This window comes from Arthrobacter sp. SIMBA_036 (assembly GCF_046535135.1).
Taxonomy (GTDB): domain Bacteria; phylum Actinomycetota; class Actinomycetes; order Actinomycetales; family Micrococcaceae; genus Arthrobacter.
Map to the genome: position 1 here is coordinate 173,015 of NZ_JAWRXG010000002.1, position 57,671 is coordinate 230,685.

58 protein-coding genes, 1 tRNA gene and 1 pseudogene (1 of these 60 cut by a window edge) are annotated in these 57,671 nt (G+C 62.7%); 13 read left to right on the forward strand and 47 right to left on the reverse strand.

What is annotated here, in order from left to right; all coding sequences use genetic code 11:
• Positions 1-470, forward strand: the 3' portion of a protein-coding gene (gene trhA, locus SB659_RS03495) for a PAQR family membrane homeostasis protein TrhA (RefSeq protein ID WP_284977665.1). Its footprint begins 172 nt before the window's first position; 470 of the gene's 642 nt are visible here — the last part of the coding sequence; its start codon lies beyond the left edge, outside the window; the stop codon is at positions 468-470.
• 16 nt (positions 471-486) lie between these two features.
• Here the strand turns inward: trhA and SB659_RS03500 are convergent.
• From SB659_RS03500 to mca, 3 genes and pseudogenes are all read right to left on the reverse strand, one after another.
• Positions 487-2,675 (reverse strand): annotated as a pseudogene (locus SB659_RS03500) (thioredoxin domain-containing protein).
• A 99-nt stretch (positions 2,676-2,774) separates the two neighbouring features.
• Complete coding sequence (locus SB659_RS03505; protein WP_284977663.1) at positions 2,775-3,068, reverse strand: hypothetical protein; 294 nt, start codon at positions 3,066-3,068, stop codon at positions 2,775-2,777.
• Between the two features lie 109 nt (positions 3,069-3,177).
• Positions 3,178-4,092 (reverse strand): mycothiol conjugate amidase Mca, encoded by a 915-nt coding sequence (gene mca / locus SB659_RS03510; protein ID WP_284977662.1) that lies wholly within the window; start codon positions 4,090-4,092, stop codon positions 3,178-3,180.
• Positions 4,093-4,169: 77 nt separating this feature from the next.
• On the opposite strand from mca, the gene SB659_RS03515 reads away from it, so the two are divergent.
• Entirely contained in the window at positions 4,170-4,628 is a 459-nt protein-coding gene (locus SB659_RS03515) for a DUF4307 domain-containing protein (protein ID WP_410549495.1), read from the forward strand.
• A 152-nt stretch (positions 4,629-4,780) separates the two neighbouring features.
• A complete protein-coding gene (gene greA, locus SB659_RS03520; RefSeq protein WP_284974376.1) occupies positions 4,781-5,275 on the forward strand; it encodes a transcription elongation factor GreA in 495 nt (164 codons plus the stop codon).
• 121 nt (positions 5,276-5,396) lie between these two features.
• Here greA and SB659_RS03525 read toward each other — a convergent pair whose 3' ends face one another.
• The 4 genes from SB659_RS03525 to SB659_RS03540 are packed head-to-tail and all read right to left on the reverse strand — an operon-like array spanning position 5,397 to position 9,503.
• Complete coding sequence (locus SB659_RS03525; RefSeq protein WP_284977660.1) at positions 5,397-6,002, reverse strand: rhomboid family intramembrane serine protease; 606 nt, start codon at positions 6,000-6,002, stop codon at positions 5,397-5,399.
• A 13-nt stretch (positions 6,003-6,015) separates the two neighbouring features.
• The gene (gene ilvA / locus SB659_RS03530; RefSeq protein ID WP_284977659.1) at positions 6,016-7,254 is read right to left on the reverse strand and encodes a threonine ammonia-lyase; all 1,239 of its coding nucleotides are present in this window, start codon (positions 7,252-7,254) and stop codon (positions 6,016-6,018) included.
• Between the two features lie 3 nt (positions 7,255-7,257).
• Positions 7,258-8,460 (reverse strand): AI-2E family transporter, encoded by a 1,203-nt coding sequence (locus SB659_RS03535; RefSeq protein ID WP_284977658.1) that lies wholly within the window; start codon positions 8,458-8,460, stop codon positions 7,258-7,260.
• A 44-nt stretch (positions 8,461-8,504) separates the two neighbouring features.
• The gene (locus SB659_RS03540) at positions 8,505-9,503 is read right to left on the reverse strand and encodes an aldose 1-epimerase family protein (RefSeq protein ID WP_410549496.1); all 999 of its coding nucleotides are present in this window, start codon (positions 9,501-9,503) and stop codon (positions 8,505-8,507) included.
• A 106-nt stretch (positions 9,504-9,609) separates the two neighbouring features.
• Between SB659_RS03540 and galT the strand changes: the two genes are divergently transcribed.
• Genes galT through SB659_RS03555 form a run of 3 tightly spaced genes read left to right on the forward strand, consistent with a single transcriptional unit; the run spans position 9,610 to position 13,243 of the window.
• Positions 9,610-10,785, forward strand: a complete 1,176-nt coding sequence (gene galT / locus SB659_RS03545; protein ID WP_410549497.1) for a galactose-1-phosphate uridylyltransferase — start codon at positions 9,610-9,612, stop codon at positions 10,783-10,785.
• Positions 10,782-11,945 (forward strand): galactokinase, encoded by a 1,164-nt coding sequence (gene galK, locus SB659_RS03550; RefSeq protein ID WP_410549498.1) that lies wholly within the window; start codon positions 10,782-10,784, stop codon positions 11,943-11,945. The genes galT and galK overlap by 4 nt, the downstream gene beginning before the upstream one ends.
• A 59-nt stretch (positions 11,946-12,004) precedes the next feature.
• Positions 12,005-13,243: an acetyl-CoA C-acetyltransferase gene (locus SB659_RS03555; RefSeq protein WP_410549499.1), complete on the forward strand. Its 1,239-nt coding sequence runs from the start codon at positions 12,005-12,007 to the stop codon at positions 13,241-13,243.
• Here the strand turns inward: SB659_RS03555 and SB659_RS03560 are convergent.
• The 12 genes from SB659_RS03560 to SB659_RS03615 form a co-directional block, all read right to left on the reverse strand.
• Positions 13,240-14,151 (reverse strand): Bax inhibitor-1/YccA family protein, encoded by a 912-nt coding sequence (locus tag SB659_RS03560; protein ID WP_410549500.1) that lies wholly within the window; start codon positions 14,149-14,151, stop codon positions 13,240-13,242. The genes SB659_RS03555 and SB659_RS03560 overlap by 4 nt on opposite strands.
• A 176-nt stretch (positions 14,152-14,327) precedes the next feature.
• On the reverse strand, positions 14,328-15,035 hold the full coding sequence (locus SB659_RS03565; protein WP_410549675.1) for an ABC transporter ATP-binding protein: 708 nt from the start codon (positions 15,033-15,035) through the stop codon (positions 14,328-14,330).
• On the reverse strand, positions 15,028-15,915 hold the full coding sequence (locus SB659_RS03570) for an ABC transporter ATP-binding protein (protein WP_410549501.1): 888 nt from the start codon (positions 15,913-15,915) through the stop codon (positions 15,028-15,030). Before SB659_RS03570 ends, SB659_RS03565 begins: the two co-directional genes overlap by 8 nt.
• The gene (locus tag SB659_RS03575) at positions 15,908-17,110 is read right to left on the reverse strand and encodes a branched-chain amino acid ABC transporter permease (RefSeq protein ID WP_410549502.1); all 1,203 of its coding nucleotides are present in this window, start codon (positions 17,108-17,110) and stop codon (positions 15,908-15,910) included. The genes SB659_RS03570 and SB659_RS03575 overlap by 8 nt, the downstream gene beginning before the upstream one ends.
• The gene (locus tag SB659_RS03580; RefSeq protein WP_410549503.1) at positions 17,107-18,126 is read right to left on the reverse strand and encodes a branched-chain amino acid ABC transporter permease; all 1,020 of its coding nucleotides are present in this window, start codon (positions 18,124-18,126) and stop codon (positions 17,107-17,109) included. The genes SB659_RS03575 and SB659_RS03580 overlap by 4 nt, the downstream gene beginning before the upstream one ends.
• A gap of 84 nt (positions 18,127-18,210) precedes the next feature.
• Positions 18,211-19,440: a branched-chain amino acid ABC transporter substrate-binding protein gene (locus SB659_RS03585; RefSeq protein ID WP_410549504.1), complete on the reverse strand. Its 1,230-nt coding sequence runs from the start codon at positions 19,438-19,440 to the stop codon at positions 18,211-18,213.
• 557 nt (positions 19,441-19,997) lie between these two features.
• Positions 19,998-20,071 (reverse strand) — tRNA-Leu (locus tag SB659_RS03590).
• 180 nt (positions 20,072-20,251) lie between these two features.
• On the reverse strand, positions 20,252-21,706 hold the full coding sequence (locus tag SB659_RS03595) for an NAD(P)/FAD-dependent oxidoreductase (protein WP_410549505.1): 1,455 nt from the start codon (positions 21,704-21,706) through the stop codon (positions 20,252-20,254).
• Between the two features lie 38 nt (positions 21,707-21,744).
• Positions 21,745-23,121 carry a S8 family serine peptidase gene (locus tag SB659_RS03600; protein ID WP_410549506.1) on the reverse strand — a complete coding sequence of 459 codons (1,377 nt, stop codon included), beginning with the start codon at positions 23,119-23,121 and terminating at the stop codon, positions 21,745-21,747.
• Positions 23,118-24,104: an exopolyphosphatase gene (locus SB659_RS03605; RefSeq protein WP_410549507.1), complete on the reverse strand. Its 987-nt coding sequence runs from the start codon at positions 24,102-24,104 to the stop codon at positions 23,118-23,120. The genes SB659_RS03600 and SB659_RS03605 overlap by 4 nt, the downstream gene beginning before the upstream one ends.
• Positions 24,101-24,784 carry a DUF501 domain-containing protein gene (locus tag SB659_RS03610; RefSeq protein WP_410549508.1) on the reverse strand — a complete coding sequence of 228 codons (684 nt, stop codon included), beginning with the start codon at positions 24,782-24,784 and terminating at the stop codon, positions 24,101-24,103. The genes SB659_RS03605 and SB659_RS03610 overlap by 4 nt, the downstream gene beginning before the upstream one ends.
• Positions 24,785-24,852: 68 nt before the next feature.
• Positions 24,853-25,194 (reverse strand): FtsB family cell division protein, encoded by a 342-nt coding sequence (locus tag SB659_RS03615; RefSeq protein WP_350224857.1) that lies wholly within the window; start codon positions 25,192-25,194, stop codon positions 24,853-24,855.
• On the opposite strand from SB659_RS03615, the gene SB659_RS03620 reads away from it, so the two are divergent.
• Entirely contained in the window at positions 25,184-25,567 is a 384-nt protein-coding gene (locus tag SB659_RS03620) for a hypothetical protein (RefSeq protein WP_410549509.1), read from the forward strand. The genes SB659_RS03615 and SB659_RS03620 overlap by 11 nt on opposite strands.
• 167 nt (positions 25,568-25,734) lie before the next feature.
• On the opposite strand, the gene eno is transcribed toward SB659_RS03620, so the two are convergent.
• The 6 genes from eno to SB659_RS03650 all read right to left on the reverse strand — a co-directional run bounded on the left by eno (position 25,735) and on the right by SB659_RS03650 (position 31,057).
• Complete coding sequence (gene eno / locus SB659_RS03625; RefSeq protein ID WP_284974357.1) at positions 25,735-27,015, reverse strand: phosphopyruvate hydratase; 1,281 nt, start codon at positions 27,013-27,015, stop codon at positions 25,735-25,737.
• A gap of 116 nt (positions 27,016-27,131) precedes the next feature.
• On the reverse strand, positions 27,132-27,827 hold the full coding sequence (locus SB659_RS03630; RefSeq protein WP_410549510.1) for a MazG nucleotide pyrophosphohydrolase domain-containing protein: 696 nt from the start codon (positions 27,825-27,827) through the stop codon (positions 27,132-27,134).
• Positions 27,805-28,947 carry an adenosine deaminase gene (locus SB659_RS03635; RefSeq protein ID WP_410549511.1) on the reverse strand — a complete coding sequence of 381 codons (1,143 nt, stop codon included), beginning with the start codon at positions 28,945-28,947 and terminating at the stop codon, positions 27,805-27,807. Before SB659_RS03635 ends, SB659_RS03630 begins: the two co-directional genes overlap by 23 nt.
• A 71-nt stretch (positions 28,948-29,018) precedes the next feature.
• Positions 29,019-29,585, reverse strand: coding sequence for a hypothetical protein (locus SB659_RS03640; RefSeq protein WP_410549512.1), 567 nt, complete (start codon positions 29,583-29,585; stop codon positions 29,019-29,021).
• A gap of 242 nt (positions 29,586-29,827) precedes the next feature.
• Positions 29,828-30,163: a hypothetical protein gene (locus SB659_RS03645; protein WP_284974353.1), complete on the reverse strand. Its 336-nt coding sequence runs from the start codon at positions 30,161-30,163 to the stop codon at positions 29,828-29,830.
• 135 nt (positions 30,164-30,298) lie between these two features.
• The gene (locus tag SB659_RS03650; RefSeq protein ID WP_410549513.1) at positions 30,299-31,057 is read right to left on the reverse strand and encodes a DedA family protein; all 759 of its coding nucleotides are present in this window, start codon (positions 31,055-31,057) and stop codon (positions 30,299-30,301) included.
• A 56-nt stretch (positions 31,058-31,113) separates the two neighbouring features.
• Between SB659_RS03650 and SB659_RS03655 the strand changes: the two genes are divergently transcribed.
• On the forward strand, positions 31,114-31,251 hold the full coding sequence (locus tag SB659_RS03655) for a hypothetical protein (RefSeq protein WP_410549514.1): 138 nt from the start codon (positions 31,114-31,116) through the stop codon (positions 31,249-31,251).
• Here SB659_RS03655 and SB659_RS03660 read toward each other — a convergent pair.
• The 12 genes from SB659_RS03660 to SB659_RS03715 form a co-directional block, all read right to left on the reverse strand.
• Entirely contained in the window at positions 31,241-31,891 is a 651-nt protein-coding gene (locus SB659_RS03660; protein WP_410549515.1) for a DedA family protein, read from the reverse strand. The genes SB659_RS03655 and SB659_RS03660 overlap by 11 nt on opposite strands.
• A gap of 11 nt (positions 31,892-31,902) precedes the next feature.
• Positions 31,903-33,213 carry a thymidine phosphorylase gene (locus SB659_RS03665; protein WP_410549516.1) on the reverse strand — a complete coding sequence of 437 codons (1,311 nt, stop codon included), beginning with the start codon at positions 33,211-33,213 and terminating at the stop codon, positions 31,903-31,905.
• Entirely contained in the window at positions 33,210-33,623 is a 414-nt protein-coding gene (locus SB659_RS03670; RefSeq protein ID WP_410549517.1) for a cytidine deaminase, read from the reverse strand. The genes SB659_RS03665 and SB659_RS03670 overlap by 4 nt, the downstream gene beginning before the upstream one ends.
• Before the next feature lie 2 nt (positions 33,624-33,625).
• A complete protein-coding gene (locus SB659_RS03675) occupies positions 33,626-34,915 on the reverse strand; it encodes an ABC transporter permease (protein ID WP_410549518.1) in 1,290 nt (429 codons plus the stop codon).
• A complete protein-coding gene (locus SB659_RS03680; protein ID WP_410549519.1) occupies positions 34,912-36,249 on the reverse strand; it encodes an ABC transporter permease in 1,338 nt (445 codons plus the stop codon). Before SB659_RS03680 ends, SB659_RS03675 begins: the two co-directional genes overlap by 4 nt.
• On the reverse strand, positions 36,239-37,759 hold the full coding sequence (locus SB659_RS03685) for an ABC transporter ATP-binding protein (protein WP_410549520.1): 1,521 nt from the start codon (positions 37,757-37,759) through the stop codon (positions 36,239-36,241). The genes SB659_RS03680 and SB659_RS03685 overlap by 11 nt, the downstream gene beginning before the upstream one ends.
• A gap of 127 nt (positions 37,760-37,886) precedes the next feature.
• Complete coding sequence (locus SB659_RS03690; RefSeq protein ID WP_410549521.1) at positions 37,887-38,993, reverse strand: BMP family lipoprotein; 1,107 nt, start codon at positions 38,991-38,993, stop codon at positions 37,887-37,889.
• 233 nt (positions 38,994-39,226) lie between these two features.
• The gene (locus SB659_RS03695) at positions 39,227-40,243 is read right to left on the reverse strand and encodes an NADP-dependent oxidoreductase (RefSeq protein ID WP_410549522.1); all 1,017 of its coding nucleotides are present in this window, start codon (positions 40,241-40,243) and stop codon (positions 39,227-39,229) included.
• Entirely contained in the window at positions 40,240-40,671 is a 432-nt protein-coding gene (locus SB659_RS03700) for an organic hydroperoxide resistance protein (protein WP_410549523.1), read from the reverse strand. The genes SB659_RS03695 and SB659_RS03700 overlap by 4 nt, the downstream gene beginning before the upstream one ends.
• Before the next feature lie 55 nt (positions 40,672-40,726).
• Positions 40,727-41,161, reverse strand: coding sequence for a MarR family winged helix-turn-helix transcriptional regulator (locus SB659_RS03705; RefSeq protein ID WP_284974342.1), 435 nt, complete (start codon positions 41,159-41,161; stop codon positions 40,727-40,729).
• Between the two features lie 102 nt (positions 41,162-41,263).
• A complete protein-coding gene (locus tag SB659_RS03710; protein WP_410549524.1) occupies positions 41,264-42,469 on the reverse strand; it encodes an amidohydrolase in 1,206 nt (401 codons plus the stop codon).
• Between the two features lie 133 nt (positions 42,470-42,602).
• Entirely contained in the window at positions 42,603-43,736 is a 1,134-nt protein-coding gene (locus SB659_RS03715) for a mannose-1-phosphate guanylyltransferase (protein ID WP_410549525.1), read from the reverse strand.
• A 251-nt stretch (positions 43,737-43,987) separates the two neighbouring features.
• Between SB659_RS03715 and sdhC the strand changes: the two genes are divergently transcribed.
• From sdhC to SB659_RS03740, 5 genes are all read left to right on the forward strand, one after another.
• Positions 43,988-44,368, forward strand: a complete 381-nt coding sequence (gene sdhC / locus SB659_RS03720) for a succinate dehydrogenase, cytochrome b556 subunit (RefSeq protein ID WP_284974339.1) — start codon at positions 43,988-43,990, stop codon at positions 44,366-44,368.
• 2 nt (positions 44,369-44,370) lie between these two features.
• Positions 44,371-44,847, forward strand: a complete 477-nt coding sequence (locus tag SB659_RS03725; protein ID WP_284974338.1) for a succinate dehydrogenase hydrophobic membrane anchor subunit — start codon at positions 44,371-44,373, stop codon at positions 44,845-44,847.
• A 98-nt stretch (positions 44,848-44,945) separates the two neighbouring features.
• On the forward strand, positions 44,946-46,745 hold the full coding sequence (sdhA, locus tag SB659_RS03730) for a succinate dehydrogenase flavoprotein subunit (RefSeq protein WP_284977645.1): 1,800 nt from the start codon (positions 44,946-44,948) through the stop codon (positions 46,743-46,745).
• Positions 46,745-47,527: a succinate dehydrogenase iron-sulfur subunit gene (locus SB659_RS03735; RefSeq protein ID WP_284974336.1), complete on the forward strand. Its 783-nt coding sequence runs from the start codon at positions 46,745-46,747 to the stop codon at positions 47,525-47,527. The genes sdhA and SB659_RS03735 overlap by 1 nt, the downstream gene beginning before the upstream one ends.
• A gap of 126 nt (positions 47,528-47,653) precedes the next feature.
• Positions 47,654-48,430 (forward strand): alpha/beta hydrolase, encoded by a 777-nt coding sequence (locus SB659_RS03740; RefSeq protein WP_410549526.1) that lies wholly within the window; start codon positions 47,654-47,656, stop codon positions 48,428-48,430.
• A 3-nt stretch (positions 48,431-48,433) separates the two neighbouring features.
• Here the strand turns inward: SB659_RS03740 and SB659_RS03745 are convergent, their stop codons facing one another.
• The 10 genes from SB659_RS03745 to glyA all read right to left on the reverse strand — a co-directional run bounded on the left by SB659_RS03745 (position 48,434) and on the right by glyA (position 57,446).
• A complete protein-coding gene (locus tag SB659_RS03745) occupies positions 48,434-49,519 on the reverse strand; it encodes a YihY/virulence factor BrkB family protein (protein ID WP_410549527.1) in 1,086 nt (361 codons plus the stop codon).
• The gene (locus SB659_RS03750) at positions 49,491-50,123 is read right to left on the reverse strand and encodes a 2'-5' RNA ligase family protein (protein ID WP_410549528.1); all 633 of its coding nucleotides are present in this window, start codon (positions 50,121-50,123) and stop codon (positions 49,491-49,493) included. Before SB659_RS03750 ends, SB659_RS03745 begins: the two co-directional genes overlap by 29 nt.
• Before the next feature lie 4 nt (positions 50,124-50,127).
• Positions 50,128-51,249, reverse strand: a complete 1,122-nt coding sequence (gene trpS, locus SB659_RS03755; RefSeq protein WP_410549529.1) for a tryptophan--tRNA ligase — start codon at positions 51,247-51,249, stop codon at positions 50,128-50,130.
• A gap of 19 nt (positions 51,250-51,268) precedes the next feature.
• Positions 51,269-52,102 (reverse strand): exodeoxyribonuclease III, encoded by an 834-nt coding sequence (locus tag SB659_RS03760; protein ID WP_410549530.1) that lies wholly within the window; start codon positions 52,100-52,102, stop codon positions 51,269-51,271.
• Between the two features lie 10 nt (positions 52,103-52,112).
• Complete coding sequence (locus SB659_RS03765) at positions 52,113-52,676, reverse strand: hypothetical protein (RefSeq protein ID WP_284977639.1); 564 nt, start codon at positions 52,674-52,676, stop codon at positions 52,113-52,115.
• Between the two features lie 62 nt (positions 52,677-52,738).
• Positions 52,739-53,095 carry an SHOCT domain-containing protein gene (locus tag SB659_RS03770; protein WP_410549531.1) on the reverse strand — a complete coding sequence of 119 codons (357 nt, stop codon included), beginning with the start codon at positions 53,093-53,095 and terminating at the stop codon, positions 52,739-52,741.
• Between the two features lie 167 nt (positions 53,096-53,262).
• Entirely contained in the window at positions 53,263-53,928 is a 666-nt protein-coding gene (locus tag SB659_RS03775; protein WP_284974328.1) for a response regulator transcription factor, read from the reverse strand.
• Positions 53,925-55,109: a sensor histidine kinase gene (locus SB659_RS03780; protein WP_410549532.1), complete on the reverse strand. Its 1,185-nt coding sequence runs from the start codon at positions 55,107-55,109 to the stop codon at positions 53,925-53,927. Before SB659_RS03780 ends, SB659_RS03775 begins: the two co-directional genes overlap by 4 nt.
• Before the next feature lie 119 nt (positions 55,110-55,228).
• A complete protein-coding gene (locus SB659_RS03785) occupies positions 55,229-56,122 on the reverse strand; it encodes a bifunctional methylenetetrahydrofolate dehydrogenase/methenyltetrahydrofolate cyclohydrolase (RefSeq protein ID WP_284974326.1) in 894 nt (297 codons plus the stop codon).
• 28 nt (positions 56,123-56,150) lie between these two features.
• Entirely contained in the window at positions 56,151-57,446 is a 1,296-nt protein-coding gene (gene glyA / locus SB659_RS03790; RefSeq protein ID WP_284977635.1) for a serine hydroxymethyltransferase, read from the reverse strand.
• Positions 57,447-57,671 lie beyond the last annotated feature (225 nt).

The window sequence follows — 57,671 nt, forward strand, 5'->3', positions numbered from 1 at the left end:
CCGTCTACCACCGAGGCAACTGGGCACCCAAGACCCGGCTGGTCCTTAAACGGCTGGACCACACCAACATCATGCTGGTCATTGCGGGCAGCTATACGCCGCTGGCTTGGTCCTTGCTCGAACGATCCCAGGCGGTGACCTTGTTGTGGCTCGTGTGGTCCGGTGCGATCGTCGGGGTGCTGTTCAGGATCCTGTGGACGCATGCTCCGCGGTGGCTCTATGTGCCCGTGTACATCGCCCTGGGGTGCGGTGCTTTGTTCTACCTGCCGCAGTTCTTCGCGGCCAACCCGGCCGCTGCGATCCTTATCTGCGTTGGTGGCGCTCTCTACATCGCCGGCGCCGTGTTCTACGCGATAAAGAAACCGAACTTCAGTGTGCAGCACTTCGGTTTCCACGAGCTCTTCCACGCCTTCACCGTTCTCGCTTTCGCTGCGCACTTCACGGCCATCATGATGGCCGTGCTCAGCTAGCTCAACAGCTTACGGATCATCGCTCCGACGCCATCGCTTCCAACGTCGCCTGAACGGCGTCCCGATCCTCCAGCGGTCGCTCGCAGACCATGCCGCGGCATAAGTAAACCTGCGCGGAGCCATCGGGTCCTCCGGACCTGTGGAGCAGCAGCGGAACCTCAGCTTCCGGAATCCGGTCCCTTTCGGAGGCGGGAGCGTAGGCGTTGCCGGGGCCGCCGTCGTCGTGTTCCTGCACGGCGACCACCAGGCCGGGGTGGGCCGACTTCAACAGCAGCGCATGCAGTTCGCGCCGTTGAGGCGTGTCAGGCCCGGCGACGGCGGCCTCCACCGGACCTTGCAGCGCCGCTTCCGCGGTGGCCAGGAGCCAGCCGGCAACCCGCGGGGCCCGGGCCGCAAGCGGCGGCAGCAGGCCGAGGATGTTGCCGGCCATGAGCCTGTGCTCCTGCGACCCCGAGTACGCCGCGTAAGTCAGCAATGCTCCCGCGAAAGCGGCCGCACCGCTGGGGGTTGCATTGTCGAATGGATCCAGCGCCGCGTGTTGCCCCTGCGCGTTGAAGACCTGCGCGGATTCCGCGGCGGAGTCGGCCAGTTGGCCGTTGCTGGCAAAACGCGTGCATGCAGCCTCGATGAGCTGTTCAGCGAGCCGGTACCACCGTTTTCTGCCCGTCACAGCGAACAAGGCAAAAAGTCCATCGGCGCAGAACGCGTAATCCTCCAGCAACCCACCGATGCCTCTGGCCCGGGACTCGTGCGAGACCCGAATCAGGAGCTGTTCCTCGTCCGCCCAGTGGACGTCGTGAAGGTAACCCGCAACGGCCTCAGCGGCCTCGACCAGCTCGGGGCGGTCCAAGATGGCGCCGGCTTCCGCGAGGGCCCCGACGGCGATGCCATTCCATCCGGCGACCACCTTCTCATCCCGGGCGGCTGATCCCGGCGGGTACGGGCAGCCAGTAACGCGGGTTGGGCCCGGTTCCAGAGCCCGTGCTCGTCCGGAGACAACTGCCGTGCAGGGTGCAGCGGGGATCCCAGCTCCGAGACGGTCCCCTTTACGTCCACGTTCATCATGGCGCACACGGCCCCGCCCAACTCCGGCCCGAGCACATCTTCCACTTGCCCTGGCGTCCAAAGATAGGTTGCGCCCTCTTCGTGGACGCCGTCGACCACCGTGTCGGCGTCGAGCGACGAGGCCAAGGCGCCCCCGGGCAGCTGGAGGGACCCGAGCAACCAATCCGCACACGCTGACGCCACGCGTGCCGCTTCCTCGGCCCCGAACACCTCATTGCCGCCCCAGCGCGCCCAGTGCGAGTAGGCGCGGAGCAGCTGGGCATTGTCGTACAGCATCTTTTCGAAGTGTGGCACGGACCAATCGGCCGTGACTGAATACCGGGCGAATCCGCCGTCGAGCTGGTCGCGTAAAGCGGAGCGGGCCATGCCGGCCAACGCGCGAGCGGCCATGTCAGCTGCCGTCTTGGCGGTGCCATCCCCGTCGTCGGGGACAGCGGCGTGGCGGATCAGGAATTCCAGAACGGCCGACGGCGGGAACTTAGGGGCGCCGCCGAACCCACCGGCGTCTGCGTCTTCGGAGCGGGCCAGGACGCTGACGGCTTCTGAAAGGAGCCCGGCATCGAGCAGTTCGGGCGGCCCGTCAAGCCGCACGACGCCGGCCGACTGGGCAGAAGCCATGTTCGCTGCCAGTCCCCGTGCGTTCTGTTCCACCGCATCCCTGCGCTCCACCCAAGCCTCATGCACTGCCTCAAGCACATTGCGGAACGACGGCCTGCCCGGCAAAGGAATGGGCGGGAAATATGTCCCGGCATGGAAAGCCAAGCCGTCCGGGGTCAGGAAGACGGACATGGGCCATCCGCCCTCGCCGCTGATGGCCTGCGTCGCCGCCATGTAGATCGAATCAACGTCCGGCCGTTCCTCCCGGTCCACTTTCACCGACACGAAATGGGCGTTCAGATACTCGGCTGTCTGGGTGTCCTCGAAGGACTCGTGCGCCATCACGTGGCACCAATGACAGGCCGCATACCCGATGCTCAAAAACACCGGAACGTCACGGCGCGTTGCTTCGGCAAAGGCTTCATCCCCGAACGGAAACCAATCCACCGGGTTGTCCTTGTGCTGGAGGAGGTAGCGGCTGTAGGCGCTGGCAAGTCGGTTCACAGTTCCATCATCGCCCAGACCTCCGCGAGCGCGACCCATTGACCTTGTGATGCATACGGGTTAGTCAGAGCCTCCCGGCGGCGAGCTCCGGGGGGAATGCGTTGCGCCCACTGCCCGCCAGAGTCAGCGGCGCTCCGGTCAGCGGGCTGAGGAACCCGTATCGCCGTTGTTGTCCGCCCGGTCGCCACCGTTCACGGAGCCGTCCGACTCGGCCGCCAAGCGGGCTTCTTCGACCTGCGCCCGGTAGCGGACGCGGCGGATGCGGCGGACCATGTCCACGATCAGGAGGGTCGTCAGAACGACGATGAAGGCCGTAAGGACAAAGCCCCAGGTACCCGGCGTCACCTGGTCCTCCGACAGGCCGGGTCGCAAACCGGACAGTGTCGGATCAGGCGACGGGCTGACGGTCAGGGCGAGAATCAAGTGGTGCACGTTCAAACCTTCTGTGGGCGCCGGTGCGTGCCGGAGGGATCAGTACGTGGCCGGAACTGGACGGCCACCCGGCGATTTCTACAAACCATAGAAACCGCCGGTACCTATCTTATGCCGCGAATCTGATACCGGCGAAGAGGTCCTTCTCCGGTAGCTCGGAGGACACCGTGGAATGGATCAAGGTGAAGTCCTCCCACGGCCAGACCTTGCGTTGCAACTCGGATGAGACCGCAAAGAAGAACCCCAGCGGATCGATCTGCGTGCGGTGGGCACGGAGCGCATCATCCCGCGCCTCAAAGAAGGCACCGCAATCCACTTGCGTTGTGGTTTTGTGCGCCGGTTCCGGCGGGGTGTGGCCTTCGGCGTCGGCCTCCAACCACTTGGCGAGCCGTTCAGCGTAAGGAGACTGAAGGCCGGCTTCTTCGAGCGCAAAGTGCAGTGCCCGGAAGCGATCGGGGCTGAAGGCGCGGTCATAGTAAAGCTTGCTCGGAGCCCACGGCTCCCCCATGTCCGTGTAACGGGTGGGATCGCCCGCGGCTTCGAAAGCTTCGACGGCCACCTTGTGCGCCATGATGTGGTCCGGATGCGGATAGCCGCCGTTTTCGTCATAGCTGATCATGACGTGCGGCTTGAAGTCCCTCACCAGATGAACCAGCGGCGCAGAGGCCCGTTCCAGCGGTTGCAGTGCGAAGCATCCGGGCGGCAGTGGCGGGAGTGGATCCCCTTCCGGAAGTCCGGAGTCGACAAATCCGAGCCACCGCTGGCGGATGCCAAGAACGGCCGCCGCATTGGCCATTTCGAGGCGGCGGGCTCCGGCCATGTCCCGTTTGGGGTGCGGAGCATCTTCCATGGCGGGATTCTGGATGTCCCCCCGGGAACCGTCGGTGCAGGTAGCGACCATGACATCGACTCCCGCAGCGGCGTACATTGCCATGGTCGCCGCACCCTTGCTTGACTCGTCGTCAGGGTGGGCGTGGACGGCCAACAGCCGGAGCTGCTGGTCGGAACTGCTGGACGCTGTCACGTGACGGCTCCTCTTTCATGGATCGAACAATTCCCGGGCAGTGCAGCAGCTAGCAATGGCCGCACTAAACTGGACAGGTGACTTCAAAGGATCTTTCGGCCACCGGCGTGCCAGCAGATAACAGCCTAGCCAATCGCTACGGCGGTAAAAAGCGTGGCCTGACCCGAGCGGCCAAGCGGATCATCGTCATCGCCGCACTCATAGTCGGCATCGCCTTCACGGTCTGGCTTGCCACCAGCTCCACGCAAGCACCGGTCACGTCGAAGGACATCGGCTACAGTGCCGTCGATGGAACCCAAGCTGAGGTGGACTACCAAGTCACCAAGAACCCTTCGGCCACAGCAAAGTGCGCCGTCAAGGCCCTGGATTCAAAGTTCGCGGTGGTGGGTTGGAAGGTGGAGGAAATAGGGCCGAACGATCCCCGTCAGGGTGCGGACGGTGGCAGCACCACCAGCCAACGGGCGGTCCTCCGGACCGAGTCCCCCGCGGTGTCCGGCGTCGTGGACAGTTGTTGGATCGTGGACAAGGGTAAATAACAATCGTGTGACCTGCCCCTCATCCGGTTTGGGTTCGTCCAAAGGATTTACTACAATGGATGAAACCTTCACCCCGTTAAGTTGGTTACTGAGTTCCACGAGTGGCCACCTAGGCGGGGCTTTTTGCATTGTCAGATCAAGAGGAGAAATCCGTGTCTACCACCAACAGCGCCACAGCAGCTTGGCTTACCCAGGAAGCTTTCGATCGCTTGAAGGCTGAGCTGGACCACCTTTCCGGCGCTGGCCGGGCGGATATCGTCCAGAAGATCGAAGCCGCACGCCAGGAAGGCGACCTCAAAGAAAACGGCGGCTACCACGCGGCAAAGGAAGAGCAGGGCAAGATCGAGGCCCGCATCCGCCAGCTGACCGTCCTTCTGCGCGACGCCCAGGTGGGCGAGGCACCGGCAGATGACGGAATCGTCGAACCCGGAATGCTCGTGGTTGCCCGCATCGCCGGCGATGAAGAGAAATTCCTGCTCGGTTCCCGCGAAATCGCAGGCGACTCAGACCTGAATGTCTTCAGCGAAAAATCCCCGCTCGGCGCGGCCATCATCGGCCACAAGGAGGGCGAGAAATTGAGCTACGTCGCCCCTAACGGCAAAGAGATTCCTGTGGAAATCGTTTCCGCGAAGCCGTACGTCGCCTAACCCGCAGCTCGCAAGGCCCAAGCAACGCACGACGCCGGTCCCCCCTTTCATGGGCGGGCCGGCGTTTTTGCGTCCCGGGCGGTTCGCGTCCCCGCCTTTCCACGTCGGCTCAGGCACGTCGCTAGGAATGCCCTTTGGGACGGAGGAGAACGGCTGCAATAATCCCCCCGACTGCCCCGCCAAGATGGGCCTGCCACGAGACATATCCCATCACCGTGGGCAGGACGCCAAAAAGAATGCTTCCGTAGGCGAGGAAGAGCACCACCGACAGTAAGATCTGCCACCAGCTTCGGTTGAAAAACCCGCGTACCAACAAGAACGCGAACAGTCCAAAGACGAGCCCTGAGGCCCCCACCGTGACCCCTCCCTCGCCGATCAACCACACGGTGAGCCCGGATCCTAACCAGCTGAATGCCAGCGCAGTGATGAAGACGCGGAAGCCGGAGAGGAACGCCAGGAACCCGAAGATGATCAACGGCAGCGTGTTGGAGAGCAGATGGTTGAAGTTGGCGTGCAGCAACGGAAAGGTCGCTATGTCCAGGATTCCGGCAACGTTCCGCGGCCTCAGTCCGAAGTCCGCGTTGAGCCTGTGCGCCAGGAATGAGTTGAGGAACTCGATTCCGTAGAGCAGGATCACGAAGCCGCCCATGAACAGCAACCCGCCCTTGGCCCGGCCGGCCAGTGTTTCCTTGGCGGCGTCGGGCCCATTGGGCGTGTCGATGACCATGGGCGCTTCCTTGCTAGTGCACCACGATCGGCTGGAAGCCCTCGGCCCGCAGCGCGCCGAGGACTTGCTCGCCGTGCTCATGACCCTTGGTTTCCAGGTTGATGGTGATGGAGACGTCACCCATGCTGATGGCACCGCCCAGGCGGGTGTGGTCCAAGCCGGTCACGTTCGCATCGTTTTCGGCGATGATGCGGGCAATCGTGGCCAGCGAGCCGGGGCGATCATCGAGCATCATGCGAACAGTCATGAAACGCCCTGCCGCGGAGAGGCCTCGCTGGATCACTTTCAGCATGAGCATGGGATCGATATTGCCGCCGGAAAGCACGACGACGGTGTTCCCCGGGTTCTCGATTTTGCCGTCCATCAGGGCGGCTACTCCCACCGCTCCAGCGGGCTCCACAACCATCTTGGCCCGTTCCAGCAGGAAAATGAGGGCCCGCGCCAGTGAGTCTTCGCTGACGGTGACGACGTCGTCCACCAGTTCGCGGATGATGCTGAACGGAAGCTGGCCTGGCCGGCCCACCGCGATGCCATCAGCCATGGTGGACACCTTCTTCAGCGGCACCAGCGCATCAGCAGCCAAGGATGGCGGGTAGGCTGCGGCGTTCTCCGCCTGCACGCCGATGACGCGGATCTCACGGCCAAGCTCCTTGGCCCGCTCCTTGATGGCGACGGCGACGCCGGCCAACAGCCCGCCACCGCCGACGCCCATGAGGATGGTGTCCACGTTGGGGATCTGCTCAAGGATTTCCAACCCAATGGTCCCTTGTCCTGCAACAACGTCCACGTTGTCAAAGGGATGGACAAAAACGGCGCCGGTTTCGTTGGCATACCGCTGCGCCTCAGCCAGGGCCTCGTCCACGTTGTGTCCATGCAGGATCACTTCCGCGCCGTGACTGCGCGTGGCGGCGAGCTTCGGCAGTGCCACGCCAAGGGGCATGTAGATGCGGGCGTTGATTCCGAGGCTCTTTGCTGCCACGGCGACACCCTGCGCATGGTTACCGGCGGAAGCAGCTACGACGCCGCGCTTCTTTTCCTCATCGGTGAGCCGGGCCATGCGAACGTAGGCGCCCCTGACTTTGAAGGAGCCTGCGCGTTGGAGATTTTCGCACTTGAAGTAGACGTTGCCACCGACGAGACTGCCCAAGGCCCGGGACGTTTCCACCGGAGTCTTAGTAATAATCCCCTCGAGCAGTTCCTGCGCCTTAAGGACATCGTCCAGGGTGACGGGCAGGGTTTCGAGGGTATTCACTGACTATTCTCCTTTGTTGGTGGCGGCCGCAGGGTCCTCGGAGGGGTCCCCCGATGCAAGGGTCTTGCTGTCGGCGCCATGATCAGCTCCGACGTCGGGCGTGCCACGCCCTTCATTATGTTCCCATGTCCGGCCCGCGATGTAGCGAACTGCCGTGTTTACTACGGCAAGCAACGGAACGGCGAACAACGCTCCCGGGATCCCTGCAAGGTAGGAACCAGCTGCCACGGATAAGATCACGGCCACTGGATGCAAGGACACTGCCTTGCCCATGACCAAAGGCTGGAGGATATGGCTTTCGAGCTGCTGCACCAGCAAGACGATTGCGAGCATGACGAGCGCGTTGACCGGTCCATTGGCCACGAGGGCGAGCAGCACCGCGATGGCGCCGGTCACCAGGGCCCCTACCACCGGGATGAAGGAGCCGATGAACACCAGGACCGCCAAGGGCAGGGCCAAGGGCACCTGGATGATGGCGGCACCGACGCCTATGCCCACCGCGTCAACGAAAGCTACGAACATCTGGATCCGCACGTAACTGACCATGGACGTCCAGCCGCGGCGGCCGGCACCATCGGTGGCACTGCGGGCGGCTTTGGGCATCAGGCGCACGAGGAACGACCAGATGCGGCTGCCTTCCAACAGGAAGAAAATCAGGATGAAGAGCGACAGTACGAGTCCCGCGGCGAAATGGCCTGCCGTGCTACCAACGGACACTGCACCGCTCACGATGCTGCTGCTGTTGTTCTGGAGGGCGTTGACGCCGTCGGAAATGTACTGGTCGATCTGGTCCGCGGTCAGGTGCAGCGGTCCGTCTGCCAACCACCCTTGGACCTGTTGAATTCCAACCAGCGCTTCCTGCCATAGCTCACCAATTCCGGAAATGAGCTGCCTGCCAACCAATGCCAGCGCCCCGCCAATAACGCCGATGAAGCCGAGTACGGTGATAGCGACGGCGACGCCGTTGGGTACTTTCCGGTCACGGAGAAACGCGACAACGGGATACAACAAACCAGCCAGGAGTGCGGCGACCATCAGGGGGATCATGAGGAAACTGACCTGGCTGAGCAGCCAAACCAGGACGCCGATCATGAGCAGTATCAAACCCACGCGCCACGACCAAGCGGCGGCAATGCGGACCCCATACGGGATGTCCTCGGCGATTTGGCGGTCGGTGCGGGGTTTGGCGTCAGGTTGTGGCGTCATGACCCCATAATTCCGTAGCCCGCCCCCTAACGGAAACCGGGCCCCTAGAGGGACGCGGTGATGGCCCAGCGGGAGGTAAATTCCTCCCCTGGTTCGAGCCAGCGCAAGCCGGTGCCGCTGTTGAAGGCGTTGGCTGGCCCCGTCATGGGTTCAATCGCGACGGCCCGGGATCGTCCGGGGAACGTGTCCGTGATGAAGACCTGCACATACTGGCATGCCTCTCCATGTTCAAGACTCACGCTCCGGCCATCCGGCGCCGTCAGAGTGTGCCGGGCCACGCCGTCGTCGAACGTCAAATCCGTCAGTGCCACATCCACGAGGCGATCACCCACAGTGACTCCCGTCCGGAAATCGGAATCGCCGTCCACGGGTGCCGAGCTCTGTGGAATCAATTGTTCGTCCGTCACCAAGAGCGAAGCGCCGGCGACAGTCAGGACCAGATCCTCCGGCCGAACCTCACCAACGCGGAGATACGGATGGGCACCCAAGACAAACGGGGCCTTCGCGGTGGAGTCATTCACCAGTGTTTGGGCCACTCGGAGGTCAAGGTTCGCATCCAGTTCGTAGCGCACTCGATGCCGGACCAGGAACGGGTAGCCGTGCTGGGGAAAGACGGTCGCTTCCAAGGTCACGGAGAATTCGGACTCATCCACCAGTGCGTAACCGGTGTTCCGCAGCAGCCCGTGGCTGGCGTTGTTCCGGGATACTTCGGTGATATCCAGTTGCTGCTTCTTGCCGTCGAGGTGCCATAGGCCGCCCGCAATCCGGTTGGCCCACGGCGCAAGGGTAATCCCTGCGGCGCCAGGCGGTATCTGATCATCCGCGTAGCTCTCGGTCAACTGCACACCGCCTCGGGAGTAGAGGCGCAGGCCGGCGGCAAGTTCGACGACGACGGCGAGCGCGTCGCCGCGACGGAGTTCGAACTGCCGCCCCGTGGCAAAGCGTCGGGAACGGTATGGCGCTGCTGTTTCTTCGGCAGGTGGGGCCGGTGCAACGGCGGGCACGGAAGGCTCGGAAGCATGCATGGCATTACCGTACTGCATCTCCCGGAGCGCACGCCTTCGGACTGGCCTGCCTGGACCATTCCCAGCAAATGTTAACTAATGTTCGCTTCTATGCGCTTTTGGTTGCTTATGGAATAATCGAATCATGAGCCGAATCACCAGCACGCGCCTTGCGGACAGCCGGGAACTTATCTACTTCGATGACCCCGCCACCCCTGTCCGGGAGCCGGAGTCCTTGGTTGACCACCGGACCCTTCCATCGCGGGGTGAGCCGGGTGAGGTTCGGTACGACGCCCTGTCCGGCGACTGGGTGGCCGTGGCTGCACACCGGCAATCCCGCACTCACCTCCCGCCAGCGGATCAATGCCCACTATGCCCCACCACTGCCGCGAACCCCTCGGAAATTCCGGCTCCCGACTACGACGTCGTGGTGTTCGAGAACCGCTTCCCTTCCCTTGGGCCCACGGCAGGAGACGTCCCGGAACTGCCCGCGGTGCGTCGGCATGGCATCAAAGGCGCTGCGCATGGACGATGTGAAGTCATCGCGTTCACCCCGGAACACAACGGCGCTTTTGCCAAGCTCAGTGAAACGCGGGCCCGCACGGTCATCGAGGCGTGGGCTCAGCGAACCGAGGCGCTCAGCGGGCTTCCCGGTGTCCAACAGGTGTTCCCGTTCGAGAACCGTGGCGCGGACATCGGCGTCACCCTGCACCACCCGCACGGGCAGATTTACGCGTACCCGTACCTCACGCCCCGTGCAGCGCAACTGGGTGCGGTGGCGCGGAAGTATTACGACGACGTCGACGCGAAAGAGACGCTCGCGGCGTCGCTATTGAAGGCTGAACGGGAAGACGGCAGCCGCATGATCCTCGAGGGCGACCACTTCAGCGCCTACGTTCCTTTTGCCGCTCGCTGGCCCTTGGAAGTGCATCTGGTCCCGCACCGCAGTGTCCCCGATTTGGCCGGGCTGACAGGCGAAGAACGGGATGAGCTGGCCACCGTTTACTTGGACCTGCTCAATCGCTTGGATGCCCTCTATCCAACGCCCATGCCCTACATTTCCGCTTGGTACCAAGCGCCCTTGGATCCGGCGCTTCGACCGGCAGGTCAGCTCCACCTGCAATTGACCTCACCCAGGCGAGCCGCCGATAAGCTGAAGTATCTGGCCGGTTCGGAAGCTGCGATGGGGGCGTTCATCAACGACACCACACCGGAAGCAGTCGCGGAGCGGCTGCGTAGTGTAGCGCGCAGCAGTGTGGCGCCCGGCAGTGCCGCCCCGACCCAGACCGTATCCACCACCTTGGAGGGCTCGTCCGCATGAGGACCACCGATTCCAGCACCGGCATGCTCGCCTCCCGCTTCGAGGAGACGTTCGGCGCAACTCCCGACGGCGTCTGGCAGGCACCAGGACGGGTGAACCTGATCGGTGAGCACACCGATTACAACGAGGGATTCGTGCTGCCTTTCGCTATCGACAAGACAGCAAAAGTGGTTTTGCGGTTGCGCGGCGATTCCGCTGTGCGCCTTCTTTCCACCTTCGGTGGCCATGGCTTGGTTCAGGACGATCTCGCCGGGCTGGAGCCCGGGTCCGGCCGTGGCTGGTCACGATACCCACTGGGAGTTGCTTGGGCCCTGAAAGAGCGCGGCGTGGAGGTACCCGGATTCGACCTCCTTCTCGACTCCGACGTGCCTCTCGGGGCCGGCCTGTCCTCCTCCCACGCGATCGAGTGCGCCGTTATTACTGCATTGAACGAGCTCACGGGTGCGGGTTTGGCCGCAGAGGAATTGGTACTGGCTACCCAACGGGCCGAGAACGCCTTCGTCGGCGCACCCACCGGGATCATGGACCAGTCGGCCTCCCTCCGAGGCGCGAAAGGGCGGGCTGTCTTCTTGGATTGCCGGGACCAGCACGTGGATCTCGTCCCGTTCGACGCCGAAGCGTCGGGCCTCGTCCTGCTGGTCATCGACACCAAGGTTTCTCACTCCCACGCCGACGGCGGCTACGCCTCGCGCCGCGCTTCGTGCGAGTTGGGTGCCAAGACATTAGGCGTCAAAGCCCTGCGCGACGTCGGCGTGGCTGACTTGGTTGAAGCCGCGGCACTCCTGGACGACACCACGTTGCGACGGGTCCGGCATGTGGTCACGGAAAACGATCGTGTCCTCCAAACCGTGGACGTTCTGGCCCGCCAAGGTCCGGCCCACATCGGCAGGTTCTTGGACGCGAGCCATGCCTCCATGCGTGACGACTTCGAGATCTCCTGCCCCGAGCTCGACCTCGCCGTTGATACTGCGCGAGCCAGCGGTGCCATTGGGGCCCGCATGACCGGAGGCGGTTTCGGCGGTTCGGCCATCGCGTTGACTCCGGTGGCCCAGGAACAACAGGTGCGTGGCGCCGTCGTACATGCCTTTGCCCAGGCGGCCTTCACCGCACCGGATATCTTTACTGTTACCCCCGCAGCAGGAGCACGCCGGCTCGCGTAAAGCATTGACCGGACAGGCCACGGGAGTCTGGTTGCCGTGGCCGGGCGTATGCTGGGGCCATGACTGAGGCTGTCATTGTTTCTACCGCCAGAAGTCCCATTGGCCGAGCCTTCAAAGGTGCGCTGAAGGATGAGCGTCCGGATGATCTTGCCGCTGCCATGGTGGAGGCGGCATTGGCAAAAATTCCTGCGTTTGAGCCCGGCAACGGTGATGGCCAAGGGCTGGATGATCTTCTACTGGGCTGCGCGGAACCGAGCGGGGAGGCGGGCTCCAACATGGCGCGGGTAGTTGCCGTCCTGGCCGGACTGGACCGGGTTCCGGCGGCGACTGTCAACCGTTTTTGCGCGTCGAGTCTCCAGACCCTGCGGATGGCCTTCCACGCGATCCGATCAGGCGAGGCCAATGCCGTCATCGCCGCCGGAGTGGAAAGCGTCTCCAGGTACCAGAACTGGGTGGGCGCGGGCGAGACAGATACCTCAACCCACAATCCCCGCTTTGCCGCCGCGGCCCAACGCACTGCCGCCCGGACGGCGTCGAATACTCCGTGGACCGATCCCCGGCTGGGTGGCCGGCTCCCCGACATCTACATCTCCATGGGGCAAACGGCAGAAAACGTCGCCACCAGTTATGGAATTGGGCGCCTGGAACAGGACGAGTGGGGCGTCCTAAGCCAGAACCGGGCGGAGACGGCCATCGCATCCGGGTTCTATTCCCGGGAGATCACTCCCTATACGCGGAAGGACGGGTCCGTGGTGGACCGCGATGACTCTCCCAGGCCAGGAGTCACCATGGACGCTGTGTCCGCGCTCCAGCCGGTATTTCGTGCCGAGGGCACGGTTACTGCCGGCAACGCCTGTCCCCTGAACGACGGCGCTGCAGCACTAGTGGTCATGAGCCACTCGCGAGCGCGCGAACTGGGATTGCAACCCTTGGCCCGGGTGGTCTCCACAGGTGTTAGCGCCCTCTCCCCCGAACTGATGGGCATGGGTCCGGTGGAGGCATCCCGCCGGGCGCTGGAACTGGCTGGCATGACCATGGACGACATCGACCTCGTGGAACTCAACGAAGCCTTCGCGGTGCAAGTGATCGCCAGTGCCCGAGAGCTCAGCATCGATCCAGGCAAACTCAATGTCCACGGCGGCGCGATCGCGCTCGGGCACCCTTTCGGGATGACCGGAGCGAGGATGACCACCACGCTCCTGAGCGGGTTGAAGGAGCGCGATGCCACCCTTGGCCTGGCGACGCTGTGCGTCGGCGGCGGCCAAGGGATGGCAGTGGTTTTGGAGCGCTTGAGCTAGTCGTCGCCCCGCAGGATCGCGAGCAGGCGGATGATCTCAACGTAGAGCCACACCAGGGTCACAGTCAGGCCGAACGCGGCGGTCCACGAGTAACGCTCAGGCGCACCGGCACGGACTCCCTGCTCAATGTTGGTGAAGTCCATGATCAGCGAGAACGCAGCAAGTCCGATGGCCAGGATGCCGATAAACACGCCCAGCGGAATCCCGGCAATGTGGATGCTGCTCCTGAGACCGAAGGGTTCCTGGACGGCGCCGGTCCACATCATGACCAGGTTGATGAGGGCAAACACTGCGTAGCCGATGGTGGCGATCATGAAGAAGCGGACCATCTTAGGCGTGGCGCGGACCTTGCCGCTCCTGAAAAGCACCAGCGTGACGGCGAAAACTGCCAAGGTCCCGATGACGGCCTGCATTCCGACACCCGGGTACATGTTGTCCAAAACGCGCGTGAGACCACCAAGGAACAGGCCCTCGAGTCCGGCATAAGCCAGGATCAGCGCCGGTGATGGCTGCTTCTTGAAGGTGTTGACCAATGCCAGCACGAAACCACCCAAAGCACCCAGAATCATGAGTCCGCTGGACAGGCCCGGGGCAACGAAGAGCGTAATCCCGGCGCCAACCACCAATGCCACAAGGCAGGCAACGGTCTTCATGATGACGTCGTCAAACGTCATGCGCCCGGTGTCCGCGGGGCTGGCCGATGGTCGGTTGTAGAGGTGTTGGAGTTGTTCGTTGGTCATGTTCTGCTGCTGGGCGGACCAAGCCGCCTGGCCGTCCATGACCTGTCCTTGGACCCGGCCGGGGCCCTGGTTGAACTGCTGGCCGTAGGGATTTTGCGGAACAGGCGGGGCCTGCGTGGCTCGACGGAAGTTCTTTCCGTTGAAGATGGGGTTGCCGCCTAGTGCCATGGGGGATGTCCTCCTGAAAGGGCTGAGTGATAATTCACGGTACCAATTACCACGGCTGCCCCGTTGGGATAGTTCCCTTGTTCACAGGAAGAAACCCAACTGTGACCCGAAAACTAAAGGCGGACCCAACAATCGACGACGACGGCGCCCGTCCAGGGACGGGCGCCGCCGGGAAACTACCCAACGCCGAGATAGGCCTCCTTGATGGCCGGATTGGCCAGCAAGTCCTTTCCGGTGCCGCTATGCGTAATCTCCCCCGTCTCCAGGACGAAGGCCCGGTGTGCGCGAGCCAAGGCCTGGTTCGCGTTCTGTTCGACGAGGAGAACGGTTGTTCCTTGCTTGTTGATCTCGGTGATGATCTTGAAGATCTGCCGGATGAACTGCGGAGCCAGCCCCATGGAAGGCTCATCGAGCAACAGCAGCTTCGGATTGGACATCAAGGCCCGCCCGATCGCCAACATCTGCTGCTCGCCACCACTCATGGTTCCGCCGAACTGCTTGGCGCGCTCTTTAAGGCGCGGAAACAGGTCGAACACCCGCTCAAGGTCATTGGCGACCACGGACCTGTCTTTCCTGCCGTAGGAACCCATGTCCAAGTTCTCCATGACAGTCATCCCCGGGAAGATGCCCCGGCCTTCAGGTGCCTGCGATATACCGCGAATCACCCGGATATGGGCCTTCATTCGCGTTATGTCCTGCCCCGCAAACGTGATCGATCCCGACGACGGGTTCAAAAGCCCGGAAACAGTCCTCATGGTGGTGGTCTTCCCAGCACCATTTGCGCCAATAAGCGAAACAATTTCCCCTTCATCGACTTTGAAGGACATGTCATGAATGGCTTGAATCCGGCCGTAGTGGACGGAAACGTTCTTGAGCTCAAGCAACGTCATCTTCAGGCTCCCCGAGATAGGCGGAAATAACTTTGGGATCATCGCGAATCACCTTGGGCTCGGCGTCGGCAATTTTTTTGCCAAACTCAAGCACAACGATCCGGTCAGTGACTCCCATGACAAGCTTCATGTCGTGCTCAATGAGGAGCACGGTGTAGCCGTCATCCCTAATGGTGCGGATGAGCGCCATCAGTTCTTCTTTTTCCGCCGGGTTAAAGCCGGCAGCAGGCTCGTCCAAGCAGAGAACCTTAGGGTCCGTAGCGAGCGCCCGGGCAATCTCCAAGCGCCGCTGGTAACCATAAGGCAGGTGGCGGGACAGGAAATGCGCGTGATCGGCGATGCCGACGAACTCCAGGAGAGCCATGCCACGCTCGACGGCGGACTTTTCCTCCCGCGTGTGCGTGGGCAAACGGAGCAGGGCCCCACCGACGCTGGTCCTGTGCCGGGCGTCCAAGCCCACCACCACATTCTCCAGGGCCGTCATCTCACCGAAGAGGCGGATGTTCTGGAATGTCCTCGCAAGCCCGCGCCGGGTGATCTTGTGTTGGGCCAAGCCGTTGAGGGCCCGCCCCTCCAGCAGCACCTTCCCGGAGGTCGGTTTGTACACACCGGTCATCGCGTTGAAGCAGGTGGTTTTGCCTGCGCCGTTCGGTCCGATGAGCCCCAAGATCTCGCCGCGGTTGATATCGAAGGACACGTTATCCAACGCGGTGAGTCCGCCGAACTTGATGGTGAGGTTTTGGACCTGCACCAGGGCATCGCCCACGCTGACTGCTATGTCGCGCTCCGGAGCAACCTTTTCGGCAACTTCGAGATCGACGCCTTGTTCCTTAAGGGCCTCGACGTCGATGTCCGGTTCAATTGCCTCACTCATCGCCGGCCCCCTTTCCTGTGCTTGTAGTCAACTGCCCGGTAGCCGGTTTCTTCATGGCCAAGGCTTTGACTTTGTTGTACGCGATCCGCCCGTACGCGAGCAGGCTCTGACGTGCCGGCAAGATGCCTCCCGGGCGGAAGATCATGATGAGCACCAGTGCCGCGCCGAAGATGAGGTATTTGAATTCGGCAATTGCGGTGAACCTGAGCGGAATGTACGCCACCAAGGAACCGCCCAGGATGGCGCCTACCTTGTTGCCGGTGCCTCCCATGACCACGGCAGCCAAGAACAGGATCGAGGTTGCGATATCAAACTTCTGATTGTTCACGAACCCCACCTGGCCTGCGAACAAGGCCCCGGAGAGACCGCCGACCGAGGCTCCAATGGCGAACGCCCAGACCTTGTATTTGAAGGTGGGAACACCCATGATTTCTGCGGCATCCTCATCTTCCCGGATGGCGATCCAGGCCCGTCCAACACGGCTGCGCTCCAAGTTTCCGGCGGCCAGGAGAACAAGGATGATGATGGTCAGCGTCAGCCAGTACCAGGGAGTTCCATTGGAGTTCAGGAAGATGGGCTGCCCACCTGAGTCCGTTCCCGGCGGGTGACCCACGTTCTGGAAACCCACTTGGCCTTTCATGGCCGGGATAATCGTGGCCAGAATGCGGACAATTTCGCCGAACCCCAGAGTCACGATTGCCAGATAGTCACCGCGCAAACGTAGCGTAGGCACACCCAGCATGACCCCGAAGAACATGGTGATGGCCATCGCCAACGGCAGCGTCCACAGGTACGGAATGTGCACGTAGGGCGAGTCGGGGCTGGTGAACATCGCTGCGGTATAGGAACCCACGGCGAAGAATGCCACGTACCCGAGGTCCAAGAGGCCCGCGTAACCCACGACGACATTCAGGCCTACCGCCACCAGGGCGTAAACAGACATCTGCGCGAGGGCGATCTGCCAGTTATTGCCGGGCTCGGTGGTAATCAATGGCGGGTTGAGGATGGGAAGCAGGTAGGCAATCACCACCACCACAATGAGGATCAACCATTGCTTTTGGCGCGAGAGGGTATTCCATTTCTCGCCAAGCCCCGGAAACCACCCCTTTCGAGGCTTCATTTTGGCTTCCCGGTCCATCATGGCCTGGGTAGCAGCATCGTCCGGAATGAGGGTAGGTCCTTCTGTAGTGCTCATGCTTTGCTCTTTCCTAGCGAGCTGCCCAAGATACCTTCAGGCCGCACAATCAATACCAAAACCAGGACAACGAAGGCAACAACGTCAGTCCATTGTGAGCTGCCCAGAAGAACCTGGCCATAGTTGCCGATCAGGCCGATCAGCAGGCCGCCGAGCAACGCACCGCGCACGTTGCCGATACCGCCGAGGACAGCTGCTGCGAATGCCTTGACACCCAGAATGAAGCCACCGCTGTACTGGACACCGGACGGGATCTTCATAACGTAGAACAAGGCGGCCGCACCGGCGAGGACTCCACCGATGATGAACGTGGTCACAATGATCTTTTCCTTGTTCACGCCCATCAAGGTGGCCGTATCCGGGTCCTGCGCCACGGCTCGGATACCGCGGCCTGTCCGGGAACGGCGGATGAATTGGTCCGTAGCAACCATGAGGATTACTGCTGCCACGACGATGACAACCTGCTGTGAGTCGATGATGGTTCCGAAGACATCGAACAGCGGCGTTGGGCGGAACATAGTCAGCGCAGCTTCGGGGCTGGGACCACGCCACCAGTAGATCGTGTACTGGATGGCAAAGGAGACGCCGATAGCCGTGATCAGGAACGCCAGGCGCGGAGCCTTACGTTGCCGCAAAGGTTTATAGGCCACCCGTTCCACAATGACCGCCATGAGGGCTGAGGCAACAATAGCCACGACCAAGGCGAGGACGAGGTTACCGACGATCGCCCAGAATGCGAGCTTCGGAGCCGACGGCCCAAAATTCAGGGCACTAAGGGTGAAAAACACTCCGTAACATCCAGTGATGAAAACTTCGGAGTGGGCAAAGTTGATGAGGTTGAGCACGCCGTAGACGAGCGTATAACCGAGGGCCACCAGCGCGTAGATTGCCCCGAAGGTCAATCCATCAAATGTGGAATTCCAAAAGTTCTGGGCCAGCGAGTTCACGTCGAATGTAATCCACGTGTCGTCCGTACTGACGGTTCTGATCAAACTAGGGATAACTTCAGTGATCATGGATGCTTCCTGATGCGGTCAAGAGAAATGCTGGGGGTTTGCATCATAATGCTCACCCCCAGCATTCACATGTGCTGTCGACTATTACTTACCGATGACGCCGATGGGAACGATCTTGCCGTTCTCAACCTTGTAACCGTAAACATCAGGCGTTGCCAGCTCGCCGGTACTGTCCCACTTGTAGTGCTTGGACAGGCCGTCTGCGTCGTAGGACTTGACCCATGACAGGAGGTCCGCCCTGGTCTGCTTGCCCTTGTCGATACCGGAAAGGAGGACGGTTGCGGCGTCGTATCCTTCGATCGAGTAGGTTCCAGGATCAGCGTTGGCGATTCCCTTGTATGCCGAAGCAAAGTCGGGGATGAGCTCACCGGGGATGCAGGGGCAAGTGAAGTAGGCGTTGGACGAGGCGTCCCCAGCCTGCTTGATGAACTGGTCATCCTTCACGCCATCAGGACCAACGAACGATCCCGTGAAGCCCTTGGCAACGAGCTGCTGGTCGAACGGGGCACCTTCAGCGTAGTAACCGGCGTAGTAAACGGTGTCGGCCTTGGTGTTCATGATCTTGGAGATCACTGCCGAGAAGTCCTTCTGGCCGGTGATGACCTTGTCGGAACCAGCGAGTGCTCCGCCGAGTGCCTGGGACGTCTGGGTGCCGAGGCCGATTCCGTAGTCGGAGTCATCCTGGACGAGGTAAACCTTCTTTGCCTGCAGCTTGTCCGTCAGGAACTTCGCTGCAGCCGGGCCCTGGACGGCGTCGTTGCCGAGGGCGCGGTAGAAGGTGGTCCAGCCGTTCTTGGTCAGGCCGGGGTTGGTAGCCGACGGCGTGATGTGAACGAGGCCCTTCTGCTCGAAGATGTTGCCAGTGGCCTTGGACTCACCGGAGAACGGGAGGCCGACGACGCCGACGATGTCCGACTCGGAAACCATCTGGGTCACCGGGCCGGTGGCCTTGTTCGGATCGCCTTCAGTATCGAACTTCTTGAACTGCACCTGGCAGCCCGGGTTTGCCTGGTTGTGCTGGTTGATGGCGAGTTGGATGCCATTGAAGATGTTGATACCAAGCTGGGCGTTGGGACCGGTTTCGGCACCGCCATAGGCCAGCGTGGTGGTGGACGGGCAGGTAGCCTTGCCATCACCCTTGGGAAGAACGGCTCCGGAAGGAACGTCGACCTTGGAAATTGCGGGAATGTTGACCTTGTTGCTTGCCCCAGAAGAGTCCGATGTGCTTGGGCCTGATTGATTAGCGCAACCTGTCACCAGCATGCCGAGCGTGGCAGCTGCCGCAATCGCCGTAATGACTCTTTTTTTGTACATGAATAGCCTCCGCGAACCATCTGTTGTGTGGTCATTGTCCCGAAGCTGCGATCACTTCGAACATGAGCAAGAGACTACTACCAAGATGTGCTCTATGACACATTTTCGCTGGTCAGGATATGGTAACGGCTTGAATAGTTTGTGCCCCAGGCGCCCAGCACACACTCAGGTCGCCAACGATCGGCAGTTCGGCCGCCAAACCAAGCATGTCAACGACGTCGTCATCGACCCGGGTCACCGGCATATTCCAAGCCAACTTCGACGGCCCTAACCCCACGGCGCGATCGTCAGCCCGCCGCTTAAAACGCGAAACCCCGCGCGAATGCGTCGGGGCTTCGGTCTATGCGGGAGACGTTTCCGCGTCCTGCGATCATCACAGTAGCAATCGTTGGTGGTCGAGGCACGGACCAGCGCTGACTGACGGAACGGTCCGCATTTACACACGTTATTGTCCTATAAGCGCAAATTCGGACAAAGACACACATCCCGGACCGAGGACCGGGGTGTAACCGATGAGTCGACTTGGCCGTGAAGGATGTCTCGACTCATCACATTTGTGCCCCAGGTGGGACTCGAACCCACAACACGCGGATTTTAAGTCCGCTGCCTCTGCCAATTGGGCTACTGGGGCGCCCGGACCATGGTATCCCAGCTACGGATAGTCCCGGTGACTTACACGCGCAAGGCGCCAACAGGTGGCATCTCGGGCGGCGTACGGGCAGCTTAAACGCTCGACGGCGGCCCCTCCCCCCTTTGGGGAGCGACCGCCGTCGAGCGTTTCCTGAACTTGTTACAGCCCAGGCGAAGGTGACTACTTGGCGTCTGCCGTCACCGGGGTCTTGGAATCGTCCGCAGCAGGCTTTGATTCCGCCGGCGCGGGTGCGGCAACGGGCTTGGGAGCCGGAGTTGCTGCGGCCACGAAGGCCCCGCGCGGGTTATCGAGATCAATCAGCTGGGTGGTGTCGCGGCCTGCGAAGAAGGTCAGGACCCAACCGGAGATCACCCGGAACTTGCGCTCCACCGTGGGCATGGCCATGCCGTGGTATCCACGGTGTGCCAGCCAGGCGGGGCCGCCCTTGAGGCCGATGCGGCCAAAGAGGTTGATGTTCGCAACGCCCTTCCACTCGCCGAAGCCGGCTACTGCACCAAGGTTCTTGTGCTTGTAGTCCTCGAGCGGCTTGTCCCAGCGGGAAGCCCACAGGTTCTTGGCGAGCTTCTTGGCCTGGCGCAGAGCGTGCTGGGCGTTGGGGACACAGGTACCGTCCGGCAGGCCCTTGCCGGTGAGGTCCGGAACAGCGGCGATGTCGCCGGCAGCCCAAGCGTTTTCGATGATGCCTTCATCACCGGCGATACGAAGGTCCGGGAGCACACGCACGCGGCCACGGGGTTCCAGCGGGAAGTCGGTGGAACGGATCATCGGGTTGGCCTGCACGCCGGCGGCCCACACCAAGGTGTCCGCTTCAACTTCCTGCGCGGGGGTCTTGTCCGGGAGGTTGATGAGCTTCAGGGTGCCTTCAGCGTTGTCCAGCGAGGTGTTCAACAAGACCTCGATGCCACGGCTGCGGAGGTGCTCCACGACCCACTCGGCCTGTGAAGCGGTGACCTCCGGCATGATGCGGCCCATGGCTTCGACGAGGATGAAGCGAACTTCCTCCTGGCGGATGCGCGGGTTGTTCCGGACAGCGGCGCGGGCAAGGTCTTCCATCTCGGTGAGGCACTCGATGCCGGCAAAGCCGCCACCAACCACCACGAATGTGAGGGCCTTGGCGCGCTCGGCGGGATCCGTCATGGTGGATGCTGCCTCGATGCGGTCAAGCACCTTGTTGCGCAGCGCCACGGCTTCTTCGATGGTCTTCAGGCCGATGCCGGCGTCCGCGAGACCCTTGATCGGGAAGGTACGGGTGATGGCGCCAGCGGCGATCACGACGTCGAAGTAAGGAACCTCGAACGGTGCGTCACCATCTGACGGCGCCACAACTGCCGTGCGGTTGGCGTGATCGATGCTGGTGACGCGGCCCTGGATGAGCTCGGTCTGCTTGAGGTGCTGACGGTGCGAGACCACTGCGTGGCGTGCCTCGATGTTGCCGCCTGCAACCTCGGGGAGGAAGGGCTGGTAGGTCATGTACGGCAGTGGATCGACGACGGTGACGATGCCACCGGCGTTCGCGATCTTCTTCTGCAGTTTGAGTGCCACGTACAGGCCGACGTAACCGCCGCCGACGACGAGGACCCGAGGACGGTCAATGAGCTCTGGGGTGGTTGCCATGGCTCCAGAATACAACAGTTTGTGAAAATCTTCACTAACTATGGTCTGGAAGGTGGGTCAACCGCATCCACGGCTCCTGTTTCTGTCTCTTCGGAGGCACCCTTGGTGCGCTTTGACACTCGTCGCAAGTGAAGTGCCGCGCCAACCAGGAGCGCGATAAACAACCCTCCGAACCCGATGACGACGGCGGCAGGAAGCGCGTCGTCCATGCCGGCCGGAGCTTTGGCTGCCGGGACGGTGGGGTCCGCCAAGGTTGGCGGTGCGCTGGTCGGGCTGGCCACTGGGGCTTGCGAAGGCGTGGTGAGGTCGCCCCGACGATGCACCCTGATCCAGTCGGCGATGGACCCCAGCGGGTTGGACCGCGCCTCCGGAACGTCGTTCTTCAGCGCGGCCTCGGCGTTGAGGATGCCGTAGCCATAAAGCGGATCCTTGCCCGGAGCACCTGCATCCTTGGCCGTGCTGACAATCCGGTTGATGACTTGCTTTGCGCTCATGTCCGGCCATTTGGACCGGATCAAGGCTGCCACTCCGGAAACAATGGGTGCAGCCCCGGACGTTCCGGCCCATTCTGCGTATCCGGCTCCGGGGATTCCGCCCACCAGGTTCTCAGCCGGCGCGGCTACCCCGATGCTGATGCCTTGGGAGGATGCGTCGATGCTGGCGTGTCCGTTGCCGTCGAGCCCTGCGACCGTGAGCACACCCGGGATGGTGGCAGGTGCGCCCACTTGGATGTTTCCGCCCACCCGGTTCCCGGCGGCGGCAACAATCACAACGTCCTTTTGCTCGGCGTACAAGAACGCGGCATCCCAGCTTTGCGGCCAGTCCGGCGATGTACTGCCCAAGGAAATGTTGATGACCTTGGCCCCGTTGTCCACAGCCCAGCGCACGGCATCGGGTATCTGCTCCTGGTCTGTCTTGCCGCCGGGGTTTGGCGAGCCAAGCCAGGTGGAAACGGACAAGATGTCAGCCTCGGGGGCGACGCCGATGATTCCGTCCGGTGGCACCGGAGGCGTGGGGGTTGGCGAGGCCGACCCGGCGGCCGGAGTCGGCGCGGGAGCGGCATGACCGCGACCGGCCAACATCGTGGCCACGAGCGTGCCGTGCTCGGGCTTGGCGCCGATGCTCTTCTGGCCATTCGGGGCCCCGGCCCCTGACGCGTCGGCACCTCCGACCACCGCGCCTGCGAGATCGGGATGGCTTCCGTCGATGCCGGAGTCGATAACAGCCACCGTGACCCCGGCGCCCTTGGATACCTGCCAGGCATTGACGACGCCGGAATCGGCGAGCCAATACTCTTTGTCGCGCCACGCGTCTGCAGTGGCTGCCGGAGCTGTTGCCAACATCCCGGCAAAGAGACCCCCGGCCAGCACAGTTGCCGTCCCGGCGGAAAAGGCTCGGCGACGCCTCGAAGTCACCCGGCAGCCCGGATGCTCAGGGCGATGCCGTCAAGGATGTCGTGCTCACTGGAAACAGCCGTACTGGTCTTCCCGTTGCTGACCGTGGCCAACCGTGCAAGGATCCGGCGCCAGACCAAGGCGCCAGCACCGATCACATCTACCCGCCCAGGGTGCATGTACGGTAGCGCTGCGCGTTCCTCACGCGTCATTTCCAACAGGCTCGTTGCCGCCTTGCTTATGGTTTCCAGGTCCAGTTCGGCACCGTGGATCCGGCCCGGCTGATATTCCGGCAGCCCGAGCGCGTGCGCCGTGATGGTGGTGATCGAACCGGCGACACCCACCACAGCCGTGGCACGGTCCAGCGGCACTGCTTGGCCGGCAAGGTCAAGGGCGGCATCGACGTCGGCCTCTGCCGCGCTGATTTCAGCGGCAGTGGGCGGATCGCTGTGGAGGTGGCGTTCGGTCAACCGTACGCAGCCGATGTCCACGGACCTGGCGGCGATGACGCCCCCGGAATCACCCGCAACAAATTCGGTGCTGCCGCCACCGAGATCGACCACCAGGATCAGGTCCTCCCCCGCCGGCAAAACGCTACTTGCCCCGGAAAAGGACAACGCGGCCTCCTCGTCACCGGAGATGACCTCCGGCTCCACACCGAGCAGATCCCTGACGCCGTCCACGAAAACCTGGCGGTTACGCGCGTCCCGGGTGGCCGACGTCGCGACGAAACGCACACTACTGGCGCCGTGTTCCCTGATGAGGGCCGCATAGTCCCGGGCAGCGGCGAACGTGCGCTCCAATGCTTCCGGCGCGAGCTCACCGGTGGCATCCACGCCCTGGCCCAGGCGGACCACCCGCATTTCGCGCACGACGTCGACCAGTGGACCGGATGTGGGGCCAGCACCGGCCGTGTGTGCTGTACCAGTGGTGGTATCAGCGGTATCTGCGATCAGGAGGCGGATGGAGTTGGTTCCACAGTCGATGGCTGCCACTCGGCTCATGCGGGGTTGTCCTGTTCGCTGGGGAGATCGGTCTTGGCTTTCCGCATAGGGGCGGGCCGTCCGACAATGTCCGGCAGGCCCTGTGGACCGTGCCGGCTCAGGTCGCGGGAAGGGGCTTCACCTGCAGTGTCCCAAGCGCCGTCGCAATAGCACCTGTCTTTGGTCCACCATTCCGCGATGGCCTCCAGTGCCTCATCGCCCAAGGGATTCACTCCGGGACCCGCTGCCAGCGAGTGGCCCACCAAGACGTGAAGGCATTTCACGCGGCTGGGCATCCCGCCGGCTGAAACGCCGTCGATCTCGGGAACGGCCCCGGTTCCGGAGCGTTCCGCGATGTGGTTGCGGGCATCGAGGTAGGCGTCATGGGCCCCGCGGTAGGCCTCGGCCAATTCCGGGTCGGCGGCCAACCGCTCATTCATTGCGCCCATCAGGCCGCCCGCTTCCAGCCGGGACACTGCAGAGGTGATCACGGGATGCGTGAGGTAGAACGTGGTGGGAAAAGGAGTTCCGTTGCTGAGGCGGGGCGCTGTTGCCGCGACCAGCGGATTGCCGCATACGCACCGTGCGGGGATCTCCACGACGTCGCGGACGGGACGGCCAAGTTGCCGGCTCAGGACCTCAAGATCGTGTGCTGATGGCTGGCGGGTTTCCTGCGGCACGGCTGCCGTGTTCTCTTCCACTTGCGCTGCCACCCTTCCTGCCCGTTGGTGCCGAGTCCCTTGGGACACGACGGCGGCGGGCACCGCGTCTAGTCTGTTGCCGATCGTCTGATGGACTCCCACAACGCATCCACCCATGGCAGATTTGCAGGGTTCGCAGATGATCCGGAGCCGGTGCGGCCACCCGGTGTGCCAGCGGCATCATTCCCGCCAAACACCCAGTAGTCCGTTTCACCCGGCATAACCATGTTAATGCGATCCCGAGCCTGCTGTTTGACATAGTTGGGGTCCTGCCAGCGGGAAAGCTGCTTGGTCAGGTCTGCCTGCTCTGCTTGGCGACTGGAAATCTGTGCCTGGAGGTCGGAGATCTCTGCCCGTTTTTCCAGGAAAATTTTCACCGTTGGGGTCAACATGATGGTGATGGCGATCATCACCACGGCCAGTGCCAGCAACCGGCCGGAGAACGCTTTGGCCGGAACCGGCGCGTCATCGCGGGCTGTGCTGGAGGAACGGCTGGAGGAGCCGCGAGCGCCCTTGGAGGGAGCCGGATCCGCGGTGGGCTTCCTACCCCCGGATGCACTTGAGGCTGACCTCGCCTGGGACGCTGGCCTGGCCGGGGACGATCCGGCACTCCCGGATTTAGCCGACTGCTGCGGCGCTGAAGGAGCCCTCGTTCCGGCCTTAGGAGAGGTGGCTGTAGAAGCGCTGACTTTAGGAGGGGTGGCCTTGGTGCCGATGCTCTGCCCGTCGAGGGCGTCCGCCCTGGGGACTTTGGGACGACGGGTGGCCATGACACTCCTGTAATGCCCGGTGCTTGCCTGGCGGTTGCTGTGCTGGTTATCTCTGATCTGCTTGGACGCCGGGCAATGCCTTCCGTCCAGCCATGCCCGGTTCCGCACCCAAGGCGTTAAACAGAACCGGTGGCCATGGTCTTTCCACCATAGCCACCGGTCAGCCGTTTTTGCGGAATGCTAGCCCTTGAAACGCGGGAATGCGCTGCGGCCGGCGTAGCGTGCGGCGTCGTCGAGCTCTTCTTCGATGCGCAGCAACTGGTTGTACTTGGCAACACGCTCTGAGCGGGCCGGGGCACCGGTCTTGATCTGACCGGCGTTGGTGGCTACCGCGATGTCAGCAATGGTGGTGTCCTCGGTTTCGCCGGAGCGGTGCGAGGTGATGGTGGTGTAACCGGCGCGCTGGGCGAGGGAAACGGCGTCGAGCGTCTCGGTCAGGGAACCGATCTGGTTAACCTTGACCAGCAGGGAGTTGGCCGTGGCCGTCTCGATGCCCTGCTGCAGGCGGACCGGGTTGGTGACGAACAGGTCATCGCCCACCAGCTGGACTTTGTCACCGATGGTGTCGGTGAGGGTCTTCCAGCCTTCCCAGTCGTTCTCGTCCAGCGGGTCTTCGATCGAGACCAGCGGGTAGTCGGCAACGAGCTCGGCGTAGTAGGCGCTCATCTCGGTGGCGGAGAGTGCCTTGCCTTCGAACTGGTAAGCGCCGTCCTTGTAGAACTCCGAGGAGGCGACGTCCAGCGCCAGGGCGATGTCCGTGCCCGGGGTGTAGCCGGCGTTCTTGATCGCTTCCTGGATCAGGTCCAGTGCTGCGCGGTTGGACGGCAGGTTGGGGGCGAAGCCGCCCTCGTCGCCGAGGCCCGTGGAGAGGCCCTTCTGCTGCAGGACGGACTTGAGGTTGTGGTACACCTCAACGCCCCAGCGAAGACCTTCGGAGAAGGTCTCGGCGCCGATGGGGGCGATCATGAATTCCTGGATGTCGACGTCGGAGTCTGCGTGCGAGCCACCGTTGAGGATGTTCATCAGCGGAACCGGCAGGACGTGGGCATTGGGTCCGCCTAGGTACTTGTACAACGGCAGGTCCGAGGAAGCTGCGGCTGCGTTGGCAACGGCCAGGGAAACACCCAGGATGGCGTTGGCGCCGAGCTTGCCCTTGTTCGGGGTGCCGTCGAGGTCGATCATTGCCTGGTCGATGCTGCGCTGGTCAGTGGCGTCGAAGCCAATGAGTGCCGGGGCGATCTCGTCGATGACGGCGTCTACGGCCTTTTGGACACCCTTGCCCAGGTAACGGCCCTTGTCGCCGTCGCGAAGTTCAACAGCTTCGTGCTCACCGGTGGAAGCACCGGAGGGAACAGCTGCGCGGCCGATCTGGCCGTCGGAGAGCAGGACCTCAACTTCTACGGTCGGGTTTCCGCGGGAATCAAGGATCTCGCGTGCGTGGATGGCATCGATAAGCGCCATGGATGTGCTCCTTATGGGCGAATTACAGGAATGTGGAGGGAAATTCTCAACGTCCTCGTCGCTACTAGCGTAGTCGAGAGTGGCTTAGGTTACGGCACGGCTTCCACAGCCTCACGTCATGAAGGCTGCGCTTGGGTTTTTTGGAACGCCCGGACGGCGCTCCGAAGGGCCCGCTCGGCGTCGAGCCCTTGCTCCCGCGCACCTGCGACGACGGCCAACAACAACTCCCCCAGCGCCTCTTCCGAGGCTGGGATTGCGTTAAGCCCGGCGGCGGAAACACGGCTGCCGACGTCGACCACGTGTCCGGCGCGTACCGCCCGGTCGATCGACTTCTGCGCACCCGCCAGAGCCGGCAAGTGAGGCGGAATCCCTTCGAACGGATCGGCCCGCTCCGGCTTTTCCGCGCGCTTCACGGCATCCCACTTCAGGACGATTTCCTCCACCGTGGCCGGAAAAGTGTCCTGAAGGGATCCATCCTCCCTGAACACGTGGGGATTCCGCCTGACCATCTTGTCATTGATGCCCCGCGCCACGGCGTCGAAATCGAAGCTTCCGCGCTCCTCGGCGAGCCGGGCGTGAAGGACCACCTGAAGCAGGACATCGCCTAACTCACCGCGGAGTTCATCATCCCGCGCCGCGGATTCGCCGGCTTCAATGGAGTCCACGACCTCATAGGATTCCTCGATGAGGTACTCCACCAAGGACTCGTGGGTCAGCGCGCCCATCCAGGGACAGTGCTCACGGAGCGCCGCCACTGTGCGCAGCAACTCCGTGAGCCCGGAGGAACCCTTAGCCGAGGTTGGCGTAGGCATCGTTGATGTACTCGACCAACGCTTCGCGCTCATCCAGCGGCAGGAAGGCAGCCTCGGCGGCGTTGAGCGTCAACTCGAGCAAGTCGTCGAGATCGTAGTCGAAGGTCTCCACCAGCAACTCGAACTCATCTGTGAGGGTGACGCCGCTCATCAACCGGTTGTCGGTGTTGATGGTGACGTTGAAGCCGAGCTGGAACAGCATGTCCACCGGGTGGCTTTCGATGCCCTCACCGAAGCCGGCGATCGCGCCGGTCTGCAGGTTGGACGAAGGGCATACTTCCAAGGCAATCCCGCGGTCGCGTACCCAGGCGGCCACGCCGCCGAGGGTTACCATGCCGATGGTGTCCTCGCCGTCGTCGTCGGAGTTGTCCTCGAACTCCACGGTGATGTCCTCGGCGATCCGCACGCCATGGCCCAGGCGCAGGGCACGGCCATCAACGAGTGCAGACTGGATGCTGTCAAGGCCGGCAGCCTCACCGGCGTGGACTGTGGCCGGAAAGTTGTTCTCGGCGAGATACGTGAATGCGTCCTTGAAGCGGGACGGCAGGAATCCGTCCTCCGCTCCTGCGATGTCGAAGCCGACAGCTCCCTTTGCCCGATGACGGACTGCAAGTTCGGCGATTTCCTGCCCGCGATCGGCGTGCCGCATGGCGGTAATCAGTTGGCCCACCTGGATCTGGTGTCCGCGCTCTTCAGCTGATTCCACGCCTGCTTCCAGGCCGGCCTGGACTGCCTCCACTACCTCGTCCAGGGACAGGCCTTCACGCAGGTGTTGCTCGGGCGCCCAGCGGACTTCACCGTAAACCACGCCGTCCTCTGCAAGGTCTTCCACGAACTCCTTGGCGACCCGGAACAGCCCTTCTTTGGTCTGCATGACGGCGATGGTGTGGTCGAACGTTTCAAGGTAGCGAACCAGCGAACCGGAGTCGGCGGATTCGCGGAACCACTCACCCAGCGCAACGGGATCCGTGGACGGAAGGGTGTGGCCAACGGCGCTGGCCAATTCGATGATGGTGGCCGGCCGGAGCCCTCCATCCAAGTGGTCGTGCAGGGAAACCTTGGGCAGGCTCTTCAGGTCGAAGTCGAGGGCAGGGGCAGCGTCAAGAATGGGCTCAGTCACGTTCCAACTCTAGATGATGACGGCCCAAGAATTCAGAGCGGTCCCGATGCACCATCTGACTGCCACCGACGTCATCGACGGGCGCCGAGGATAGGAAGTTTGTAGAAGCGTGCGACCCTAACAAATTCCGGGTCGGGACCGACGTTTTTGGAGGACACCTGCAGCAAATCATTGCTGCCCGGCGGCAGCCCTTCGTCGGAGCGGCGATCCCAATACGCCCAACACCGACCGTTGAGCCTCTTAGACCGGTAAGAAATTCCTAATGGTCTGGAGCCGTCGTCGAGGGATACTCCCCGCAGGACGTGCGCAAGTAGTGTCGTCAGATCGCGGTCCTCGCCTTCAACTGCGTCCGAAGTGAGAAGGTGGAGACGATCCGTGAGACCGGGCGTTTTGGGAGCTAGTCCTTCCAGAGCGAGGAGCGTCTCGGCGTGGTCGATCTGTACCCACCATCCATTCCGGGGTAGCTGGATCTCATAAACCGATCTCTCCATCTGCCAGTCCACAGAGATCGCCCATGGGACGTCGACACCATTGGTTTCGGCTTCAGCGGAAACCTGGCTGATGTAGTCGTTGACTTCCCAGTTGATGGACTCTGCAACCTGTGCGATCTTGGCCCGCTCGCGACGGAACTGGACCAATACCTCCGCCTACGCGCATTCCCGTGAATCAGCCAGATAGATGGTCCGGCCTTTTGCATCGAATCGGCCGCGGTGGTCACCCTCTCCCGGGTCCCCTCCTACCGGCAATGGACCAACGACCGCATTAGGTAGAACCGAGAGCGCGCCGTAGCGATCCTTTGCGACGCGGAACGCGCTCTCGCCCCGCGCCTCTAGCAGGTGAAGGCCCGTCGCCTCGCAGAGGCGTTCCGCCAAAGCCGCCGTCACGCAGCGTAGGTATCGTTCACGAACGCTTCGGCGGCGCCTATGACTTCCCTACTTCGCTGCTCCTGGATGTAGAGGACGGGAAGGTTTTCTTCAAGACGCGGGTTAGCGCCCATCAACCAAGCCAACGCAACATGCTTTCCATCGGCCATGTAGACCGTCTTCCACACGCGGTATCCAAGACGCAGACGATCTTCAAACTCCTGCCGGGGAACCGGGCCATCAGGGCGGGCCCATTTATACGGGGAGGTACGGTCTTTCACCCCGGCCATCGTCTGCACGACAACAGCACCAACGTTTTCATTGAGTTCCCGAACAAGGTCGTGGATATTCATCCGCGTAGTGTCTTGATGAATTTCGTTGCGTACCGATGCCTCCATCGACCCATGATCTCAGAAGATCCACATGAGAGCAACAAGAAATCCACATTCAACCGGCGGCGATTCGGTGGTAGCCGCCACGCGGGGAGGTTATCCGGCGGGCTTGGAAACGTCGACTTTGGCCACGGCGGGAGCGTGCTTCACCGGGGCGGAGGCGTGGGTGCCGGATGGTTCGCCAGCTGCAGTGCCGCCGTCAGCGCCTGCCTTGGAGCTTTCGCTTCCGACGGCGCGTCCACGGCGCGCGTCTTTCTTTTCCAAGTACTTGTGCCACCACCGGAGCGCATGGTCAACCACGAAGCCGAGGACGACGGCGAATGCCACTGCTATGCCGACGCCCAAGAGCGGATTGTGGTGAACCCACTGGCCCGCAAGCAAGCCGATGCCAATGGAGTAGCAGACCCAGGTGAGGCATGCGAAGGCATCCAGAAAGAAGAATGTCCTGTGTTTGAACCCTGTTTGGCCCGCGACGTAGTTCACGGCCACCCGGCCCCACGGGATGTAGCGGGCTGTGAAAATGAGCACTGCGCCGCGCTTGTCCAATTCATACTGGGCCCAGGAAAACAGTTTCTGGATCTTGGGCCTGCGCATCCACTTCCAGCGGTCAATGCCGATTTTCCGGCCCAGCATGTACGCCATGTTGTCCCCCGCCATGGCGCCCAGCAAGCCGGTTGCCCCCAAGATCCACAGGTTAGGCTCCCCGCTGCGAAGGGAAAGTGCCGAGAGTCCGACAATGGCCATTTCGCTGGGGAGAATCGTGGCGAATCCGTCGACGAAGAAGAACACCAAAAGGATCGGGTATACCAAGGGCTGCCCGGCTGCATGATCAAGCAAATGGTTCAAATACTCCACGCGGGGGTAGCTCCTAGGCGAATGTGACTTGACACTGTGACGGAAGTCGCTCTTAAGTGTCCCATGGCCGGGGCGTCGTTCGCTACGTCCCGGCCTTGGAGCACAACTCCAACGGTATCGGCCCCGGAGCAGTCCGGGCGTCCACCAGCGGACTGATGTTTGCCACCGCCGGCAGCCCCTGCGTCATACCGTAGGCGGAGGTGACGCGTCCTCCGCCGGGACATTGCTCATGTCCAACGGCACCGAGCCACGCACCTTGCTGATGATGCGATCGATCACCACGCCGAGGGCAATTGCCGCCACGATAGCGATCACAGCGCCCAGGAGGTGATTGTGTTCGAACCACTTGCCGAAGAAGAACCCGAGCACCACGGAGTAGGTGGACCACAACAGGGCGGACACCGCGGTGAAGGCAACAAACCTGCCATGCCCGAATCCGGTGGCGCCCGCGGTGAGGTTCACCGCTACACGACCGATCGGGATGAACCGCGCCACCATGATCAAGGAAGCGGGCCGCCGTCGTAGCTCCTTCCCCGCCCAGCCGAAGGCGCCCTGCATTCGCCGGGTCCGCATCCAGCGCCACCGCTGAACACCAATACCGCGGCCGATGAAGTAGGCGATGTTGTCCCCGGCGAACGCCCCAAGCGCCGCCATCAGGCCCAGCGACCATAAGTTCGGCGAGCCACTGCTACCTGCGACGGCGCCCAATCCGACAACAACGGATTCGCTGGGAATGGGTGGGAACAAACCATCGATCAGGCAGCACGCCAGCACCAAAAACAACACCCACGGCTGCTGTGCCGCAGCCAGGATGAAGTCATTAAGGGCCTGCACAGGACTAAAACCTAGGCGATCCGATCGATAATGAGCCGATGCGCCGGCCGTGAACCTTCCGGTGCTATGACGACGGCGCCCTCCAAGGCTTCCTTTGCCCGGGCGAACTTTTCCGGAGTGTCCGTCAAAAGGGTCATCAACGGCTCACCCGCCCGGACCAGCGCACCCGGCTTGGCATGCATTCGAACACCTGCGCCTGCCTGCACCTGATCCTCCTTGCGAGCACGCCCCGCACCCAGACGCCAGGCAGCAACACCCACCGAAAGGGCATCAAGTTCCACAAGCACACCGTCCGCCGGCGCGTAAACGACCTCGGACTCCTTGGCTACCGGCAAGGCCGCCCTAGGATCGCCGCCCTGCGCTTCGATCATCCGATTCCACACATCCATGGCCCGACCGTCCCTGAGCGCAGCGGCGGGATCGGCGTCGTGAATGCCGGCACCGGCCAGCATTTCCTCCGCCAGCCGGATAGTAAGTTCGACGACGTCTTCCGGACCGCCGCCGGCCAGGACCTCCACGGATTCCTCAACTTCAATCGCATTTCCCGCTGTCAAGCCCAGTGGCGTGGACATGTCAGTCATCAGTGCCACCGTATGGACTCCGGCGTCCTTGCCCAAGGCCACCATGGTCTCAGCAAGTTCCCGGGCCCGCGCCTCGTCCTTCATGAATGCCCCGGAACCAACCTTGACGTCCAGCACCAACGAACCGGTGCCTTCAGCAATTTTCTTGCTCATGATCGAGGAAGCAATCAGCGGGATGGCCTCCACCGTTCCAGTGACGTCGCGCAATGCATACAACTTCTTGTCCGCTGGCGCGAGTCCTGAACCCGCGGCGCAGATAACCGCGCCCACGTCCTGCAACTGCCTCATGATCTCGACATTGGTCAGATTGGCCCGCCAACCCGGGATGGCCTCCAGCTTGTCCAACGTTCCGCCTGTGTGGCCCAAGCCGCGGCCCGACAGCTGCGGAACAGCGACGCCGAAGACAGCCACCAAGGGTGCCAGTGGCAGCGTGATCTTGTCACCAACGCCACCGGTGGAGTGCTTGTCGCTGGTAGCCTTCCGGCCGCCGTCGGGCCTTGTGAGTGACGAGAAATCCATGCGCTCGCCCGAGGCGATCATCGCTGACGTCCAGCGCGAAATTTCGGCGCGGTCCATCCCGTTGAGCAGGATGGCCATGTTCAGGGCCGCCATCTGCTCCTCGGCGATCACGCCGCGGGTGTAAGCGTCAATGGTCCAATCGATCTGCTCGGGAGTAAGGGCGCCCTTGTCCCGCTTGATCGAAATGATCTGAACGGCGTCGAACGCTTCGGTGCTGTTCACGTGGTTTCCTCCAAATGTTCGGGACCGAAGGCATCCGGCAGCACCTGGTCCATGGATTTGATTCCCTGCGTTGTCATGAGCTGCATTCCAGGTGCCCTGAATTCGTACAGCAGTTGGCGGCAACGCCCGCACGGCATGAGGATGTTTCCTTGGCCATCCACGCAATAGAACGCAGCCAGCCTCCCCCCGCCGCTCATGTGGAGCTGCCCAACCAAGGCACACTCTGCGCACAGCGTCAGGCCATAACTGGCGTTCTCCACATTGCAGCCGCTCACGATCCGGCCATCCTCGGTGAGGGCTGCAGCACCCACCGGGAACTTTGAATACGGCGCGTAGGCCCTCTCCATGGCCTCTTTGGCAGCCTGTTCCAGAGCTGGCCAGTCGACGTCCTGCTGGCGACCAGTATCCATGCTCAACCTTTCACGTACGGTATGCCGCTGGCGGCCGGTGGCCGCGACCTGCCCACCAAACCGGCGACGGCGAAGATGGTCACCAAATACGGCAGCATGGCCATGAACTGGCTGGGCACGGGCGTTCCGATGATGCCAAGGATCGACTGCAGGTTGTAGGCGAAGCCGAACAGCAACGACGCCAGGAACGCGCCGATCGGGTTCCAACGGCCAAAGATCAATGCTGCCAAGGCGATGAAGCCGCGGCCGCCCGAGATTTCCTTGGTGAAGGAATCGATGGTTACCAACGTGAACACAGCACCACCGATGCCTGCGATGGCCCCGCCCAAGGTCACGTTCCAAAAACGGGTGGCGTTGACGTTGATCCCCATAGTGTCCGCCGCTTGCGGGTGTTCGCCGACGGCGCGGACGCGCAGCCCCCAACGGGTCTTGAAGAGGCCGAACCACACCACGGCAACAGCCACATACATCAAGTAACCGGCAACGGACTGCTTGAACAAGATCGGCCCGATGATCGGAATGTCGGAAAGCAGCGGGATCGGCAGGATATCCAAGCGGCCCGGAGTGTTGAACTGGTCCTTATTCGGAGCCATGACCGTGCCGAACAGGAAGCCGGTAAGGCCGGACACCAGGACGTTCAGCACCACGCCCACAATGATCTGGTTGACCAGATACTTGATACTGAAAACCGCCAACACCATGGACACGGCCGCCCCGGCGCCTGCTGCGGCCAGCAGGCCCACATACGGGCTGCCCGTGACCGTCGCGACCAAGGCGGCGGTGAAGGCCCCACCCAGCAACTGGCCTTCAATAGCGATATTGACGACGCCGACGCGCTCGCACAGCACACCGGACAGGGAACCAAAGACCAGCGGAACGGCAAGGGTCACAGAACCGGCGATCAGCCCGGCAAGGGAAATCGATGGTTGGCGGGCACCGGCAACGATCCACAGGAGCACAGCAAAAACGAAGACCACGGAGAACGCAATGGGCAGCCACCTGGGCGAGCGGGTGTCCCGCGTCCAGAGGTAGATCGAGTACGCAGCCATGGCGAGCAGCAGAATGCCGAGCACGATGCCACCCACTTGGCCTGGAATCAACAGCGCGGGGACCGCTACGGCGTCACCGGGATCGCTGATCTTCATCTCGGCAGTCTGCCCCGGGCCCAACAGGCCAAAGAACACCAGTGCAATCACGGCCAATACGCCGAGTGTCAGGGGGACCTTCAAAGAAGGGCGGAACGCAGGCAGGGCTGTTGCCCCTGGGGCGGAAGCTGTGGATGTTGCGCTCACTTGGCACCTCCGGAGGCGTGTGCAAGGGCAGCTTTCGGGGCTGCCTTGGTCTTCTTGTTTTTCTTCTTGGGTTCAAGCCGGAATATTGACCGAATCAGGGGTGGCGCAGCGATGAAGAGCACGATGAGCGATTGCACCACCAGCACGATGTCGATCGGTGTTCCGGTCTGGATCTGCATTTGCACCGCTCCTGCGCGGAAAGCGCCGAACAGCAACCCTGCAAAGAAAGTCCCCCACGGGGTGCTGCGCCCCAGAAGGGCAACAGTGATGGCGTCGAAGCCTATCTGGGCTGCGATACCGCCCGTGAGCACCTTCTCGGTACCGGCTACTTGGGCAACGCCGCCGAAGGCCGCAAGGGCTCCGGCAAGGGCCATGACCAAGATCGTTGCCCGGGAAACTTTGACTCCGGCGGTGCGCGCGGCGATGGGGTTGGCGCCAACGGCACGGAATTCAAAGCCGATGGTGGATCGATTCAGCATCCACCACACGCCGTAGGTCAGCAGGACTGCAACCAGGAAGCCCAGGTGGAGGCGTGACCCTGGAATGAGGATCGGGTACGTTGCGGAATCATCCAGGCGCGGCGAAATCGGGCTGTTGTCTCCAGCGCGGCGGAAGGCTGCGGTATTCAACAGGAAGTCCAGCAGGAACAAAGCAACGTAATTGAGCATGATGGTGACAATCACCTCGTGTGCGCCGGTTCGCGCCTTGAGGACGCCAACCAACGCGCCCCACGCAGCACCGCCAAGGACGCCCATGATCACTACCACCAGCAGGTGCAGGCCGAACGGGAGGTGCCAAGCGAACCCGACATAGGCTCCGAGGGTGGCGCTGATGATGATCTGCCCCTGCGCACCGATGTTGAACAGGCCCGCCCGAAAGGCCAAAGCCACGCCCAGGCCAGCGCAAATCAGCGGCGTTGCCACTGTCATGGTTTCCAACAGCGGCTGCAAGCCTTGGCGCGGGTTGAACACTGAGCCTTGGAAGAGCGCAATGTAGCTCTTGGTCATGGCACTCCACGCTGCCGACAGGAAGTCCCCTGGTCGAGCAAAGAAGTAGCCTGCAGTTTTCGCCACGGCGGCGTCGGTGCTGGCAATCAGCAGACCACCGAGGATCAACGCCACGATGACGGCCAGAACGGACACGAAACCGTTGCCCATCACGATTTTCCGGATCACGCTGTCCTGCTCATGGCCGGGATCTCCGCTCTGCGAAGACACCGGCACGATCGCCGGGGTCAGGGCTCCCCCGGCGGTGTCGAGCGCGACATCCGCCGCGCGTACTTCCGACGTCGATTCAGCTGGCTGGGTCTCATCGGACCGGTGCTTACTTGTCATCGGAGCCTCCTTCCGGGCCGACGCCGGCCATCATCAAGCCAAGGGTGTCCCTGGGTGTGTCCGCAGGCACGATGCCCACGAGTTTGCCCTTATAGAGCACCGCGATCCGGTCTGCGAGCTCAACCACCTCATCGAGTTCGGTGGAGACGATCATGACCGGTGTTCCGACGTCGCGCTCGGCGACAATGCGCTTGTGCAGGAACTCGATGGAGCCCACATCCACGCCACGCGTGGGCTGGCTGGCAATGAACAACCGCAGCGGCCGGGACAACTCACGGGCCATGACCACTTTTTGTTGGTTACCGCCGGATAGTGTTCCGGCCGCGGATCCCGCCGAGGGGGTTCGGATATCGAATTCCTCGATCTTGGCTTTGGCATTCTCCACCACTTTGGCCGGTTTCATGCTGATGCCGCTCGCGAACGGTGCCTGGTCATACAGGTCCAGGACAAGGTTCTCGGCGACGGAGAATGGGCCAACCAGCCCGTCAACGGTGCGGTCTTCGGGAACAAAGCCGACGCCGGAGCGCAGGACTTCCTTGACCGGAAGGCCCAGCAGTTGCTTGCCGTCGAGGGTGACCGAACCAGTGACGTGTTCCTGCACGCCAAGGATGGCTTCGGTCAGTTCCGTTTGGCCGTTCCCTTGGACGCCCGCAACAGCGAGGATCTCGCCTTGGGCAATGTCAAAGCTGATGCCGTCCACCACGTTGGTCCCGTTGGCTGCACGGACAGTCAGGTTTTCGACGACGAACGTGGTCTCCTTGGGCTGCGCCGGGGCCTTGTCGAGGCTAAGGCTCACCGGACGGCCGACCATCATGGATGCCAATTCGGTGGCCGACGCCGTAGGAGGCGCATCGCCTACTACCTTGCCGCGGCGGATCACCGTGATGACGTCCGAAACGGCCTGCACTTCGCGCAACTTGTGCGAGATGAAGACGATGGAGGTGCCCCCTGCCTTCAGTTGCCTCATGATGTCCAGGAGCTCGTCCGTTTCCTGAGGCGTCAGGACCGCCGTCGGCTCGTCCAAGATGAGCACCTTGGCCTCACGGACCAGGGCCTTGATGATTTCGACGCGTTGCTGGACGCCGACCGGTAGGTCCTCCACCAAAGCGTCGGGATCGACGTCGAACCCGTACTTTTTGGAGATTTCACGGATCTTCGTGCGGGTCTCGTCCATGCTGAGGACCCCGCCGAAGGAGGTAGCCTCCGCGCCGAGGGCCACATTTTCGGCCACCGTGAAAACGGGAACCAGCATGAAGTGCTGGTGGACCATGCCGATACCTGCGGCCATGGCGTCCGCGGGGCCCCGGAAGCTGACCGGCCGGTCGTCCACCAGGATCTGGCCGGCCGTGGGTTCGTACAGGCCGTACAGCACGTTCATGAGTGTTGATTTGCCCGCACCATTCTCGCCGAGCAGGCAATGGATCTGGGCGGATTCGACCACGAGGTCGATGTCTTGGTTGGCGTAGAAGGTCCCGAAAGCTTTCGAGATCCCCTTCAATTCGAGTTTCACAACTCCACCGTTCTGTGAGTCCGAGGGACGGCGAACAGCCCAACAGCCTGAGGCTTTGAGCCAATGCTAGTCAAAAAACACGCCGCCAGTACCGGGGCTCGGTACTGGCGGCGCGTCCAGGAATTGCCTACTTCTTGGGGCTGGCCGCCGATTGCACAACCAACTTGCCGGAGACGATGTCCGCCTTCAGCGCGTTCACCTCGGACTTGGTGTCCGATGAAACAGCCGAGTCGAGGTCGTGGAACGGGGCAATCGCCACGCCGTTGTTGGCCAGCGTGCCAACGTAAGCGGCGTTAGTGAACTTTCCGTCTTTGTCGTCCTTGACCACCGTTTCAACGGCGTCACCCATCTGCTTGACCACGGAAGTCAGCATGAGGTCCTTGTATTCAGGGGCCGTCAGGTAGCCGTCGGAGTCAACCCAGATGAGCTTGACGTCCTTGCCCGCAGCCTTCGCTTCCTTCAGGGCCGCGCCGGCACCCTTGCCCACCGGACCGGCCACGGGCATCACGATGTCCGCGCCCTGGTCCAAGAGGTTCTTGGTGACCTGCTTGCCGGTGTCCTGCTTTTCGAAGTCACCGGTGAACGAGCCGTCCTGGGTGGTCTTGTCCCAGCCAATGACCTGAACGGACTTGCCCTTGGCTTTGTTGTACGCCTGGACGCCGTCGTAGAAACCGTCCATGAAGATGGTCACGGTGGGAATCTTGATACCGCCGAAGGTTCCCACCTTGCCGGTCTTGGTGGTGGCCGCCGCCGTGTAGCCCGCCAAGTAGGCGGCCTGGGCGGTGTCGTAGACCACCGGCTTCACGTTGGAGATGGGGTCCGTGTACGTGTAGTCAATGATGGCGAAGTGCTTGTCCGTGTTCTTCTGGGCGGCAGCCTTGGTGGCATCTCCCAACAGGAACCCGACCGTGATGGTCAGGTTGCAGTTGGCGGACATCATGCCGTTGAGGTTGGTCTCGAAGTCGCTGTTGGACTTGGACTCAGCGGACTTGGTAGTGATGCCCAGGTCCTTCTCGGTCTTCTTCAGGCCATCGTAGGAGGACTGGTTGAAGGACTGGTCATCGAATCCGCCGGAGTCCGAGACGATGCAACCCACATAGTTACTGGCGCTGTTGCTGCTGGAGTTGGAATCGGGTGCTTGCCCGCAGCCAGTCAGCAAAAGGGCGGCTGCGCCTACTGTGGCGACACCGGCTAGGGAACCGCGCTTCAGGGTGGCACGCAGTGGTTTCTTCAATTTTCCTCCAGGAAAAAGTGATTGGCGCTACGACTGATGGTCAATGAGTGTCCATTTCCTAAACCTGAGGCAGAAATTCTGTTTTCACTGATGCTCGCAGCCGCGCCGAGGGCGCATTGATGACACCAACTTTAGTGGCCTGAAACACACCCTGATAGCACAAATCCCTGAGGAGAAGCAGATTGTTGACCTTTTGTTACCAACCCCTGGCGCGGGGCCTAGGTGCCACCATGCTAGAGCCGCACGAGCATCTTGCCGGTGTTGGCGCCGTCGAGCAGGTCGATGAACGCCTGCGGCGCGTTCTCCAGACCGTCCACGATGGTTTCGTCGTAGCTTACTGAACCATCTGCAAGCCAGCCGGCCATCTTCTGCGCAAATTCGCCGGCGTGCTGGCGCTGGCCACCGACCAGGAAACCGCGCAACGTCAGCTGCTTGCCAATGGCTACCGCCAGGTTTCGCGGTGCGGCCGGCGGCTCGGTGGAGTTGTACTGCGAAATGGCACCGCACATGGCCACCCGACCACCGACAGTGAGTGTGGCCAGCGCCGCTTCCAGGTGATCGCCACCGACGTTATCGAAGTAGACATCGATGCCGCGCTCCCCCGCTGCTTCACGCAGTTGGTCCAGGACCGGGGCATCGTTGTAGTTGAAGGCCGAGTCGAAGCCCAGTTCCAAGAGCCGGGCAACCTTTTCCGCGGATCCGGCGCTGCCGATCACCTTGGAGGCACCCATGGCCTTGGCGATCTGCCCGACCATCGAACCGACGGCACCAGCGGCGCCGGAGACGAAGACAACGTCGCCTTCCTTGAATTCGGCGACCTTCAGCAGGCCGGCATAGGCGGTCAGCCCGGTCATGCCCAAAGCACCGAGGAAAGCGGAGGTCGGAGCGAGCCCGCCCGGCACCGGAGTGGTAGCCGTAGCGTCCACCACCGCATATTCGCGCCATCCCAGTGAATGCACGACGACGTCACCCACCTTGTGCGTGTCCGAACGTGACGCGATCACCTCGCCCACCGCACCGCCGTCGAGCGCTGCATCGACTTGGAACGGCGCCGAGTAGGACTTGACATCATTCATGCGGCCGCGCATGTACGGGTCCACGGACATGAACTGGTTGCGCACCAGGAGCTGCCCATCGGCCAGCTCCTGCAACGGCGTGACAGCCAAGCGGAAGTTTTCCGGCGTCGGGCGGCCAACCGGTCGGGAAGCGAGCTGGATTTCGCGGGTTTCCACGGGAGTCACGGCGCTCATGCTGCGAACTCCACGAGCTTGAGGTCCACGGTCATGTTGCCGCGCGTGGCGTTGGAGTATGGGCAGACCTGGTGGGCTTTGGCCATCAGTTTCTCCGCCGTATCGCGGTCAAGGGCCGGCAGGGCGATCTCGAGTTCGGCAGCCAGTCCGTAGCCTTCGCTGTCCGTCAGCGCACCGAAGTGGATCTTTGCGGCAACAGCAGAGTCGCTGAGGTCCACGCGGTCCTTGCGACCCACCATCCGGAGGGCCGAGTGGAAGCAGGCAGCATAACCGGCGGCGAACAACTGCTCAGGGTTGGTGCCTTGTCCGTTGCCGCCGAGTTCCACCGGGCTTGCCAGTGCGACGTCGAGCTTGCCGTCATTGGTGCGGGCGTTGCCGTCGCGCCCTTCGCCGGAGGCAAGTGCCTCAGCCGTGTAAAGAGTCTTCATCGTGTTTCCGTTTCTCTTTGACAATGATGTCTTGGGTGTCTTAGGTGGGAAGTTCTCAGAGTGAGCTGTTCAGGGCTGCGGTCAGTTTGCCCAAGGTGTTGTGCAGTTGCTCAATCTCCGCGGCGGAGAGGCCTGCTGCATCGGCGAGACGTTGGGGAACGGCCCCGGCCCGGGCGCTGAGGGCCGTTCCGGCGTCGGTCAAAACGACGTCGACGCGCCTCTCGTCTTCGGCTGAGCGGCGGCGCTGGACCAGCCCCATGCCCTCAAGCCGCTTCAGCAAGGGCGATAACGTGCCCGAATCGAGCCCAAGCTCGGCCCCGAGTTCCCGCACGCTCCGCGGCTCCTGTTCCCAGAGCACCAGCATGACCAGGTACTGCGGGTAGGTAAGCCCCAACTCTTCCAGGACCGGGCGGTAGACCGCCGTCGCGGCTTTGGATGCCGAGTACAGCGCGAAACAGACTTGGTGGCGGAGCCGGGGTGCATCACTCATGGCTTAAACGATAGTGCACAATTCAATTGTGCACAACTCAACTCCATGTGGCTCACACAACCTCATATGGTCCACACAGCTAAGTACGGGCCTAGGTTGGAACTACTGCTCCAGGTCGCGGATAGTGCGGAGGGCAGCGGCCGTTAGGACGCGGATGGCATAGCCGAGCGCGCGTTCATCCACGATGAAGTCACCACGGTGGAGGTCGTACTCCTCGCCACCGGGAGTATGCGTGCCCAGGCGCATCATGGCGCCAGGAAGGTCCGCGAGGAACCACGCGAAGTCCTCGCCACCCATGGACTGCGGCGTCAGGACCACCGCTTTCTCACCCAACTCGGCCCGTGCGGAGGCTTCAATAAGGGCCGTTTCATGCTCGGAGTTGACCACAGGAGGCACGCCGCGGGTGTGCTCGAGATGCACGTCCACGCCATACGGCGCCGCCACCTGCTTCACGACGTCGTCCAGCAACTCGCCCGCGCTGTGCCAGGCCTCGCGGTCCAGGCAACGCATGGTTCCGGCCATGTAACCCGACCCGGGAATGGCATTGGGGGCCGACCCTGCCGAAATCTGGCCCCAGACCACGGAAACACCGCTGCGCACATCGACACGACGCGAGAGTACGGCGGGAACATTGACGGCAATTTGTGCGAGTGCGAACACCAGGTCTTCGGTCAGGTGTGGCCTGGAGGTGTGCCCGCCTCGTCCGGAAAGCTCAATCTTGATGGTGTCCGACGCCGAGGTGATCGCCCCGATGCGGGTACCGATCTGGCCCACGTTGATTCGGGGATCGCAGTGCAAGGCGAGGATCCGCGGCACACCCTCCAAGACGCCCTGTTCGATGCAGGACAAGGCCCCGCCGGGCATGGTTTCCTCGGCAGGTTGGAAGATGATCCGGACCGTACCGCCCAAAGGATTGTTTTTGTGCATCCGCTGCAGCGTCAGGGCAATCCCGAGCATGGCAGTGGTGTGGACGTCGTGCCCGCAGGCGTGGGTGACACCGTGGTTCTTTGAAGCGAACGGCAGCCCCGTCTCCTCGATGATCGGCAGTGCGTCGATATCGCCGCGGAGCGCTGTGCCAATCGGGCCCTCACCAACGTCAACCGTCAGCCCGGTTCCTTCGAGCCGCCGTGGCTTCAGCCCAGCGGCTTCCAGGCGCTCCACGAGCTTGTCCGTGGTGCGGAATTCCTTGAAGGACAGCTCGGGGTGCGCATGGAGGTCACGCCGGAATGCGATGAGTCCGGGAAGGAGCTCGTCAACCCAAGGACTCACAACGGGGGCCGGCTCGGTTTCAGTCGTGTAATTGCGCACGTCACAACTCTAGCCATGCAAGGCCTCCGAGGAACGAAAGCAACCTCTTGGTTACGCCACGTTCAGCTGCGGGATAACCAAGGAGGTGGCTCACGGTATAAACACCGGCATAAGCACCGGTGCGAACCAAGCGTCAGAGCACGTCCGTATCGCCGCTGGCTTTGAGCGCGTCCACCGTGCCCTTGACCAGCTGCGCGTGCTCCTTGGTGGTCACCAGGAGTGCGTCCGGAGTATCCACGATGACGACGTCCTTGATACCGATAAGGGCAATAACGCGCTTGGTATCGGAAACCACCACGCCGCTGGCGTTTTCCGCGAACACGCGGGCGCCTTCACCGAGAACGGTGACCTCGTCGACGTCGCCCGCGTTGTTCAGGCGACCAATGGCGGCAAAGTCGCCGACGTCGTCCCAACGGAAGGTACCGGGCACGACGGCGACGTCGCCGGCTTCCGCTGCGGGCTCGGCCACTGCGTAGTCGATGGCAATCTTGGGCAGGGTGGGCCAAATACGGGACGTAACCTCGGCGCGCCGGGGAGTGTCCCATGCCTCCGCGATTTCCTGCAGACCCGCGAAGAGCTCGGGTTGGTTGGCCTCCAGGTGCCGCAGCATGAGCGCCACGGGCGCAACGAACATCCCTGCATTCCAAACGTAGTCGCCGGCCTCGACGTACTTGTTGGCAACTTCCTGGCTGGGCTTCTCCACGAATTCCGCCACAGCCATGGCGTTAGGGGCGCCGTCGATGTTGAGTGCCGCCCCGGAGCGGATGTATCCGAAGCCGGTGGAGGGGTGCGTCGGCTTGATACCGATGGTGACGATCTTGCCGGTGGCGGCCGTGTAGATCGCCTCGCGAACGGCCTCTTGGAAGAGGTCGTCGGGACTGATGACCTGGTCCGCGGCAAAGGAGCCCATGATTGTTTCCGGATCACGGCGGTGCAAGATCGCAGCAGCAAGTCCGATCGCGGCGCCCGAGTCCTTGGGTTCGCTTTCGAGAACCATCTCGTCCTCGCCTACTTCCGGGAGCTGGCGGCACACTGCTGCACGGTGGGCTTCCCCGGTCACCACGAGCACGCGGGAACCAGCGAGCGGTTCGAGGCGGTCGTAGGTGGCCCTCAGCAAGGTGCTGCCGGAACCTGTCAGGTCATGCAGGAACTTAGGGGCAGCGGCACGCGAGAGAGGCCATAGCCGGGTCCCCACACCACCCGCCGGAATCACGGCGTGGAAGCGGCCCAAGGGCGATTCCTGGATTTTCGCGTCGTCTGTACTCACCGCAACACTTTATCCGACAGCACCGGCAAGCCCCGCAGAACGCGACACATGTGGCGTTCGTCTCAGGGAATGACCAAAACTGCCTAGAACACTGCGGAGTGGTTGAACCATGAACGAGCGAAGTAGGGCCTAAATTGAATAAGCTGTTAGCGAAGCCTAGATTTAGGCGTGAGCTACGAGTGCTCTCGCAGCAGGCGTTTCCCCGCGTGGATCCCATGCCAGCGCCGCTGTGTTGCAGGAAGGTTTAATCAGTGCCGACAAAACCAGCTGGCACCTTGTACCGCGGCCGTGAAGGCATGTGGTCCTGGGTTGGACACCGAATTACCGGTGTAGTGATCTTTTTCTTCTTGTTGGTCCATGTGCTGGACACCTCATTGGTGCGCGTGTCCCCTGAGGCCTACACGGCCGTGATTGGCGCCTACAAGAACCCCCTGATGGCCATTGGTGAAACAGGCTTGGTCGCTGCGATTGTCTTCCACGCTTTCAACGGCCTGCGCGTCATCGCCATCGACTTCTGGAAGAAGGGCGCCAAGTACCAGCGGCAGATGCTGTGGACCGTGCTTATTCTTTGGGTGGTCGTCTTCGGCGCATTCGCCGTCCGCCACCTGTCCCTGGCACTGGGAGGCCACTGACCATGACCACCATCGAATCCCCACGCAGTGGAAAAATCGGCTCAGGGAAGATCGCCCCGAAGTACAACCGCAGTGGTCACAGCCGCGGCAACTTCGAGATGATCGCCTGGCTCTTCATGCGCCTCTCCGGGGTCGTCCTGGTAGTGCTCATCTTCGGTCACCTGTTCGTGAACCTCATGGTGGGCCAGGGCATCCACGCGATCGACTTCGGCTTCGTTGCAGGTAAGTGGGCCGATCCGTTCTGGCAGTTCTGGGACCTCGCCATGCTGTGGCTTGCCATGCTGCACGGCACCAACGGCGTCCGCACGATCATCAACGACTACGCCGAAAGGGACGCCACCCGCTTCTGGCTCAAGGGTGTCCTCTACGCCGCAGCCTTCGTCATCATCATCCTGGGCACGTTGGTGATCTTCACCTTCAACCCGTGCCCGGTCGTCAACGGCGTTCAGCTGCCCGGCGGTTTCTGCCCGGCGCCTTAGCGGACCGCGCCGCGGCTTTCCGCTGCGGCTGGCCACGCCTGAAGTAGCGGAGCAGCCTCCGCCGACCATCTGAATTTTTGAAAGAGAGAGCATCTGGTATGCAGGTCCATAAGTACGACGTCGTCATTGTCGGTGCAGGTGGCGCCGGCATGCGCGCCGCGATCGAGTCCGGTCAGCGTGCACGCACAGCGGTACTGACCAAGCTCTACCCCACCCGCTCGCACACCGGTGCGGCACAGGGTGGCATGTGTGCAGCGCTGGCCAACGTCGAAGAAGACAACTGGGAATGGCACACCTTTGACACCATCAAGGGAGGCGACTACCTGGTTGACCAGGACGCAGCCGAGGTCATGGCGAAGGAAGCCATCGACGCCGTGCTGGACCTGGAGAAGATGGGTTTGCCGTTCAACCGCACGCCCGAAGGCCGGATCGACCAGCGCCGCTTTGGTGGCCACACCCGTGACCACGGCAAGGCCCCCGTCCGCCGGGCATGCTACGCCGCAGACCGTACCGGCCACATGATCCTGCAGACCCTCTATCAAAACTGCGTCAAGCACAACGTTGAGTTCTATAACGAGTACTACGTCCTTGACCTGCTGATCGTCGAAGAGGACGCCGTTCGCGAGGACGGGACCCCCTACAAGCAGAAGCGCGTTGCCGGCGTCGTCTCCTACGACCTCGCATCAGGCGAACTGCACGTGTTCCAGGCCAAGTCCGTGGTGTTCGCTTCAGGTGGTGCCGGCAAGGTCTTCAAGACCACGTCCAACGCCCACACCCTTACCGGTGACGGCATGGGCATCGCGTTCCGCCGCGGCATCCCGTTGGAGGACATGGAGTTCTTCCAGTTCCACCCGACCGGTCTTGCCGGCTTGGGCATCCTCCTCACCGAGGGTGCGCGCGGTGAAGGTGCCATCCTGCGTAACTCGGAGGGTGAGCGCTTCATGGAGCGTTACGCCCCCACCATCAAAGACTTGGCTCCCCGCGACATCGTGGCCCGCGCCATGGCCAATGAAGTCCGTGAAGGCCGCGGCTGTGGCCCGAACAAGGACTACGTCCTCCTGGACCTGACCCACCTTGAGCCGGCGCACATCGAGGCCAAACTTCCGGACATCACCGAGTTCGCCCGCACCTACCTCGGCGTGGAACCGTTCACGGACCCGGTCCCGGTATTCCCCACGGCGCACTACGCCATGGGCGGCATCCCCACCAACATCACCACCGAGGTGCTGCAGGACAACGACACGATCGTTCCGGGCCTCTACGCTGCCGGTGAAGTTGCCTGCGTATCCGTGCACGGCTCCAACCGCCTGGGCACCAACTCGCTCCTGGACATCAACGTGTTCGGCAAGCGTGCCGGCATTGCCGCCGCGGAGTACTCCAAGACGGCTGACTACGTGGAGCTGCCGGCGGACCCCGAAGCGATGACCCGCAGCATCCTGGACGGTTTGTTGACCGGCACCGGAACCGAACGCGTCGCCCAGATCCGTAAGGAACTGCAGGAGACCATGGACGCCAATATGCAGGTGTTCCGTACCAAGGAGTCCTTGGAGCAGGTCCTTCGGGATATCGCGTCCTTCGAGGAGCGCTACAAGAACGTCACTGTCCAGGACAAGGGCAAGCGCTTCAACCTTGACCTCCTGGAAGCAGTGGAATTGGGCTTCCTCCTGGACATGGCCAAGGTCATGACCGTCGGTGCCCTGCACCGCGAAGAATCACGCGGTGGACACTACCGCGAGGACTTCCCGGAACGCGATGATGAAAACTTCATGAAGCACTCCATGGCATACCTTGACACTTCCGTCACCGCCGCTTCCTCGGCGGAATCGGTTGCGGGCATCCGTCTTGAGACCAAGCCCGTCATCTTCACCCGTTACGAGCCGATGGAGCGTAAGTACTAATGACGACCGAAATGGCAGAGCCCGCATCCAAGATCGAGCTCCCGGCAAGCGTCGCCGGCGACGGTGAAATCCCCACCTTCCACATCACCCTCCGCGTCCGCCGCTACGATCCGGAAATCTCGGAAGAGGCACGCTGGGATGATTACAAGCTGACCATGTACGGTACGGACCGTGTGCTGGATGCCCTTCACAAGGTCAAGTGGGAGATTGACGGCAGCGTTTCCTTCCGCCGCTCCTGCGCCCACGGCGTGTGCGGGTCCGATGCCATGCGCATTAATGGCCGCAACCGCCTCGCCTGCAAGACCCTCCTGAAGGACCTGGACACGTCCAAGCCCATCACGGTGGAACCGATCAAGGGCCTCCCTGTGGAGAAGGACCTGATCGTGGACATGGAGCCGTTCTTCCAGTCCTTCCGTGAGGTCATGCCGTTCCTGATCAACAAGGGCCACGAACCCACCAAGGAGCGCCTGCAGTCCGTTGAGGACCGTGAACGCTTCGATGACACCACCAAGTGCATCCTGTGTGCAGCCTGCACCTCGTCCTGCCCGGTCTTCTGGACCGACGGTCAGTACTTCGGCCCGGCAGCGATTGTGAACGCCCACCGCTTCATCTTCGATTCCCGTGACGACGCCGGCGACATGCGCCTTGAGATCCTGAACGACAAGGAAGGCGTGTGGCGTTGCCGCACCACCTTCAACTGCTCCGAAGCATGCCCGCGTGGCATCCAGGTGACCAAGGCCATTGCCGAGGTCAAGCAGGCAATCCTGTCCCGCAAGATCTAGCTGGACCGCACTAAAGAACAGCACGACGACGGCGCCGCTCACCATTGCTGGTGACGGCGCCGACGTCGTTAATCCGGACTCCCCTAGGGAGTTCGCAACAAGGCAGCCCAAACCGAGGAGAATAGCGTGTCGCGCCCTGAGAAGATCAGCTTCGTTGGAAGTACCGGCGATGTGCTGGCCGGCGTCGTGGACGTTCCTGAGGGTCCCCTGCGGGGCTGGGGCGTGTACTCGCACGGCCTGACCCTCGGTAAGGACAGCCCCGCTGCCTCACGCATCTGCAAAGGGTTGGCCGAGCAAGGCATCGGCATGCTGCGCTTTGACAACCTGGGGCTGGGAGGCTCCGGCGGGGAGTGGTCTGAGGGATCGTTCAGCGTAAAGGTTGCAGACACCATCTTGGCTGCGGCGTACATGCAGGAACAGGGCCGCAGGATCAGCCTGCTGGTGGGACATTCGTTTGGAGGGGCAGCAGTGCTCGCCGCTGCCCGCGACGTCCCGGGCCTGAATGCTGTGGTGACAGTGGGCGCGCCCTATGAGCCCAAGCACGTCGAGCACATGTTCGACACCGAAATAGACGCCATCCTTCGCGACGGCAGCGCGGTAGTGGATCTGGGCGGCCGCCCCATGGAAGTCCGCCGCCACTTTGTCGAGGACGTGGAAAAGGCCGATCTGCGGGACTGCATCCGGACTCTCCACAAGCCTCTGATGGTGATGCACTCCCCCACCGACAACACGGTGGGGATCGACAACGCCAGCGAGATCTTCCGCACCGCGAGGCACCCCCGGAGCTTCATCTCCTTGGAAGGCAGCGAACATTTGCTCACGGGCAAGGGCCAAGCTGCTCGGGTTGCCCGGATCATCAGCGCGTGGGCAGACCCGTATCTGGAACTCCCGGAAAGCGTCTAGCTCCTACGTGTGGGGCGTGACCCGCCGCGCGCCAAGGATTTTGGTTCGCTGGGTGGTGCCTGACTCGTCGTCGGCCTCCCGGATAGCGGACCACGAGGCAGAGACGAGGTAGACCTGGCTGACCAGGTTGAACCAGATCAGCAAACCTATGATGATGGCGAACGAGGCGAGGACCGGGTTGTGACCGGCACGCGCCAGGAGTTCGGTGCTGAAAAGCTGCAGTATGGTGGTTCCCACCCCGGCGAAGACCACTCCTTCGAGGAACGCCCGGCGACCCAACGCCAGCCCCGCTGCGACGCGGAACAGCACCGCCGCCGTCGTGCAGTTCAGCAAGAGCGGAACCACGATGTTGACCACAGCGGCAAGGGGCGCAGACACGGCCTCGTCCAATGGCAGAAGACTGATGACCCAGTCCGCCGCGGTGCCGAAGACCAGTGACGCCCCTGAGCTGACCACCAGGAGCACTCCGAGGAGTAGGAGGGTTCCTGCGTCGATGAGTTTTTGGAGGATGGGATTACGTTGCAGGGGTCCGGCCTCTGTCACGGCGCGCAGGCCCTCCCGGACGCTGGCAATCCAGCCCAGGGAGGTGAAGACAGTGACGACGGCGGCGATCACTGCGGTCCAGCCAAGCCCGGCCGGATTGAGCAGCGATTGCGGATCCACTAAGCCTTTTCCGCCGTTGACCGCCAGCAGGCCGGGCGCCGCAGCTGCGACGCTGTTGATCACGGCGCCTTCGAGCACCGGATCACCACCGAGGACGATCCCGGTGATGGCGAACCCTGTAGTCAGCAGGCCTGTCACCGAGAAGAACATGGTGAAACCGATACCGGCGCTCAACAGGGGTCCATGCTGGCGGGTGTACTGCTGGAACGAGCGCATTGCACGGTTGGTGTTCAGCTTCGCAAGGACCAAAGCGACGAACACGCCGGCCTTCTTAGGCAACGCATCGCCGGCAAGTTTCGCTTGGCCCCAGTCTTGCCTCTTGCGCAGGAACTCAAGTTTCAGTTGCGCCCGCTCAGTTGGAAGTGGCGGACCGTCCGTCTCTTTCGCCGGGTTCCGCTTACCGTTCTTGGTCAGTATCGCCGCCAAAGTCGAGCTCTTCCCGTAGCTGCCAAATTCCGTTGCTGTCGTGCTCGTAAAGTCCCATGCTAACCACCGGAAAGGTGGCGCGGTAATCACGGAGCACCGTCTCGGCCTCATCGAGGCTTTCCTGCCCGACATCGTGAGCGACCGTGACGTGGGGGTGGTATGGAAACGGAAGGCTCCGTTCGAGAGGACCGCTTTGGAGCTTCTCGTGCAATTTCACGCACTCCTCGAAGCCTTCTTCGACATTGACAAACACCACTGGTGAAACGGGCCGGAATGATCCGGTGCCCGAAATGGTGACGGTGAAAGGCTCCTGGCAGCGGGCAACCTCCCGGACGTGCTCGATGGTGGCGGTCCAGTCCTGGGTGGGGGTTGTGGTGATCAACGTGATGTGGGCAGGAATGACCTCGGCCATGGGATCGCCAAACGAGGCCCGCCATTCCCGGAGTTCGCGGGCCACGTCCGCCGGGAAGCCAAGGATCACTCCCACGCACATGGTGTCGCCGGCACCGCAGTCGACACGGGCGACGGCGGTCTGCCGCGCATTGTCCGGACCGGCACCCCTGCGGGTGTCGGTCCGGACGTTGAGCTGGCCAGCTGCGCACATGGAGTTAGCGGACTCCCTGTTCGCCGTTTGAAGCAATTCCACGGTAGGGAAGGAACCCGACCCGCGAGTAGACGTCCGCGAGGGTGGCGGATGCAATTTCCCGTGCCTTGTCCGCCCCGTGGGCCAAGAGACGGTCAAGTTCTGCCGGATCCGCGAGAAGCTCGTTGGCGCGTTCCCTGATCGGTGCAAGGTGCCCCGAGACCAGCTCCGCCAAGTCCACCTTGAGGTGCCCGTACATTTTTCCCTGGTAGTCAGCCACGATTTTCTGCACTGGCGTGCCGCTGATCGCCGAATAAATGCTCAGCAGGTTGGACACGCCCGGCTTGTTCTCGCGGTCGTAACGGATCTCCGTTTCGGTATCGGTCACTGCCGACTTGATGCGCTTGGCGACCGTTTTGGGATCATCCAAAAGGTTGATCAGCCCGGCCGGCGATTCCGCGGACTTCGACATCTTGGCCGTGGGGTTCTGCAGATCGTAGATCTTGGCCGATTCCTTCTGGATGAAGGCCTCGGGGACTTGGAATGTCTCCCCGAACCGGCTGTTGAAGCGCTGCGCGAGATCCCGGCTCAATTCAACGTGCTGCCGCTGGTCTTCGCCCACCGGAACTCCGTGGGGCTGGTACAGGAGGATGTCAGCGGCCTGCAGGATGGGGTAGGTGAACAAGCCCACGCTTGCCTGGTCCGATCCCTGCTTCTGGGCTTTGTCCTTGAACTGGGTCATCCGGGCGGCTTCGCCCATTCCGGTGATGCAATTCAGCACCCAGGCAAGTTGGGCATGCTCGGGGACCTGGGACTGGACGAACAAGGTGCACTTGTCCACGTCCACGCCGCCGGCGATGTATTGGGCGGCAGTGACACGTGTGCGCCGGGCCAGCTCAGCCGGGTCTTGCGGAACCGTGATGGCGTGCAGGTCCGGAATGAAGAAAACGGCATCGTACTCGTCCTGCATCCGGACCCAGTTGACCAAGGCGCCAAGGTAGTTGCCAAGGTGCAGGGAGTCGGCGGAAGGCTGCATGCCGGACAGGACGCGGTGCTTGGCTCCGGCGGCTGGTTTGCTGGACGCCGCTGCCTGGACGGCCGTTGCAGTGACGCCCGAGCCGGTTTCAGTCGTAGTGGAACTAGTCATGGAGGATACTTTCGGAAGCTTAGAGCTGGTAGTCCACTACCAGCGGTGCGTGGTCAGAGAAGCGGGTGTCCCACGACGGCGCCCGGTCCACTACAGCCGAGAAGGCGGCTGCCGCGAAATCCGGTGTGGCCATGTGGTAGTCGATGCGCCAGCCTGTGTCAGTGTCAAAGGCTTTTCCGCGCTGGGACCACCAGGTGTAGGGGCCGGCGACATTACCTGCCAGGCCCCTGTGAACATCCCTCCATCCGATTTCTTCGCCGAAGAAGCGGTCAAAGTAGGCGCGCTCCTCCGGGAGGAAGCCGGCACGCTTGACGTTGCCCTTCCAGTTCTTGATGTCGAGCTCGGTGTGTCCGACGTTGAGGTCGCCAACCACCAAGGCGTGGTCGCTGTGCTTCGCGAGTTCCGGAAGCCGCGTGGTCATGGCGTCCAGGAAACGGAACTTGTCCTCCTGCTTGGGAGTTCCTGCTTCCCCGGAGTGCACATAGGCGCTCACAACGGAAAGGGTGCTGGACTCCCCCGCGGTGTTCCTAACGATGTAATCCGCTTCCACCCAGCGTCCGGAGGTATCGAAGTAGGGGTCGCCGATCCCGATCCGGGTGGCAGTGGGTTCTTCGCGGGAAGCGATGGCCACCCCTGCACGGCCTTTTGCCTCAGCCTCGGTGTGGAGGATGTGCCAGCCATCCCCGAGCAACGACCTCACGATGTAATCAGGAGCACGGACTTCCTGCAAGCAGAGGATGTCTACCTCGCGAGGCTCCAGCCATTCCGCCATGCCGTTCCTGTAGGCAGCCCGAAGGCCGTTGACGTTGACCGATGCGATGCGAAGGAAATCCTTCTTCAATGCCGTGCTCACCCGCTCTACTCTAGTCGATGATGGTTCCGGCCACGGGCTCGTCCGAGGGGTCGCCCGTCTTCATCATGTCCCGGGCATTGGTGGCCGTGATGGCTATGGTTTCCAGCGCCCGGTTGATGGTGTCCTGGTCGGCGGCGTCGCCCTTGGCGCGTTCCTGCTCCACCACCCGCACCTGGACCTGGACGATTTTGAACGAATGGTCCAGCTTCAGGTCCCTGACATCGTCATTGTGGCTCCGCTCGGCTACCACCCGAGTTCCGCCGTTGTCTGCAACGCCCGACGACGCGCGGCCGGTCGCCGCCGTGAACGCATTGTGCGCCTCGGTCAACTTGGCACCGGCGCGCTTAGCGGCCGTGCGGATGCTGAGCACCACGAACGTGGCCAAAACCAGCCAGCCGAAGGCAACAACCGCCACAACCCAGCCCACGACGTCGTTCTTGTTGGCAGCGAAAATCACTGCCACCACGAAAGCGATCAGCAAAACAGTCATGCCCAAGCCGCCAATTCGGAAGCCCTTGAACATGCCTTTGCCGGCAGCGGACGTGGACGGGCGCGAGTCACCAAGAGATTGCATACCTCAATTGTCGCAAACTCGAAATGGCTGCCGGGCCCCTTCCACGCACGGCGAACATGGAGCTATTTCCCCGGCTGCGAGCGCAGGACCTCCAACCGTTGCCGAAACTCGGTCTCATCGATTTCGCCGCGTGCGTAGCGCTCACGCAACACGCTTTCGGCGCCCTGTGTTGCCGCCCAGTGGTGGTTCCGCCGCCATGTCCTGCGTCCCACGAAAATGAGCGTGCCGATCACGAGGATCCAGAACAGCGGGAACAGGAGGAAGAACGGCCAAGCGGGTCCGCCTCCCCACGGGCCGTGGACGACGGCGGCATCCTGCATCTGCGCCAGCGCACCACTTACGGTGCTTGCCTGCCCTGCAATTGATGCCTGCCCTGTGCTTATTGCCTGCCCTGCTATTGATGCCAGTGCGGTGAACATGTCAGTGATCCAAACTCTTGCCGCCGGTGCCCGGCGCGAGCCGGCTTTCGGCTCTGGTTCGAGTCTTCCCGGCGGCGACTGGGGCGGCGTCCGCCGTCGGGAGGCACTTGGGGTGTCACCGCTACTCCGGCGGTAGTCTCCCTACACCGCCTGGCTGCTCCAAACGCCTAGCTGCTCCAACCCGGCCGCACCAGCCCGGATTCGTAAGCGAGGACCACCAGTTGTGAACGGTCCCGGACCATGAGCTTGGTCATGATGCGCGAAACGTGGGTCTTGGCTGTGAGTGGTGTAATGAACAGCCGCTCCGCGATTTCGGCATTGTTCAGCCCCTCGCCCACCAAGGCCAGGACTTCCCGTTCGCGGTCTGTGACTTGGTCCAAGGGGATCGCCTTGCCCGCGGCACGGCTTTGTGAGGCCAACTGCGCCATGATTCGCCGTGTCACCGAGGGCGAAAGCAGGGCGTCGCCGTCGTGGACCACCCTGACGGCCCGGATCAATTCCGCGGGTTCGGTGTCTTTGACCAGGAAGCCCGCCGCGCCAGCCCGCACGGCCTCGGAAATGTACTCATCCAGCTCGAACGTGGTGAGAATAATGATCCGCGTGCCCGCCAACAGCGGGTTGGCCAGGATCTCGCGGGTGGCGTTCAGGCCGTCCCCGCCGGGCATGCGGATGTCCATGAGGACCACGTCTGGTTGCTCGCGGGCGGCGAGGCGAACGGCGTCGGCCCCTGTTCCTGCCTCCCCCACCACCTCCATGTCCTGCTCAGCATCCAGGAGCGCGCGAAAACCCGCCCGGATGAGGGTTTGGTCGTCGGCAAGTAGGATGCGGATCACGGGCGGTTCCCTTCGAGGTGTATCGGGAGGGCCGCTTCCACCCGCAAGCCGGGCTGCAATTCACGCACAGTGAGGGTACCGCCCATGGCGCCTGCCCTCTCCTTCATTCCCGTCAAACCATTGCCCGGGAGCGCTCCACGCATGCCGCCGCCGTCGTCGTCGACGGTCACCGTCAGCGCCCCGGCGGTCGGGCCACTACCGGTCTGGCCAAGACGCACGACGGCGGAGCTGGCACCTGAGTGCCTGCCGACGTTGGTCAGGGCTTCCTGGATGATCCTGTACGCGGCTTCCTGCTGGGCGGGGCCGATGAGCTGATGGTCCGAGTTGTCCTGCAGCGTGACCCGCAGGCCGCCCAACTCTGCGTTCTTGGCCAGCGCCGGTAGTCCGGCCAACGTGGGTTTGGCCGCGGGGACCAACGGTGCGTCTTCGCGCAGCACGCCGAGGAGTTGCCGGACTTCGGTCAGGGACTCCTTGCTGGCTGCTTTGATGGCTTCCAACGCAGGGCGGAGTTTCTCGGGATCGTCCGCGCCGACGTGCAACGCCACGGATGCCTGCACATTGATCATGGAGAGGGAGTGGGCTACGACGTCATGGATGTCCCGGGCAAGGGTGAGCCGGTACTCGTCCCGTTCCGCTTTCTGTGCCGCCTCCCGCCGTCGTCGGTACTCAGCGAACCGTTCGCCGCGTCGCCGGAATGCTTGCCCCAGCAGCACCAGGATGGCAGCCCAGGCCACACCTGCGGAGGCACGCAGGGGCCAGTTCGGATCGCCGCTCACCGCCGCGCCTACGACGACGGCCCCCGCAGCGATCCCCGCGCCGAGCCACGCTTGCCACCGCAGGCCCGCGGCAGCGGTGAGGACGATGGACAGGGCCAGGGATAACGCGATCGGACCCCAGGCGTAGCCCAGGGCGAGGTAGCTCGCCGTGGCCACGAAGGCAACGGGGAACATGGCAAGCGGTGCACGCCGGCGGAAAGCCAAAGCGGCGGGGCCGGCCAGGAGCAGCAGCATCGCGGCGATGTCGAGGGGCCGGGCCGAGTCCTGATGGCGCGCGGAGATCAGTGTTCCCACCACTTGGATGACCGCCACCGTGATCACGATGAAGCTGGTGGGCGGACCCGCGAAACGGCGATATCTCCGGGGCTCAGCTGCGCGCGGAGGCGCAGGAAAACTCGGCTGCATACACCGAGCCTAGCTGCGGGTGGTCCGGGCGTCGTCAGGTTAACGGAGCAGGGCGCCTACTCCGTGGGGAGTAGGCGCCCTGCTTTTGTTAAGCCCTCTGTTCTTAAGCCATGCTGTTGTTACGCGATGCCGGCTTGGCGCTCGGCGCTCTCCACCACATTGGCGAGCAGCATGGCTCGGGTCATCGGGCCAACACCGCCCGGGTTCGGGGACAGCCAGGCGGCGACGTCGGCCGCGGCCGGGTCCACGTCTCCGGTGACCACAGCCTTGCCGTTGCCGTCGTCCACACGGCTGACGCCGACGTCGAGCACGATCGCACCCGGCTTGAGGTCTTCAGCCTTGATCATGTGCGGCACACCTGCGGCCGCGATGACGACGTCGGCCTGCCTGAGTTCTGCGGGCAGGTCCACCGTTCCGGTGTGGGCAAGGATGACCGTTGCGTTGACTTCCTTGCGGGTCAACAGAAGCCCGATCGGACGGCCAATGGTCACTCCACGGCCAACCACCAGGACCCGCTTGCCCTTGAGCTCGATGTTGTGGCGGCGCAGCAACTCCACACAGCCCTTCGGCGTGCAGGGAAGCGGGGACTTCATCTCACCATTGACGTTGGCCACCAACCGGCCAAGGTTCATCGGGTGCAGGCCATCGGCGTCCTTGTCAGGGTCCATGGCCTCCAGGATGACGTCCTGGTCGATGTGCTTTGGCAACGGAAGTTGGACGATGTACCCGGTGCATTCCGGGTTCTCGTTGAGCTCGCGGACAACTTTCAGGAGGTCTTCCTGGCTGATGTCCTCGGGCAGGTCCCTGCGAATTGACTGGATGCCAACCTCAGCGCAATCCTTGTGCTTGCCTCCGACGTACCAAGTGCTGCCCGGGTCCGAGCCCACCAGGATGGTGCCCAGGCCAGGAACGATTCCCTTGGCCGCCAGTGCGGAGACGCGAGTGGTCAGTTCTGCTTTGATGGCTGCGGCGGTGGCCTTGCCATCGAGGACCTGTGCGGTGGATTGTGTCATTCCATCTGCTCTTTCTGGTGGTAACCCGTTACCACTGCTCGTGCTGCGGGTACAGCGGGAAGTCCGCGGCGAGCCTGTCCACGCGGGCCTGGAGGGCTTCGACATCCGTGGCGGAGCCTGCCTTCAGGGCGGTGGCGATGATCTCGGCAACCTCGGTGAACTCGGCGGCGCCGAATCCGCGGGTGGCCAAGGCCGGGGTACCGATGCGGAGGCCGGAGGTGACCATCGGCGGGCGGGGGTCGAACGGAACGGCGTTGCGGTTCACGGTGATGCCCACGGAGTGCAGGAGGTCTTCGGCCTGCTGGCCGTCCAACTGCGAGTTACGCAGGTCAACCAGGACCAGGTGAACGTCGGTGCCGCCGGTGAGGACCGAGACGCCCGCTTCGGCGACGTCGGACTGGTTCAGGCGGTCGGCGATGATCTTGGCACCCTCAAGCACACGCTCCTGGCGCTCCTTGAATTCTTCGCTGCCGGCGATCTTGAAGGCAACGGCCTTGGCTGCGATGACGTGCATCAGCGGCCCGCCCTGCTGGCCCGGGAAGACGTTGGAGTTGAGCTTCTTGGCCCATTCCTGCTTAGCGAGGATCACGCCGGAACGCGGACCGGCGAGGGTCTTGTGGACCGTGGAGGTAACGACGTCGGAGTGCGGCACCGGGCTCGGGTGCAGGCCTGCTGCAACAAGGCCGGCGAAGTGCGCCATGTCCGTCCACAGGAGTGCGCCAACTTCGTCGGCGATGGAACGGAAAGCGGCGAAGTCGAGGTGGCGCGGGTACGCGGACCAACCGGCGATGATGACCTGCGGCTTCTCGGCAATGGCCTGTTCGCGGAGCTTGTCCATGTCGATGCGGAAGGTGTCTTCTTCAACCTGGTAGGCCGCTACGTTGTAGAGCTTGCCGGAGAAGTTGAGCTTCATGCCGTGTGTCAGGTGGCCACCGTGGGCCAGGGACAGGCCAAGGATCTTGTCGCCCGGGGTGATCATGGCGGACAGGGCTGCCGCGTTAGCCTGTGCACCGGAGTGCGGCTGGACGTTGGCGTACTCGGCGTCGAACAGTTCCTTGACGCGGTCGATGGCGAGCTGCTCAGCGACGTCGACGTATTCACAACCGCCGTAGTAGCGGCGGCCCGGGTAGCCCTCGGCGTACTTGTTGGTCAGGACGGAGCCCTGTGCCTCCATGACAGCGCGGGGTGCGAAGTTTTCGGACGCAATCATTTCCAGGGTGCCGCGCTGGCGGCCGAGTTCCTGGTTGAGGACTGCTGCGATCTCGGGATCGAGATCGGCGAGCGACTGGTTACTGACAGACGCGGAAGTGGTTGTGGTAGTCACGGAGATCTCCTGGCTAGGCAACGGGTAGTGCTACAGGTCAGGCTACCGGCAGCTGCATTCCCGAGTCGCGTTGATGACGGCGGAATCGGTCACGTTTATGTGCGGCGGTAAGACATGACCCTCGGCCCAGGCGTACGATCCGTGGTCTTCATGATTGCCGCTCCCTGGTGGTAGTCCACCCAACGCCAGTTGCGACCCGTTAACAGTACAACAAGGCAGCACGGG

Coding starts and splice junctions, on each gene's coding strand:
- SB659_RS03525 (WP_284977660.1), bottom strand. CDS start 6,002: ATGGTCATCGACACGCCCAATGGGCCCGACGCCGCCAAGGAAACACTG.
- SB659_RS03630 (WP_410549510.1), bottom strand. CDS start 27,827: ATGCCTACGCCAACCTCGGCTAAGGGTTCCTCCGGGCTCACGGAGTTG.
- SB659_RS03585 (WP_410549504.1), bottom strand. CDS start 19,440: ATGTACAAAAAAAGAGTCATTACGGCGATTGCGGCAGCTGCCACGCTC.
- SB659_RS03580 (WP_410549503.1), bottom strand. CDS start 18,126: ATGATCACTGAAGTTATCCCTAGTTTGATCAGAACCGTCAGTACGGAC.
- SB659_RS03575 (WP_410549502.1), bottom strand. CDS start 17,110: ATGAGCACTACAGAAGGACCTACCCTCATTCCGGACGATGCTGCTACC.
- SB659_RS03695 (WP_410549522.1), bottom strand. CDS start 40,243: ATGAGCGCCGTGACTCCCGTGGAAACCCGCGAAATCCAGCTCGCTTCC.
- trpS (WP_410549529.1), bottom strand. CDS start 51,249: ATGACTAGTTCCACTACGACTGAAACCGGCTCGGGCGTCACTGCAACG.
- SB659_RS03535 (WP_284977658.1), bottom strand. CDS start 8,460: ATGACGCCACAACCTGACGCCAAACCCCGCACCGACCGCCAAATCGCC.
- SB659_RS03765 (WP_284977639.1), bottom strand. CDS start 52,676: ATGCAATCTCTTGGTGACTCGCGCCCGTCCACGTCCGCTGCCGGCAAA.
- SB659_RS03570 (WP_410549501.1), bottom strand. CDS start 15,915: ATGAGTGAGGCAATTGAACCGGACATCGACGTCGAGGCCCTTAAGGAA.
- SB659_RS03595 (WP_410549505.1), bottom strand. CDS start 21,706: ATGGCAACCACCCCAGAGCTCATTGACCGTCCTCGGGTCCTCGTCGTC.
- sdhA (WP_284977645.1), top strand. CDS start 44,946: ATGCAGGTCCATAAGTACGACGTCGTCATTGTCGGTGCAGGTGGCGCC.
- SB659_RS03560 (WP_410549500.1), bottom strand. CDS start 14,151: ATGGCACTAGGCGGCAACCCCATCTTCAACGGAAAGAACTTCCGTCGA.
- SB659_RS03645 (WP_284974353.1), bottom strand. CDS start 30,163: ATGAATATCCACGACCTTGTTCGGGAACTCAATGAAAACGTTGGTGCT.
- SB659_RS03700 (WP_410549523.1), bottom strand. CDS start 40,671: ATGAAGACTCTTTACACGGCTGAGGCACTTGCCTCCGGCGAAGGGCGC.
- SB659_RS03735 (WP_284974336.1), top strand. CDS start 46,745: ATGACGACCGAAATGGCAGAGCCCGCATCCAAGATCGAGCTCCCGGCA.
- SB659_RS03770 (WP_410549531.1), bottom strand. CDS start 53,095: ATGTTCACCGCACTGGCATCAATAGCAGGGCAGGCAATAAGCACAGGG.
- SB659_RS03785 (WP_284974326.1), bottom strand. CDS start 56,122: ATGACACAATCCACCGCACAGGTCCTCGATGGCAAGGCCACCGCCGCA.
- SB659_RS03540 (WP_410549496.1), bottom strand. CDS start 9,503: ATGCAGTACGGTAATGCCATGCATGCTTCCGAGCCTTCCGTGCCCGCC.
- galT (WP_410549497.1), top strand. CDS start 9,610: ATGAGCCGAATCACCAGCACGCGCCTTGCGGACAGCCGGGAACTTATC.
- SB659_RS03605 (WP_410549507.1), bottom strand. CDS start 24,104: ATGAGCCGAGTGGCAGCCATCGACTGTGGAACCAACTCCATCCGCCTC.
- SB659_RS03620 (WP_410549509.1), top strand. CDS start 25,184: ATGGCGATCATCACCACGGCCAGTGCCAGCAACCGGCCGGAGAACGCT.
- SB659_RS03670 (WP_410549517.1), bottom strand. CDS start 33,623: ATGGATACTGGTCGCCAGCAGGACGTCGACTGGCCAGCTCTGGAACAG.
- SB659_RS03615 (WP_350224857.1), bottom strand. CDS start 25,194: ATGATCGCCATCACCATCATGTTGACCCCAACGGTGAAAATTTTCCTG.
- SB659_RS03725 (WP_284974338.1), top strand. CDS start 44,371: ATGACCACCATCGAATCCCCACGCAGTGGAAAAATCGGCTCAGGGAAG.
- galK (WP_410549498.1), top strand. CDS start 10,782: ATGAGGACCACCGATTCCAGCACCGGCATGCTCGCCTCCCGCTTCGAG.
- SB659_RS03705 (WP_284974342.1), bottom strand. CDS start 41,161: ATGAGTGATGCACCCCGGCTCCGCCACCAAGTCTGTTTCGCGCTGTAC.
- eno (WP_284974357.1), bottom strand. CDS start 27,015: ATGGCGCTTATCGATGCCATCCACGCACGCGAGATCCTTGATTCCCGC.
- SB659_RS03780 (WP_410549532.1), bottom strand. CDS start 55,109: ATGCAGCCGAGTTTTCCTGCGCCTCCGCGCGCAGCTGAGCCCCGGAGA.
- SB659_RS03680 (WP_410549519.1), bottom strand. CDS start 36,249: ATGACAAGTAAGCACCGGTCCGATGAGACCCAGCCAGCTGAATCGACG.
- SB659_RS03750 (WP_410549528.1), bottom strand. CDS start 50,123: ATGTGCGCAGCTGGCCAGCTCAACGTCCGGACCGACACCCGCAGGGGT.
- SB659_RS03555 (WP_410549499.1), top strand. CDS start 12,005: ATGACTGAGGCTGTCATTGTTTCTACCGCCAGAAGTCCCATTGGCCGA.